Here is a 56,855-nt window from a genome sequence, read left to right as displayed (position 1 = left end):
ATCCGCCACACCGACTGCGTCTACCGAAGCAGCCGAAACGGAGGCAAGCGCGGCATCCGCACCGACTGCGCCGACCATGACGGTCGGCGCCTCAGGCACTGCGCGGGTCTCAATGAACGGCATCTGAACAGTATCCCCCATAAATTGACATCCATCGATGTATTGGGGAAGACTCCCTATCGACACCACTGATGTTATGACCCACCCGCCGATTTTGCCTCACCCGCTCACGGAGCCAGATGCCCTTCCCCGAACCGACCGCCGCCCAGCCCGCCGCCCAGCCCGCCGCCCAGCTGACGCTCGGGCACACCACCGCCCCCGCGCCGGCGCGACTCGGGGCCGTCGACCGTCTCCTGCCGGTCTGGATCCTCGCGGCGATGGCCCTGGGGCTGCTGTTGGCGGTCGTCGCCCCCGGCGTCGGCGACCTGCTCGCGACGTTCACGGTCGGCTCGGTCAGCGTGCCCATCGCGATCGGGCTGCTGGTGATGATGTACCCGGTTCTGGCCAAGGTTCGCTACACGGATGCCCGCGCGGTCGCCCGCGACCGCCGCCTTCTGGTCTCATCGCTGGTGCTGAACTGGCTGCTGGGGCCCGCCCTGATGTTCGCCCTCGCCTGGATCTTCCTCCCGGACCTACCCGAGTACCGCACCGGGCTGATCATCGTGGGTCTCGCCCGCTGCATCGCAATGGTGCTGATCTGGAACGACCTGGCCTGCGGCGACCGCGAGGCCGCCGCGTTCCTGGTGGCGCTGAACTCCGTCTTCCAGGTCATCGCGTTCGCCGCGCTCGGCTGGTTCTACCTCCAGGTCCTCCCCGCCTGGCTCGGCCTGTCGACCACGAGCGCCGAGTTCTCGATCTGGGCGATCACCGTGAGCGTGCTCGTCTTCCTCGGCATCCCGCTGCTGGCCGGCTACCTGTCCCGCCGGGTCGGCGAGGCCACCCGCGGCCGCGACTGGTACGAGAGCCGGTTCCTGCCGAAAATCAGCCCGTTCGCCCTCTACGGGCTGCTGTTCACGATCGTGCTGCTCTTCGCCCTACAGGGCCGCCAGGTAATCGACCGCCCCTTCGACGTGGCCCTGATCGCCCTGCCGCTGCTGGTCTACTTCGTAGTCATGTTCGCCGCCGGATTCGCCACCGGCAAGCTCACCGGGCTCTCATACGAGCGCACCACGACCCTGGCGTTCACCGCCGCCGGCAACAACTTCGAGCTGGCGATCGCCGTGGCCATCGGCACCTTCGGCGCCACCAGCGGCCAGGCCCTGGCGGGCATCGTGGGCCCCCTGATCGAGGTGCCGGCGCTCGTCGCCCTCGTCTACGTGGCGCTGTGGCTGCGGCCGCGGCTGTTCCCGGGGGTCGCGCCGCGGGCATCCGTCACGGAAAGCACCGTCGACTCACTGCCCGATCCGGTTTAGTCTTTTTTCACCGAACTACCCTCACGTCCCCGAAAATGAAGAAGGAACCCCAGATCATGACCGAAAAGCCCACCGTTCTCTTCGTCTGCGTGCACAACGCGGGCCGCTCTCAGATGGCCGCCGGCTACATGACCGCCCTGTCCGAGGGCCGCGTCGAGGTCCTGTCCGCCGGCTCTGCTCCTAAGGACCAGATCAACCCCATCGCCATTGAGGCCATGAATGAGGAAGGCATCGACATCGCGAACAACGTGCCGAAGATCCTCACCACCGAGGCCGTCAAGGAGTCGGACGTAGTCATCACCATGGGTTGCGGCGACACCTGCCCGATCTTCCCCGGCAAGCGCTACGAGGACTGGGAACTCGCCGACCCGGCCGGCCAGGGCATCGAGTCCGTTCGCCCGATCCGCGACGAGATCAAGGCCCGCATCCAGGCCCTGCTCGCCGAGATCCTGCCCGTCCAGGCATAGGTCCGCCCCGTCATGAGCGATCTGAGCGCGCGCCGGTCCCTGCCGGGACTGGCCTTCCCCGAGGATTCGCTGCGACGGCTCGCCGCGGACCTCACCCAGCGGTTCTCGGGCATCTTCGGCGCCGAGACGATCGAGCGCTACGTGCTCGAGTCGTACACGTCACTGCTGCGCACGTCGACGGTCACGGCGTTCCTCGTGACCAACACGGGGCGCTATGCGACCGACCGCCTGACCGCGCTGGCCCAGGCCAAGGGAGCGATCGAAAAGGACGTCCCCGAAGTCCTGTTCGTGTGCGAGCAGAACGCGGGGCGGTCACAGATGGCGGCCGTACTCACTCAGGCCCTGTCCGGTGGCCGCGTGCACGTGCGTTCGGCCGGTTCGGCGCCGGCCAAGGGTCTGAACCCCACGGTGATGGCGGTGATGACCGAGCTCGGGCTCGACTTCCAGGAGGAGTTCCCGAAACCGTTGACGGATGACGTCGTGCAGGCCGCCGACGTCGTCGTCACCATGGGCTGCGGCGACGCCTGCCCGGTTTATCCGGGCAAGCTCTATCAGGACTGGGACCTGACCGACCCGGCCGGGCAGCCGATCGAGGAGGTACGTCGCATCCGCGACCAGATCCGGCACCGGGTCGAGGCCATGCTCACGACACTCGGAGTGGTCCCGCAGCCACTGCCGCTGCCGCTGCCCCTGCCCCTGCCCCAGTAGCCCGCGCAGCCCGCGCAGCCCGCCGCCCTAGCCTGCCCTTTCACGGCCGAGAGTCGCCGTTTCTGCCAAGAATCGCCCCGGCAACGGCGACTCTCGGCATCATTGGCGACTCTCGACGCGCCGAGTGCTTCGGCCCTACTTGCGCACCAGCTTCGCCACCGTGAACCCTCCGGCGGCGACCGTCACGGCGCCGGCCTTCGACGCCTTCTTGTCGACGGATGCGACGGGCCGGCCGACCGCGTCGAACGCCTGTTGCGCCAAGCGGTAGCCGCGCGGCACGACGACCGTGCGCACGCTCGTCTCGCTGGCCGCGCTGACGTACACCGTGGACTCCCCCGCAGGCCCGGTCACCGTGATCGTCGAGACCAACGGCTGGATCAGCAACGCGTCAACGGATGCCACCCCTCCGGCGACGCCGACGACCGCGGTGTCCGCCCCAGGCAGAGCCTGCTCGAGCGAGAGCGGGAACAGGCGTCCCGAGGCATCCGTGATGCCCTGCGCGCCCGCACCACCGTTGCTCGTGCTGCCCAGAGCCGACGTCGCGGACGACCAGGCCGTGGCGCCGGAGTCGCCCTCGCCCTGGTTCACGATCGGGAAGACATTGCGAGCCTGGTCGCTGGCGGGAACCGGAATGCTCAGGGAGTCGCCCGCATACAGCCTGACGTAGGCGCCGCCGGAGAGGTTGGCCTCGCCGGTCCAGGAGGACGGCGGCGTGACCACGGATCCGCTGCCCGTGATGGTGCCGGACTCGGCCTCGACGACGCTGAGCCCCACGGTGGAGAGGGTCTCGTCGATGCCGAGGGCCGTGGCCTTCAGCGTCGGATTCGCGTCCAGGGTGAGCATGGTCATCAAGGCGTGGATGGTGGACTCGGCGCCCGAGTTGGGGTTGATCCGGCCGTCGGTTTCGATGCCGTCGATGGCCGTGCCGGTGGCCGGGTCGTAAGCCGGGGCTCCGTTCGCGTTGGCGCCGAAGAACCAGCCGGCGGTCACGGCGGCCAGGTCGAGCAGGCCGGGGGCGTTCGCGGCCGCGGCGGTGGCGACCAGCCCCTGCACGCGGGAGTCGACGCCGTACGCGATCTGGGCCTCACCGGGGGTGGGGCTCCAGGCGTTGTCCGGTCCGCCGGCGGCCAGCAGTTGCGGGGTGAACTGGGCGGCGTCCGTGACGGCGGCGCCGAGCAGGTCGGAGCGGCCGAGCACCGTGGACGCGGTGGCGACGGCGGCCGGGGCCAGTCCGCCCCAGGCGTGCCACAGGGTCTGCGACTTGTTCCACGGCATGATCGCGCCGAAGGGCCACTCGGTGGCGGAGCCGGAGGACATCCCGGCGACCCCCTCGGTGAGCTGCGTCAGTGCGGTGCGCGCGGAGTCGTCGTCCGGAACGGCCGTGACGTAGGCGGCGAGGCCGAGCGCGGCCTCGGCCGAGGCATCCGCCCCGCCCGCGATGAGCCAGGCCGGCACGTTCACGCCGTCGGCCACGTCGAAGGTGCCGTACTGGCCGAGCGACTGGCGCTCGAGGGAGTCGAGGGAGAGGTGCAGGCGGTCCTGCAGGAACGCGGCGAACTCGGGGTCGGTGTCCTGGAAGGCGGCGAAGCCCTCGCCGAGGGCCCAGACCGTGCGCGCCACCCAGTAGGATTCGGCCGAGTCGCTCGGGTCGGGCAGTTCCACCGGGCTGGCGCTCGGGGTCAGGGTGCCGTCGGCCTGCTGCCAGAGCACGACGTTCCCGGCGTTCGGGCCGGTCGCGGTCTGCAGGTAGGTGAGGGAACGCAGGGTCTGCACGGCGTGCTCGCGGCTGGTCTCGTTGCCGGTCTGCTGCCAGTGCCGCAGGTAGACGACGGCGGTGCGGGCGATGTCGTCGGCGTTGTACGCACCCTGGCTCCAGTGCCCGGTCGCGGGGTCGAGCGACCCGCCGCCGACCCGGCCGTAGCTGCCGTCGGCCTTCTTGTCGGCGTAGGTCCACGGCGCCTGGGCGGTGGGCTGCGCGTCGATCTCGTAGGTGGTGTGCCCCTCCACAGCAGGCAGCGGCACGGTGTCAAGCAGGAACGTGAGGTGGGACAGGTTGGTCAGCGGTGCCGACGCCGCCAGGGCCGGGCTGCCGGCGGCGGCATCGGCCGCTCCACTGAATGCGCCGGGTGCGCCGGGTGGCGATGCCGCGGCGGTTATGGTGCCGGCTCCGAGCAGGAGCAGCGAGACCGCGGCGGTGAGGGCCACGGCTGTCAGAGATCGTGGACGGGGGGACGGTGAGCGAACAGCGTTGTACGTCATTTCTTCTCTCCTGGTTCAGCCTGAACCGGTTTGGTACAGCCAGCTAAACCGGTTAAGGCGCTCCAAGTCAAGGGGATCGACGCATTGCTCCCGTTCGGGCGGGAGGACCCCGCAACCATCGAGAGTCGCCGTTCACGCCGAGCATCGCCCGCGGAATGGGGACTCTCGGTGCAATCGGCGACCCTCGACGCGCGGGTGCAGGCTCGACTGCGCGCGGGTGCAGGCTCGACTGCGCGCGGGTGCAGGCTCGACTGCGCGCGATCGGCATTTACCGCGGTTCGCCAGGGCGACGGATGCCCGCGCAGCCGGTTCCCAGCGACCCAGCTTAACCTGAACGAATGACCGTCTCCCTGCAGCGCGATCTCGACAGTGCACGCGGCACTGCCCACCCGGCCCACCCGATCCGGCGCTTCCTGCGCCGGAGCCGCGCTTGGGTGGACCAGCATCCCCGCCTGCGGTGGCTCTACCGCGCCCTGGTCGGCCTGCTCGGTTCCACAGTCGCCGTGATCGGGCTCATCCTGGTGCCCCTGCCCGGGCCCGGCTGGCTGGTCGTCTTCCTCGGCATCGCGATTCTGGGCACGGAATTTCCCACCGCCCACCGCGTCGCGGTGGTCCTCAAGCGAATCCTGACTACGGTCTGGGCGTGGTGGCGTTCCCGCCGGGCGCGTGCGTCCGGAACGTCGACCGCTTCGGCTGGGTCCTGAGCTCGGTGCGCACCGAGCCGAGAATTCTGGTCACCGTCGCCAGATCTTCCGCACTGATCCGGTCGAACAGCATTTCCCGCACCAGCCGCACGTAACCGGGGATCCCCTCGGCCAGGCAGTCCCGGCCCGCCGGGGTGAGATGGGCCATCACTGACCGCTCGTCAGCGGCGGCCGGGCGGCGCTCGACCAGTCCGCGCTGCTCGAGCTGGCCGACCTGGTAGGTGAGGCCGCTGCGCGAAACCGTGAGCTCGTCGGCGATATCGGTCATGCGGCGCGCGGCATCCGCCCCTTCGCCGATGCGCGCCAGGATCTCGAACTGCGCCAGTGACAGGCCCACCGTGCCGCGCAATTCACGGTCGGCGGCGTACTGCACGGTGTTCGACGTCTCGAAGATCGCGGCCCACGCCTGCATCTCGGCGGGTGTGACCGCGGATTTGGGAATACTCATCAACCGTCCCTAGTTGTTTCGAATACGAAGCACTTCCTGGAGAGCTCACCCCAGTCTCCACCGCGACGCCCGAAAGAGGACACCATGAGCATGCCGACCACCACGAGCACCCCTGTCTACACTGCCTCCGCCACCTCTTGGGGCGGCCGCTCCGGCAAGGTCGTCACGAGCGACAACAAGCTCGAGTTGGACCTCTCCATCCCAGCCGAGATGGGTGGCGACAACGGCCCCGGAACCAACCCCGAGCAGCTCTTCGCCAGCGGCTGGGCCGCCTGCTTCCACAACGCCCTCAAGGGTGTCGCCCGCCAGCAGAAGCTCGATGTCGCCGACTCCGCCGTCACCCTGACCGTCAACCTCGTCGGCGGCATGGCCACCGGCTTCGACTTCGAGGTCACGATCGAGGCCCAGCTGCCCGGCGTCGACCCGGAGACCGCCCACGCTGCCCTCGAGGCAGCCCACCAGGTCTGCCCCTATTCGCGCGCCACCCGCGGGAACATCGCCGTCACCCTCGTCGTCACCGACAACGAGGAGTAACCGGTCGCCCCGGGCCGCGCTACGCGGCCCGGGGCGACCCGGCTCACGTGTTCGGGCGCACGACCAGCACCGGGCACTTCGCGTGCCGCACGCACTGCTCGCTCACGGAGCCCAGCAGCATTCCGCTGAGGCCGCCGCGGCCGCGGGACCCGACCACGAGCATCCGTGCGCCCCGGGACGCGTCGATCAGGGACTTCAGGGGGCTCGCATAGACGGCCCGGTATTCGACCTTCACGTCGGGGTGCTTGGCCACCTCGGCCATCACAGCCTCGCCGAGCTCCGTGCGCACCGCCTCGGCATAGTCCTCGATCGAGGAGACGTAGCCGAATTCCCAGTTGGCCGGGCGCGGAGCCGTGTCGATGGACCACGCACGCACCAGTACGACCGGCGCATGCAGTTGCTTGGCGAGGTCGAGCGCCACGGCCACGGCGTGATCGGCGTGACCCGATCCGTCGTGTCCGACGACGATGCTGTCGCTGGAAACGGGAGTCTGTTCTGGCTGTGTGTCAGGCATGCCCCCAAACTACTCCGGGGGCCCCGCGCCGGCCGGTCTGGGCCGTTGCGTGTCGGCCGCCGGCTCCCAGCACCTTCCCGCGCAGCCCCGGTAAAGTCTCCCCTATGACGGACCTGGGCACGCCGCGTCGCCGCATGATCGCACTGGCGATGATCGTCGCCCTGGCCCTGCTGGGCGGTGGACTGGCGCTGGCCGCGTCGGTGCAACCCACCGACGAGGCCACCGCACCGGCCCGCTTCGAACCCGGGGCGATCATCAGCGACTACAACTTCTACAACGCCGACTCCATGAACGAGAACGAGATCCAATCGTTCCTGGCGGACCGCTCCTGCATCCCCCGTGACGGCTCGCCGTGCCTGGCCGACTATGCGGAGAACACGATCTCCCAACCGCCGCATGGCGAGGGGCACTGCTCCGCGTACCCGGGGGGCCGCAACGAGTCGGCCGCCCGCATCATCGCGAAAGTGTCCGAGGCCTGCCTGATCAGCCCGAAGGTGCTGCTGGTGCTGCTGCAGAAGGAGCAGTCCCTGCTCACCCGGCCGAGCGCAGCCGGGTATCTGCGCGCCACCGGCTACGGCTGCCCCGACACGGCCGACTGCGACACTCAGTACTTCGGCTTCTTCAATCAGGTCTACCGCGCCGCCTGGCAGTTCCGGCAGTACACCCAGGAGCCCGAGCGGGCCTACAAGATCGGCACCGTGCGCGTGGCTTTCAATCCGGATGCGAGCTGCGGGGCAACAGGTGTGACCATCGAAAACCAGGCCACCGCGAACCTGTACAACTACACGCCGTACCAGCCCAACGAGGCAGCGCTGGATGGCCCGGCCTTCGACGGCGACGGATGCTCAACCCACGGCAACCTGAACTTCTGGCGGTTCTACAACCAGTGGTTCGGGGCGTCGGAGGCCGTGGGCTATCCCGCGGCGTTCAATTCGTGCCTGAACCTTGTCGGCGGCCAGCCCTGCCGCGAGCACGGGCTGCTGCCCACGCCCTGAGCGCCCCCGCGGTTCCAGGGTTTCTCCGCGCAGAGCGTAATCGGCCGGGGCGCCCCCGCCGCCGGATCTGGCCGACCGGCCGGATCCGACTCGTAGCCCGAGAGGCTCAGCCCCTGGTCAGGCGGCATTCCGCGCCGGAACTCCTGGGCGCAGGCCGACGGCAGTGCGCGGTGACACGCCCACCGGGAACCCGCGGGAATCCGTCGATTCCCAGACCGCACGGACCGCCCACCCACTCCCGGTACCTAAACTCCTCCGATGACTACGAACGGTCGATCGGGTTCTTACCGACCGGCCGCCGCAATCGAAAGGATCCACTTTGAACAAGCACACGATCTTCCCGGCAACCGCCCCCTCCCGCACCAAGCGCGTCGCCATCGGCGCCGCCTCGGTTCTGACCGCCGGGGCACTGCTCGGCGTCGGCGCCCAGGGAGCGACCGCCGCCCCACTCAGCTCCGTGAACACGACGAGCTCCAACTTCAGTGCCGGCGCGAGCGGGGACGCCGGCGCCACCTCGAACGGCGAATTCCTGGCGTCGCTGTCGGCCGAACTCCGCGCCGATCTGTCCCACGGGCAGAGCGGGAATGTGAAGGCCCAGAAGGTGGCCACCACCCTCTCCGAACACGCCGAGCTTTTCGACACCCTGCCCGCGAACCTGCAGGATGACCTGACCACGCTCACGGATGCCTCCGGTGCGGCCGACCGGGCCGCCGCCGTCGACACCGTGCGCACCACCGCGCTGGCCGGAGGGTACGGCGAGGAGATCACGAAGATCGCCGAGGCCGTGCGGGACAACCCGGAGCACCCGCTGGCTGCCGCCGTGCGGGCCGCCCTGAGCGCAGACTCGGGCACCGTGTCGGGCACCGCCGAATCCGGCACCGCCGACTCGGGCACCGTGTCGGGCACCGCCGAATCCGGCACCGCCGAATCGGGCACCGTGTCGGGCACCGCCGAATCCGGCACCGCCGACTCGGGCACCGCCGAATCGGGCACCGACCAGGAGCCGGCCACGGATGCCGCTCCGTCAGTGAAGGAGCTCGCACTCCAGCTCGCCGACATCCCGGCGCTCCTCGAGAAGCTGCCGGCCGACCTGCAGGCCGACCTGGCCGAGCTGAAGAGCACGCCTGCCGACGAGCAGGAAGCCGCCGCGCAGACGCTCGAAGCCGCCGCTCTCAACGGCGATTACGGCACCGTGGTCCAGAACATCGCTGAGCGGGTCCAGGCGCACGTTGCGGCCGAGACCGACGCCGGTGTTGAGGTGGGTTCCGGAGCCGACGCGGGTGCCGACGTAAGTGCCGAGGCGGACGTTCACGCCGGAAAGTAGCACCGCAGCACACAACGGATGGCCGGGAGCGCACCGCTTCCGGCCATCCGTCTGCCCGAATGCAGACTCACCCCCCTGCCTACCCCCGGCATGAGCTGCTGCCCGGCGCCGCCGCGCCCGGATCGGCCAGAGCCGCTGCCGAAAGGCCGGAGTCCGGCCGGACGTGCGATTTTCCCCACCGTGCGATTTTCCCCACCGTGCGATCTGCCCCACCGTGCGATCTGCCCGACCACGCGATCTGCCCGACCACGCGAGCTATCCCACCGCGCGATCTGCCCCATCTGGGGCCCCCGCGCCATACTGCCGCCATGGCCGAAAACAAGACGCAACCGACGTGCTGCGTCGACTCGTCCCGATCGGCTGGTCCCGAGGCGACGACCCGCTGCCGCCGGCACCCACCTCGTTGAGCCCCGAAACAGACAGTTCCGGCCCTGTTCGCCCGGCATAGCGGGCGATCAGGGTCGGAATTGTCGACGTCGCTGGTGCGGTCACATGACCGGGACTAGAAGTCCCAGTCGGCGTCTTCCGTGTTGACGGCCTTGCCGATGACGTAGGAGGAGCCCGACCCGGAGAAGAAGTCGTGGTTCTCGTCGGCGTTCGGCGAGAGCGCGGCCAGGATGGCCGGGTTCACGTCGGTGACGGTCTTCGGGAACATGGCCTCATAGCCGAGGTTCATCAGCGCCTTGTTGGCGTTGTAGTGCAGGAACTTCTTGACGTCCTCGGTCAGACCGTGCTCGTCGTAGAGGTCCTGGGTGTACTGGATCTCGTTCTCGTAGAGCTCGAACATGAGGTTGAAGGTGTAGTCCTTGATCTCATCGCGACGCGCCTGCGTGGAGGCCTCGAGCCCCTTCTGGAACTTGTAGCCGATGTAGTATCCGTGCACGGCTTCATCCCGGATGATCAGACGGATGAGGTCGGCCGTGTTGGTGAGGCGGGCGCGGCTCGAGAAGTACATCGGCAGGTAGAAGCCCGAGTAGAACAGGAACGACTCGAGCAGCACCGAGGCGACCTTGCGCTTGAGCGGGTCGTCGCCCTGGTAGTACTTCATGATGATCTCGGCTTTGCGCTGCAGGTTGACGTTCTCCGTCGACCAGCGGAACGCCTCGTCGATCTCCTTCGTCGACGCGAGGGTCGAGAAGATCGAGGAGTAGCTCTTGGCGTGCACGGACTCCATGAACGCGATGTTCGTGTAGACGGCCTCTTCGTGGGGCGTGATCGCATCCGGAATCAACGACACGGCACCCACGGTGCCCTGGATCGTGTCGAGCAGGGTCAGACCCGTGAACACGCGCAGGGTGAGCAGCTGCTCCGCCGGGGTGAGCGTGGCCCAGGACTGCACGTCGTTCGACAGCGGAACCTTCTCCGGCAGCCAGAAGTTGTTCGTGAGGCGGTTCCACACCTCGACGTCTTTTTCGTCTTCGATCTTGTTCCAGTTGATCGCGTCTACGTGGGAGACGAGCTTGAGCTTGTCAATCATTGGTTGTTCCTTAGTCGGCAGTTCACAGGCGATTCAGTAGTCGGGAGGCTCAGCACGAACTCGCTCAGAGGGCGCAGGAGACGCAACCCTCGACCTCGGTGCCCTCGAGGGCCATCTGACGCAGTCGGATGTAGTAGATGGTCTTGATGCCCTTTTTCCACGCGTAGATCTGGGCGCGGTTGATGTCGCGGGTCGTGGCGGTGTCCTTGAAGAACAGCGTCAGGGACAGGCCCTGGTCCACGTGCTGCGTGGCGGCGGCGTAGGTGTCGATGACCTTCTCGTAGCCGACTTCATAGGCATCCTGATAGAACTCGGTGTTGTCGTTCGTCATGAACGGCGCCGGGTAGTAGACGCGGCCGAGCTTGCCTTCCTTGCGGATCTCGATCTTCGACGCGATCGGGTGAATCGACGCGGTCGAGTTGTTGATGTAGGAGATCGACCCGGTCGGCGGCACGGCCTGCAGGTTCTGGTTGTAGATGCCGTGCTCCATGACGGATGCCTTGAGCTCGGCCCACTCGGCCTGCGTGGGGATATGCACGTCGGCCTGGTCGAACAGCTCGGCGCCGCGCGCGGTGGCCGGTTCCCAGACCTGGTCGGTGTACTTGTCGAAGAACGTGCCGGACGCGTAGGTGGAGTCCTCGAAGCCGACGAAGGCGTGTCCGCGCTCGACGGCCAGCTTGTTGGAGGCGCGGAGGGCGTGGAACAGCACCGTGTAGAAGTAGATGTTGGTGAAATCGATGCCCTCCGCGCTGCCGTAGTAGATGCGCTCACGGGCGAGGTAGCCGTGCAGGTTCATCTGGCCGAGGCCGATGGCGTGCGACTTGTCGTTGCCGTCTTCGATCGAGCGCACGGAGGAGATGTGGCTCTGCTCCGACACCGAGCTGAGGCCGCGGATGGCGGTCTCGACGGTCTTACCGAAGTCGGGCGAGTCCATGGCGAGGGCGATGTTCATCGACCCGAGGTTGCAGGAGATGTCCTTGCCGATCTGGTCGTAGGACAGGTCCTCGTTGTACGTGGTCGGGGTGTTGACCTGGAGGATCTCCGAGCAGAGGTTCGACATGTTGACGCGACCCTTGATCGGGTTCGCCGCGTTGACGGTGTCCTCGAACATAATGTACGGGTAGCCGGACTCGAACTGGATCTCGGCGAGCGTCTGGAAGAAGTCGCGGGCCTTCATCTTGGACTTCTTGATGCGCGGATCGTCGACCATCTCGTGGTACTTCTCACTCACGGAGATGTCGGCGAACGGAACACCGTAGACGCGCTCGACGTCGTAGGGCGAGAACAGGTACATGTCCTCGTCTTTCTTCGCCAGCTCGAACGTGATGTCGGGCACGACCACGCCGAGGGACAGCGTCTTAATGCGCACCTTCTCGTCGGCGTTCTCCCGCTTGGTGTCGAGGAAGCGCATGATGTCGGGGTGGTGCGCGTGCAGGTAGACCGCCCCGGCACCCTGGCGGGCGCCGAGCTGGTTGGCGTAGCTGAAGGAGTCTTCGAGCAGCTTCATCACAGGGATGATGCCGCTGGACTGGTTCTCGATCTGCTTGATCGGTGCGCCGGACTCACGGATGTTGCTGAGCAGCAACGCCACGCCGCCGCCACGCTTCGACAGCTGCAGCGACGAGTTGATGCCGCGCGCGATCGACTCCATGTTGTCTTCGATGCGGAGCAGGAAGCACGAGACGAGCTCGCCGCGCTGCGCCTTGCCGGAGTTCAGGAAGGTGGGGGTGGCCGGCTGGAAGCGACCGGCGATGATCTCCTCGACGAGGGAGATCGCAAGCTGCTCGTCGCCTTGGGCAAGGCCCAGAGCGGTCATCACGACGCGGTCTTCGAAACGCTCCAGGTAACGCTTGCCGTCGAACGTCTTCAGCGTGTAGGAGGTGTAGTACTTGAACGCACCGAGGAAGGTCTGGAAGCGGAACTTCTTCGAGTACGCCAGCTTGTTGAGGTCTGTGATGAACTCGAACGAGTACTGGTCGAGCACGGCCTGCTCGTAGTATTCCTTCTCCACCAGGTAGTCGAGACGTTCACGCAGCGTGTGGAAGAACACCGTGTTCTGGTTCACGTGCTGCAGGAAAAACTCCCGCGCAGCCTCGCGGTCCTTGTCGAACTGGATCTCCCCGTCCGGGCCGTACAGATTGAGCATGGCATTGAGGGAGTGGTAATCCATCGCCAGGCCGGCTGCCGGGTGAGCCATCGTCTTCACGGCTGTTGCTTCCAAAATGATTCCAATCCGTCGTGGACGATGCGCACATCATCCGGAGTTCCAAATACTTCAAAGCGAAACATGTGGGGCACCTTGCACTTCTGGGCGATGATGTCCCCGGCGAGGCAGTAGCCCGTGCCGAAATTCGTGTTGCCGGCGCCGATCACACCGCGGATGAGCGAGCGGTTCCGCTCGTCGTTCAGGAATTTGACGACCTGCTTGGGCACCGCTCCCTTACTGTCGCCGCCGCCATACGTCGGCACGACCAGCACATAGGGCTCGCTGACCTGGAGCGGCTCATCGCGCGGGTAGATCGGGATGCGAGCAGCCGGACGGCCCAGCTTCTCAATGAAGCGGTGCGTGTTGCCCGAAGTGCTGGAGAAGTAAACGATATCGGTCATGGAACACCCCCTGATGTTGAGAAATCAGCACGCCGAACGACGCTTCCTGCAGAACTTGGGCGACGCCGCCCCCGGCGCCGCGGGGCTACGCGAGGCGCTGCGCGAGTTCGTTGATCTTGTCGGGACGGAAGCCCGACCAGTGGTCCTCGTCGGTGATGACGACGGGTGCCTGCAGGTACCCCAGGGCCTTGACGGCTTCCAGGGCGTTTTCATCGACCGAGAGGTCGAGGATTTCGTACTCGATGCCCTTGTTGTCCAAGGCGCGGTAAGTCGCAGTGCACTGCACGCAGGAGGGCTTGGTATATACCGTGATTGCCATGGCGGGGCCTTTCTCGTCGTTCAGGAATCAGTATTCAAAATCGGTTCAAACATCAGTGCTCAAAATCGGTTTCATGTGAAATCTGAAGTTCAAGACGTGCTGTGTGTTGAACTTCAATACTACATCTAGTGATACTCAAAGGGAACGGCCACTACATGCAGTAGTTACAAGTATGTAGTTATCCACCGACATTCCACCGGTTGTGCACAGCCTCCCGGATGCGAGTCGAGCCGAATCACGCGGGATTCGTCCGAGTTATCCACAGGCGGTTCCGAGGCAGAACTCGCACCTGTGGAAACCCTGTCGGCGTGTCGGACCGCCTGCGGCACGTTGCTCGCTGCACGTGCCACGGCAGCGGCCGGGCACGCGAAAGGGCCGGCCCCGTGAGGAGCCGACCCATTCGTCGAGATGCTGTGATGCAGGGGTACTGCCGGGTTGTTACTCGGTCAGCGGGGCGAGGGTCGGGTCGTTCGCGTACGCCTCGGCCGCGTTTTCCTTGGTCACGATGACCGGGGGAAGCAGGTAGGCCGGGACGACGATCTTGCCGTTGTCGTAGGACTCGGTGTCATTGACCTCGGGGGTGTCGCCCTTCTGGAGAGCGTTGACCATGGCGATGGCCTGGTCGACGAGCACGCGGGTGTCCTTGTTGATGGTGGAGTACTGCTCGCCGGCCATGATCGACTTGACCGACTCGACTTCGGAGTCCTGACCGGTGACGATCGGGATGTCCTTACCGGCTGCCTTCACCGAGGTGATGATCGCGCGGGCGAGGGTGTCGTTCGGGGAGAGAACGCCGTGGAGGGGAATGTCGCTGTACGTGCTGGTGAGCAGCGCGTCCATGCGGCTCTGAGCATTCTCAGCCTTCCAGCCGGCGGTGGCCGTCTGCTTGATGTCGGTCTGGCCCGAGGCGACGACGAGGGTTCCGTCGTCGATCTTCGGCTGCAGCACGCTCATCGCGCCGCCGAAGAAGACCGGGGCGTTCGCGTCGTCCGAGGAACCGGAGAACAACTCGATGTTGTACGGGGCTTCGCCCCTCGAGGCCAGTCCGTCCAGGAGCGCCTGGCCCTGGAGTTCACCGACCTTGAAGTTGTCGTAGGCCACGTAGTAGTCCACGGCTTCGGTGTTCAGGATGAGGCGGTCGTAGGCGATGACGATGGCGCCGGCGTCGCGGGCCGACTGCACCTGGGTGGCCAGCTGGCCACCGTCGGCAGCACCGATGATGATGACCTTGGCGCCGTTGGTGACCATGGCCGAGATCTGGTCCTGCTGATCCTTGACCGTGGTCGAGGCACCGGCGTACTGCACGTCGCCCTTGTAGCCGGCCTCCTCGAGGCCGTCTTCGAAGAGCCCGCCGGCGAGGACCCAGTTCTCAGAGGTCTTCGAGGGGAGTGCGACGCCGATGACCGAGTCCTGAGCGAAGCCGGCAGCAGCGCCGTCTTCTCCAGCGGTGTCCGTGCGGGTGGAGCATCCTGAGAGTGCCATCAAGGCCACTGCGGCGATCGCAGTTGTCGCGAGAATCTTTCGCATTGTGGGTTACTTTCTGTTCGTTGTGGTTTGGTGAAGGGGAAAATCTGGGCTAGTTGGGCCGCGTGGCCTGGGGCCGCGCGCTTTCCGGGGTGCCCGTGTCGGGAACGACCAGGGGCGGCTCCGCCGGAAATTCGGCGGTCTTCTTCTTGCGGGTCAGGAGGCCGATGATCGACGGACGACCCTGGCTCTTGTTCCACACGTCGACGCCCACGGCCACCAGGAGCACCATGCCCTTGATGATCTGAACCCAGTCGGAGCCGACGCCCAGCAGCTGCAGGCCGTTGTTGAGCACCGCCATGACCAGACCACCGATGATGGAACCGACGACGGTTCCGATTCCGCCGGACACGGCCGCACCACCGATGAAGACGGCGGCGATCGCGTCGAGCTCCCAGCTGAGGCCGTCCTGTGGGCCGGAGGCCACCGAGCGGGCGACGAAGATCATCCCGGCCAGAGCGGAGAGGATCGACATGTTCATCATGACGAGGAAGTTCACCCGGCGGGACTTGACCCCGGAGAGTTCGGCGGCGAGCTTATTGCCGCCGACAGCGTAGACGTGACGGCCGAAGATCGTGTTGCGGGTGACGAATGCGTAGAAGAGCACGAGCACGCCGAGGATGATTCCGGAGACCGGGAAGCTCGTGCCGACGCGGCCTCCAGCGAACAGGATGGAGGCGTAGACGATGACCGCGCAGAGGAGGACGACCTTGACGATGCTCACCCAGAGCGGGGCGGGCGTCGAACCCATGATCGACTGCACTCGGCGGGCCCGCCACTCGGAGTAGATGACTGCGAGCACGATGATGAGCCCAAGCAGCAGGGTCAAGTTGTTATAGCCGGTGTTCGGGCCGACCTCGGGCAGGTACCCGGAGCCGATGATCGTGAAACCGTCGGGAACGGGGACCGTGTTGGCGTTACCGATGACCTGGTTGCCACCGCGGAAGATGAGCATGCCGGCCAGGGTGACGATAAAGGCGGGAACCCCGACGTAGGCAACCCACGCACCTTGCCAGGCTCCGATCAGCGCTCCGACGAACAGGCCCAGCAGGATCGCCAGCGGCCACGGGAAGTTCCAGTCCCGCATCGCGGTGGCGACCACGATGCCGACAAAGGCGGCAACCGAACCGACCGAGAGGTCGATGTGGCCGGCGATGATGACCATGACCATGCCGATGGCGAGAATGAGGATATAGGAGTACTGGCTGACCAGGTTGATCAGGTTGCCGGACGACAGAGTGAGGCCGTCGGTCAGGTACTGAAAGAGCAGGATGATGGCGATCAGGCTGAAGAGGATGCCGAATTGCCGCAGGTTCGAACTGCCGCTGCCGAAGATCTTCTTCAGATCACCGAGACCGCCTGTGCGGGTACCCGTGTCTTCACTCATATGCTCTGAACCTTCTTCCGTGCGGAGGTCATACTTTTCATCAGGGTTTCGGGGTCGGCGGAAGCCGCCGGGATGCAGTCGGTGATCGCGCCCTCGAAAACCGTGTAGATCCGGTCCGCGAGGCCGAGCAGCTCCGGAAGCTCAGAGGAGATCAGGATGACTCCTTTGCCCTGCTTGGCGAGCTGCTGGATGATGCCGTAAATCTCGTACTTCGCGCCGACGTCGATGCCGCGGGTCGGCTCGTCCAGGATCAGAAGGTCAGGATCGGTGAACATCCACTTGGCCAGAACGACCTTCTGCTGGTTGCCGCCGGAGAGCTTGGAGACACCCGCGTTGACGCTGGGAGTCTTGATCCGCAGGCTCTTGCGGTATTCCTCGGCGATTCCGAATTCCTTGGAGTCGTTCACGACCGGTCCGGCCGAGATCTTCGAGAGCTTGGCCGATACGACGGAGCGCTTGATGTCGTCGAGCAGGTTCAGGCCGAGAGCTTTGCGGTCCTCGCTGACGTAGGCGAGGCCGTGGTCGATCGCGTCGGCAACGCTCTTCAGGACGATTTCTTTGCCGTCCTTGTAGAGGCTGCCCGAGATGAAGTTTCCGTAGGAGCGCCCGAAGATGCTCATTGCCAGTTCAGTGCGCCCGGCGCCCATCAGGCCGGCGATGCCGACGATTTCGCCCCTGCGCACGTTCAGGTTGGAACCCTTCACGACCATCCGCTCGGCGACCTGCGGGTGCTGCACGGTCCAGTCGCGCACCTCGAAGAAGACCTCGCCGATGTGCGGGGTGCGATCAGGGAAGCGGCTCTCCAGGCTGCGCCCGACCATGCCGCGGATGATGCGGTCTTCATTGACCCCGTCGGCCACGACATCCAGCGTTTCGATCGTCTTGCCGTCGCGGATGATCGTGATCGAGTCCGCAACCTGTTCGATCTCGTTGAGCTTGTGCGAGATCATGATCGAGCTGATGCCCTTGCCCTTGAGCCCGCGGATCAGATCCAGCAGGTGCATCGAGTCCGACTCGTTCAGGGCCGCGGTCGGCTCGTCGAGGATCAGCACCTTGACCGATTTGTTCAGGGCCTTGGCGATCTCGACCAGCTGCTGCTTGCCGACACCGATGTTCTTGATCAGGGTGTCGGGATCATCCCGCAGACCGACCCGGGCCAGCAGCTCGAGCGCCGTCTTCTTGGCGGTGATCCAGTCGATCGCGCCCCACTTGGTCGGCTCGTTGCCGAGGAAGATGTTCTCGGTGATGGAGAGTTCCGGGATCAGCGCCAGCTCCTGGTGGATGATGACGATGCCCGCTTCTTCGCTCGAGCGGATGTCCTTGAAGTGCACATTCTCGCCCTGGTAGATGATGTCGCCGGTGAACGTACCGGACGGGTAGACCCCGGAGAGGACTTTCATCAGGGTGGACTTGCCCGCTCCGTTCTCGCCGCAGATCGCGTGGATCTCGCCGCGATTCACCGTGATGGAGACATCCGACAGGGCCTTGACCCCGGGGAACTCCTTGGTGATCGATCGCATCTCAAGGATTACGTGGTCAGTGGACATCGTTGGACTCCTCACGCCTGGGACCGCCGCGGGTATCCCATGCCGATGACGGGATGGACGCGCGAAGGCTGATCCCGCCCCCGCTCAGTAGGGCGGCAGTGGAACTGCCGGGCAGGTGGAAAAGTGTGCTCACAAGCTTGACCTCAATGTCATGCGTTTGGAAAGATATGGCAAGAATCAGGTCCATGTGACCGATCACATTGTCACTATAGACCTGGTGGCGGTCCCGGTGTCAAGTCTCCTTTTGTCACGCTTGCGTAACAGGGTGTTGAGCCCCTGAGCGGGTCGGAGGGCGGGACATTCCGCCGACCCCGACCGGCGTACGGGCGGTCTCGGCAGTGCGGCATACCTGATCTGAAAGTCTGTGCGGAAGCGGTGTCCGACTCACGAACGCGCTCATCGTACTCCGGGAGGAGCCACGGATGCGAGCGCGGGATCCGACGGGCGATCGATGCGGTCGCGAGCAGGCGTGCGCCCTAGAACGCCGGCGGCGCGGTGGACCCGCGCACGATGAGTTCGGGGACGATCGGGTCGCTTCGCTCAATCGGCACACCACCGTTGAGGTTGCTGAGAAGGAGCGCGATGCACCGCCGCCCGAGTTCGGCGAAGTCCTGCCGCACCGTAGTGAGCGGGGGCCAGAAGTGTGCCGCCTCGGGAATATCGTCGTAGCCGACGATGCTCATATCGCGCGGGAGGTCGAGGCCCTCTTCCCGGCAGGCGTGCATGAACCCGAGGGCCATCTGATCGTTAGACGCGAAAATCGCGGTGAAATCCCGCCTCCGCAGCAGTTCCCGCCCGGCGCGATACCCGAAGTCGGCGGTCCAATCGCCCAGGATCGGAGCCATGGTCGGCACGTCCATCTCCCACATCTCGTCGAGGAAGCCGCGCATTCGGGCCTCGGCTTCGATCCAATCCTGGGGTCCGGCGAGGTGGTAAATGCTCCGATGGCCGAGGTCGATCAGGTGCCGGGTGGCCTGCCTGGCCCCGGTCATCTGGTCGACGGACAGGGAATTGTCGAGGCGGCCGGTGGACTGCAGGGTGACGAACGGCACATCGATCGACAGCTGTTCGAGGGCGTCGAAGACCCGCACCTGAGGCGCGATCACGACGATCCCCTCCACGGACTGGTTCATCAGGTGCTCCAGTGCCGCCTCGATCGACTCGGTATCTACGGTCGTGAGATTCGCGGTGTTGACGTAGTAGCCGGCTTCCTGGGCCGCGTCCTGGATGGCGGCGATGCTGCTGGCCGGTCCATAGGCGCTTTCCGCCGAGAGCAGGCCGATGGTGCGCGAACGCCCTCGCGAGAGCGCACGAGCTGCCCGATTTGGCCGGTACTGCAGGTCTTCCATGACCTGCAGGACCTTCGCCTTGGTGGATTCGCGGATGCTCGGGTGGTCGTTGAGCACGCGCGAAACAGTCTGATGCGAAACGCCCGCCAGGCGCGCCACATCACGGATGCTCGGAGCACGCCCCTTGGGCAGATCGATAGTCACAGAGAGACCTCGTCGGCATGTGCACGGTCACAATTGTGAGCGCAGAACCAGTATGCACTCCGGTGAGGCCGCTGCGGCGCACCACCATCCGGTCCCTTGACCGAAGGAAAGCCGGATCCACGCACCAGTCCATCGATGAATGCCGCTACAGGCATGATGAAAGTCAATCGATTCACGCGACGGCATACGTTGCCCGCCGCGCCAATCTCCCACGGCGCCGATCTCCCCCCGCACCGATCTCCCCCGCGCCGATCTCCCCCCGCACCGATCTCCCCCGCACCGATCTCCCCCGCGCCGATCTCCCCCGCGTCCCCGGCCGCACCGGCCGCCTGACGTCGTGCCAGCAGCGCCCCGCGTCGAACCAATTCGACGGAGATTTTGCCGTGTAAGCGCTCTCTCAGCCGAATCGGGGCCGATATCGGCAAAATCTCCGTCGAATTCGTTCAGACGGGACGTGCCGCCCGGGGCCTCCGGGGGTGCCCGGGGCCTCCGGGGGTGCCCGGGGACTCCGTGCCGCCCGGGGCCTCCGTGCCGCCCGGGGCCCGACCGCCGATGGGAGCTAGTGAGCCGCGAGCGCCCGGTCGATGTCGTCGATCAGGTCGGCGACGTCTTCGATGCCCACGGAGAGGCGGATGATGTTGTCCGGCACCTCGAGTTCGGTGCCGCGCACCGACGCGTGAGTCATCTCGGAGGGGTAGTTGACCAGGGATTCCACGCCGCCGAGCGATTCGGCCAGCTGGAACAGGTGGGTCGATTCGGCGAAGGATCGCGCCGCAGCGGCGCCGCCGATGAAGGAGATCGAGAGCATGCCGCCGAAGCCGCTCATCTGCTTTTTCGCCAGCTCGTGTCCCGGGTGGGAGGGCAGGCCCGGGTAGTAGACCCGGTCGATCGCCGGGTGGCCCTGCAGGTGCTCGGCGATGGCCTGGGCGTTGCTGCAGTGACGGTCCATCCGCACCGAGAGGGTCTTGATGCCGCGCACGGTGAGCCAGGCATCCATCGGGGCCGAGACCGGGCCCGCAGCGAACTGCAGGAACTGGGCCTTCTCGGCGAGCTCATCGTCGTTGATGATCAGGGCGCCGCCGAGCACGTCGGAATGGCCGCCGAGGTACTTGGTGGTCGAGTGCACGACGACGTCGGCGCCGAAGTCCAGTGGATGCTGCAGCGCGGGCGACGCAAACGTGTTGTCGACGATGACGGTCACGCCGTAGCGGTGGCCGATCTCGGCCAGCGCGGCGATGTCGCTGACCTTCATCAGCGGGTTGCTGGGCGTCTCCACCCAGAGGATTTTCGTCCCGCCGGGGATGATGGCCTCTTCGACGGCCGCGAGGTCGCTCATCTCCACGGTCGAATTGCGGATGCCCCAGGCACCGTGCACCCGGTTGATCAGGCGGTGGGTGCCGCCGTAGACGTCGTTGCCGAGCACGACGTGGTCGCCCGGCGCGAGCAGCGCGCGCAGGATGGTGTCTTCGGCGGCGAGCCCGCTGGCGAAGGAGAGGCCGTGCTTGCCGCCCTCGAGCGCGGCCAGCAGGGTCTCCAGCACGGTGCGGGTCGGGTTGCCGCCGCGGCTGTACTCATAGCCGCCGCGCAAGTGGCCGATACTCTCCGCCACATACGTCGACGTCTGGTAGATGGGCGGGATCACGGCACCGGTCGTCGGGTCGAATTCCTGCCCGGCGTGGATGGCGATGGTGTCGAATTGGGGTGTGCGAGCCATTGATTCGTCCTTAGTCATGCTTTTCATTCGCTCAGATAGGCGAGCAGGTCGTGCCGGGTGATGACGCCCAGGGGTTTGCCACCGTCGGTGACGAGCAGCGCATCGTGACCGGCGAAGGCGGAGCGGGCGGTCGCGACGGGTTCGTTCGCCCCGATCAAGGGGAGCGACTCGCCGACGAATTCGCCCACCCGATCGCCCAGTTGTGCCTCGCCGGAGAAGACGAGCTCCATCAGCCGGCGCTCGTCGATCGCGCCGACGACCTCACCCATCACGACGGGCGGCTTGGCGGTGAGGACCAGCACCTGGGACACGCCGGCCTCGGTCATGACGCCGATGGCGTCGCGCACGGTGGCGCTGGGGTTCACGTAGACGAACGGCGGCAGGGTGCCGGTCTTCGATGCGAGCAGATCGTGGACCGTGTGCCCGGCCGGCGCATTCGTGAAACCGTAGCTGCGCATCCAGCCGTCGTTGAAGATCTTGCCCAGGTAGCCGCGGCCGCCGTCGGGAAGCAGCACGACGATCGTGTCGTCGGGGCCGAGGGTTTCCGCCGCGCGCAGTGCTGCGACGACAGCCATCCCGCTCGAGCCGCCGACCAGGATTCCCTCTTCGAGCGCGAGCCGGCGGGTCATCGCGAAGGAATCGGCGTCGGACACGGCGATCACCTCGTGCACGACGGCCGGGTCGTAGGCACCCGGCCAGAAGTCCTCGCCGACGCCCTCGACCAGGTAGGGCCGCCCGGTGCCGCCGGAGTACACCGAGCCCTCCGGGTCGGCGCCGATGATGCGCACGGCGTCGCCGGAGACCTCGCGCAGGTACCGGCCGGTGCCGGTGATGGTTCCGCCGGTGCCGACGCCCGCGACGAAGTGGGTGATCGTGCCGTCCGTGTCGCGCCAGATCTCGGGGCCGGTCGTCTCGTAGTGGCTGAGCGGCCCGTTCGGGTTGAAGTACTGGTTGGGCTTGAATGCCCCCGGGATCTCCCGGGCCAGCCGGTCGGAGACGCTGTAGTACGAGTCGGGGTGGTCGGGGGCGACGGATGTCGGGGTCACCACGATCTCCGCGCCGTAGGCCGTGAGCACGTTGCGCTTGTCCTCGCCCACCTTGTCCGGCAGCACGAAGACGCACTTGTAGCCGCGTTGCTGGGCGACGAGAGCCAGGCCGACGCCCGTGTTGCCCGAGGTCGGCTCCACGATGGTGCCGCCGGGGAGAAGCAGCCCGTCGCGCTCTGCGGCATCGATGATGCGCACCGCGATGCGGTCCTTGGCGGAGCCGCCCGGGTTCAGGTACTCCAGCTTGACCAGCACGGTGGCGCTCACCCCCACCGTCACCTTGTGCAGCTTCACCAGGGGTGTGTCACCGATGAGGTCGAGAACGGTGTCGGCAATTTTCATCGAGGGTCCTTCATCGAGGGTTCTTCGTCAGGGATTCGAGCCTCGTCAACTCTATCGGCGCGGTCGGGGTGGTGGGCGTGGGCGACGGCGACGTGGGCGACGGCGACACGGATGCCGGCGACGTGACCTGCTCCGTGTACAGCCGCGCGTAGATGCCGTCGGCGGCAAGCAGTTCGGTGTGGGTGCCGCTCTCCACGATCCGGCCGGCGTCGACGACGAAGATGACGTCGGCGGACACGATGGTCGACAGCCGGTGTGCGATGGCGATGGTCGTGCGGCCGCGGGAGGCGGTGTCCAGGGCGGCCTGCACGACTCGCTCGGAAATGGCGTCGAGGGCGCTGGTCGCCTCGTCGAGGATCAGCACCTCGGGGTCCTTGAGCAGCACCCGCGCGATGGCGATGCGCTGCTTCTCACCGCCGGAGAGCCGGTAGCCGCGCTCCCCCACCAGGGTGTCGTAGCCATCCGGGAAGGAGGCGATGGTGTCGTGGATGCTCGCCGACCGGGCGGCGGCCTCCAGCTCGGCATCCGTCGCCTCTGGTTTCGCGTAGCGGAGGTTCTCGGCGATGGTCGCGTGGAAGAGGTAGGTCTCCTGGCTCACAATGCCGATCTGGGAGACCAGGGAACGCTGCGCGAGGCCGCGCACGTCGACGCCGGAGAAGAGCACCCGTCCGGCCGACGCCTCGTAGAAGCGCGGGATGAGATAGGACACGGTGGTCTTGCCTGCGCCGGACGGTCCGACGAAGGCCGCGAACTGGCCGGGCTGGATCGTGAAGGAGACCTGGTCCAGGGTGGGACGCGAGTCCGCGCCCGCATCCGGATAGGCGAAGGTGACCCCGTCGAAGGCGACCCGGCCGACGGCATCCCCGCTGGCGGGGACAGGCACAGCGTCGGGGGCGTCGCGGATGGCCGGCCGGAGGTCGAGGTACTGGAAGATTCGCGCGAACAGGGCGGTCGAGGTCTGCAGGTCGAGGGCGACGCGCATCAGGCCGAGGAGCGGGAACAGCAGCCTTGATTGCACGGTGGTGAAGGCCACGATCGTTCCGGCCGTGATGGCGGTCGTTCCGCTGCCCATCAGCAGGCCGGCCACTAGGTAGACGATGGCCGGGATGCTGGACAGGAAGATGCTCACCATGGCGAAGAACCACTGGCCGCTCATCTGCTGGCTGATCTGCAGCTTCACCTGGTTGGCGTTCTCGTCCGCGTAGCGGCCGATCTCGGTCTGCTGCCGGGTGAAGCTCTTCGAGAGGAGGATGCCGGACACGCTCAGCGTCTCCTGCGTGATCGCCGTCATGTCCGAGAGCGACTCCTGCGTCTTGGACGCGATGCGGGCCCGCACCTGGCCGACCCGGCGCTGGGCGAAGACGAGCAGGGGCATCAGGATGATGGCGACGATCGCCAGCTGCCAGCTCAGCAGCAGCATGGCCACGAGCGCCGCGATCACGGTCACGGCGTTGCCCAGCAGGCTGGAGACGGTGTTGGTGAGCACGCTCGCAACGCCGCCGACATCGTTCTGCAGCCGGGACTGGATGACACCCGTCTTCGTGCGGGTGAAGAAGCTTAGCTCCATCGCCTGCAGGTGGGTGAACAGGCGAACGCGCAGCGCCCCCATCACCGAATTACCGACGGTGGCGGTGAGCCAGGTCTGCCAGACTCCGAGCAGCTGCGACCCCAGGTAGATGGCGATCATCACGCCCACGAGCACGGCGAGGCGCTGCACGTTCGGGGTGCCGCCGGGCGGGAAGAGTCCCTCGTCGAAGGCGCGCTGCACGAGGAGGGGCGGCACGACGGAGAGTGCCGCGCTGATGAGCACGAGCACCACGGTGACGGTGAGCGCCGCGCGGTGAGGTGCGAACAGGCCGGCGATCCGGCGGAGCAGATTCGGGATGTGCGGGGCCTCGGCGTTCTCGGCCCGCTGGGCCACGACATCCGCGCCGCTGACCCGCCCCCGTCGACCGCCGCCGCCACCGTGCATTCCACTCATGAATTCACTCTAAGCTGCCGCGCTGAGACACCAATGTGCCCGTTCCGGACAACTGTTGCCGGCGGAACGGGCACAGTTGTCCGGAACGGGAACACTTCACCGACCGAGGCGGAAACGAGTGGCTAGCCCTTGGTCGAACCGGCGAGGAGGCCGCGCACGAAGTAGCGCTGCAGGGAGAAGAACACGAGCAGCGGAACCAGGATCGAGATGAACGCACCGGCGGTGAGCAGGTGCCAGTCCTGGCCTCGGGTACCGGTGATCTCGGCCAGCAGCTTGGTCATCGGAGCCACCGCGCCGTCCGCGAAGATCAGCGCCACGAGCAGGTCGTTCCAGACCCAGAGGAACTGGAAGATGGCGAAGGATGCGATTGCCGGCATGGTCAGCGGCAGCACGATTCGGAAGAAGATCTGACCGTGCCCGGCGCCGTCGACCCGTGCCGCCTCGATGACGTCGGCAGGGATCTCCGACACGAAGTTGTGCAGCAGGTAAATGGCCAGCGGCAGGGCGAACATCGTGTGCGCGATCCACACCTGCGAGTAGCCGCCGGCGTCGCTGATCGCGGAGACCACCGGGACGCCGAAGACCTCACCCTGCGAGAAGAACTGCAGTAGCGGCACGAGGGCCATCTGCAGCGGAACGATCTGCAGCGCGAAAACCGCGATGAACAGAACGTTCTTGCCGCGGAAGTCGATCCAGGCGAACGCGTAGGCCGCGAGGCTGGCGATGATCAGCGGCAGCAGCGTGGCCGGCAGGGTGATCGCGATCGAGTTGATGAACGCACCGGCCAGGTTCAGCTGGCTGTTGCCGGCCTGGAGCACATCACTGTAGTTATCGAGGGTGAGACCCCAGTTCGAGAAAAGCGTCCACCAGCCGGTGGTGCGCACCTCCTGGGCCGGGCGGAACGAGGAGACGAAGAGGCCGAACGTCGGGACCGTCCAGAGCACGGCGATCACGAGCGCCGCAATCGTGGCACCGCGGCTGGTCAGCCGTTTCTTGGTGCGCTTGGCCGCGGCGAACTCCTGGCGGCGCTCGCCCCGCCGGAGCTGCGTCTGGGTCTTCTTGTCGACGGGGAGTTCAACCGGAAGAATCGCACTCATCGGATTTCCCTCTGCTTCTGAATCTGGCGGGCGTTGTAGACAACGATCGGGAGCACGAGCAGGAACAGGATCACGGCGAAGGCGGCGGACCGGCCCTGCTCGAAGTTCTTGAACTGCGTGTACATCTCATTCGCGATGACGCTGGTGTCGTTGGCTCCTGCGGTCATGGTCCGGACGATGTCGAAGACCTTGAGGGAGGCGATGGAGATCGTCGTCAGCACGACGACGAGGGCGCTGCGGATGCCGGGGACCGTGACGTTGGTGAACTTCTGCCACGCGTTGGTGCCGTCGAGTTCGGCGGCCTCCATCTGCTCGGCCGGCACGCCCTTGATGGCCGCGGAGAGCACGACCATGGCGAATCCGGTCTGCACCCAGATCAGCACGACGATCAGGAAGACTGTGTTCCAGGGTGCGTTCGCGAGGAAGTCGACGGGCTGGCCGCCGAACCACACCACGACCTGGTTGAGCAGGCCGATCTGGTTCTGGTCGGCCGGACGGGCCGTGTAGACGAAGCGCCAGATGATGGACGCCCCGACGAAGGAGATGGCCATGGGCATGAAGACCATGATCTTGAAGTACTTCTCACCGCGGCTCTTGTCGATGAAGACCGCGTAGGCGAGTCCGGCGATGGTGGACACGAGCGGGGTGATGAGCACCCAGACGATCGTGTTGAGCACCGTGCGGATGGCCTCCGGCTGGGTGAACACCCAGACGAAGTTGTCGAAGCCGATGAAATCGGTTCCCCGCGAGTTCATGAACGCCTGCACCGTGGTCTGGATGGTCGGGATGATGAGTCCGACGATGAGGAGCAGGATGGCCGGCGCGAGGAAGCCGAAGAGCTGGAATAGGTAACCGGCGCCGGAGCGCGAGCGGTAGTCGACGATGAAGAAGACTCCGCCGAGGACGGCGGCCGCGGCGATGGCCCACCAGTACGATCCCGCGGCGAGCAGGATGAGCAGCGGTGCGGCGACGCAGACAGCGAGACGGATGACGGTGTATACGGCACCCTTGCGCGGGGCTATCTCGACGAAGAACAGGATCGCGGCCACCAGGGCGACGAACGCGAGGATGATGATGGGGACTTGGACCAGGGGCGGCAAGTCAGCCAGCCAGGCAAGGAATGCCGACATATGAAACCTCTCGAGTACGACTGCGGACTCACAGTTTGCTGGTGGGGCGGAAAACTACCGCCACGGTACACCAGCAGGGGGGTGCGGGTCGCCCCTTGTCTCGGGGGACGACCCGCACGGTTGTGGTTCTGTTAGATGAGTTGGTTCACACTCGAACTAGCTGGAGGGCCAGCCGGCTTCGATGCTGGTGAGCACCTCGTCGGTCGGGGCTCCATTGATCCAGTTGACCATTCCCTTCCAGAAGGTGCCGGCGCCAACGGAGCCGGGCATCAGGTCGGAGGCGTCAAAGCGGAAGGTGGTCTCCGGGTCCTGGAGGATCTTGATGGCTTCCTGCAGGATGGGGCTCTTCGCGTTGGCCGGGTCGAGACCCGAGTTGGCGCTGATCACTCCACCGAGGCTGACGCGGCTGTTGGCCCAGTCGTCGCTGGAGAGGTATGTCTGAACGGCCTGGGTGTCGGCGTCATCGGCGAATGCGGCGACGATCTCGCCACCACCGGTCACGGCCTGGCTGCCGGCTTCTTCGGCCGGGGTGATGAAGGCCCAAACGTCACCGTCGGGACCGACCTCTCCACCGGCATCCGTGATGAAGCCGTCGAAGAAGGATGCCTGGTGGTGCAGCGCGCATGTTCCGTCGGCGAGCGGCGTAGCCACGTCACCGAACGGGGTGCTGTTGATCGAGCGGACATCACCGAACGTCGCGTTGACGCTGGCCGGGTTCAGCAGGATCTCTCCGACGGAGTCGAAGGCGGACTTGATCGCGGGGTCCGTGAACGGGATCTCGTTGGCCACCCACTTGTCGTAGGTCTCCGCGCCGGCCTGACGCAGGACGAGGTCTTCGACCCAGTCCGTGCCCGGCCAGCCGGTTGCGTCGCCCGAGCCGAATCCGGCGCACCACGGGGCGCTGCCGGACTTCTCCTGGATGGTCTGGGTCAGGGTGAGGAGTTCGTCCCAGGTCTCGGGAACTTCAACGCCCCACTCGGTGAACTTGGCCGGGGAGTACCAGATGAAGCCCTTGACGCTCGCCATCAGCGGCGCACCGTAGAACGTGTCGCCGACGGTGCCGTAGGCCTTCCAGTCCTTGGACCAGAACTCGTCGACGTTGTCTTCGACGGTCTTCGGGGCCGGCTTGAGGAAGTCGCGGCTGGCGAGGTCGGCCATCAGGCCGGGCTGCGGGAAGATCGCGATGTCGGGAGCGCTGCCGCCCTGTGCACGGATGGCGATCTGAGCCTCGAATTCCTTCGACGCCTCGTACTGGATGTCGATGTCGTTCTCTGCTTCCCAGTCAGCCCAGGACTCTTCGAGAAGCTCGGCCTCGGTGTCACCGATGGTGCCGTAGACGGAGACGACGCCGTCGCCCTCGGCTCCGGCATCGGTGTTCGTGCTACCGGGCCCACCGGAACATCCGGCCAAGGTCAGACCGGCAATCGCCGCAATGGCGATGGGTGCTGTGATTCGGCGGTGGAGAGACCGCATTTTTCCTCCTCGTTGAGTGATGACGGTGCGCCGAGTACCACCCGGACAACACCACGGTGCTGCAGGAACTGCTTGTGTGCCGAAAACGATCAGATAAGGAACCGGTTCCACACCATAAGTTACGGTACGGCGGGCCGAATCGCAAGATCAAATTGTCACGGATTGGCAAAGATCGCGCTCCCGCCGCGGAACCCTCGAAAATCTGTTCTCGGGTCTGCCTCTGGGCCGTGTCGCATTCCGACGGTTTTGATGGAACCGGTTCCAGCGGACCCGCCGGAGCGGTACAGTATTCCAAACGGGTCCAAGGGCGGAGGCTGGAGTGAGCGCAATCGCGGATGTCGCACGCCTCGCCGGCGTCGCAAAGGCGACCGCCTCCCGCGCCCTGAGCGGTCGCGGCTACGTGTCGGAGCAGACCCGGATCAAGGTCATCGCCGCGGCCAGGGAGATCGGCTACGTCGCCTCGCCCAACGCCGCCAGTCTGGTCACCGGGCGCACCAAGAGCATCGGCGTGATCATCCCGTTCATCAGCCGCTGGTACTTCTCCGAGGTCCTGGAGAGCATGGAACAGGCACTGCTCGACGAGGGATACGACATGACCCTCTACAACCTGCCGACCCCCTCGCCCGAACGGGAGCGGGTCTTCGACTACTTCCTCGCCCGTAAGCGCTTCGACGGCGTGATCTCAGTCGGTGTGGCGCTCAGCGATGACGAGGTCACCCTGCTGCATCGGCTGGGCCGCCCACTGGTCGGAATCGGCGGCCCCATCCGCGGCGTGGACACGATCGCCATCGACGACGTGGCCGCGGCCCGGCTCGCCACGGAACACCTGCTCAGCCTGGGGCACACGGACATCGTGCACATCGGCGGCAGCAAGGAAGACGAGATGGACTTCCAGGTGCACAGCAACAGACTCACCGGTTTCTACTCCGCGATGCGGGACGCCGGGCTGTCGTCTTCGAGTTCCAGCTCCGGGTCGTTCTACGCCTGCGAGTTCACGATGCCGGGCGGCTACGGGGTGGGCCTGGCCGTGTTCGGCGACCCGCGCACCCGCCCCACCGCGGTCTTCGCGGCGAGCGACGAGATCGCGATCGGCCTGATCGTCGCCGCGAGGGAGTTGGGCATTCAGGTGCCGGCCGACCTGTCCGTGATCGGCATCGACGGGCATCCGTATGCCGCTATGTTCCGCCTGACCACCCTCGAGCAGCACCCGCGCACCCAGGGCCGGCTCGCGGTGCAGGCCCTTCTGGCGGAACTGGAGAATCCCACCCCGCGCGGCGACGAGGACCACCTGACCCGGCTGCCCACGAACCTGGTCATCCGGTCGAGCACCAGCGGGCCGCGGCTGACCCACGGGGTCGACCGCGGGTAGGACCAGACTGGCGAGGGTCAGCTGTCCCCCGCGTTGATCGCCTCGGCTTTCTCCAGCCTGTCGAGGCGCTCGACGATTCCGTTCGCGCGATAAAGGCGGGCATGGCCGAGCACCAGGATCATCACGGCCACAAGGACCGCACCGGCGGCCGCGACGAACGGCGTAGCCGGTCCGAAGGCCCCGGCGAGCAGAGTCGCCCCCGGCGGCGCGAGGGTGCCGCTCATTCGGGTGCCCCGTCACGTTCGAATTCGGTGCCGTCGACCCGGTCGCGCAGGATCATGATCGCGCGTTCCAGGGTGTCGGTGTCGGCCTGCGACAGATCCGCGAAGACCGGGAGCAGCGCCAGGGCCAGTCGGCGGCGCCAGTCGACCAAAGCATCCTCACCTGCACCGGTGATCGCGGTGAGGGCCACCCGGGCATCGAGAGGGTCAGGCCGACGGGTGGCCCACCCTCGCTCGGCCAGGTGGGTGACGAGCCGGGTCGCCGTTGGCTGCGAGACCCGGCTGCGGGCAGCGAGCTCGCCCAGCCGGATCGGGCCGGTCTGGCGCAGAACGCTGAGAGTGCGCCAGGCCGCGGGAGACTCGGCCGCCGCGGTGCCGGTGGGCTCGGCACTGTGCGCAGCATGGGCAGCAAGACGGGTAAGCCGATGGTTGACCGTGATCAGGTCACCCAGGATTTCGGAAAGGTCAGCAGGCATCCATCGAGTGCATACATGGCTCAGCTATATAAATGACCGGCGTCAACAACAGAAGGCGCCGCATCCGATGGATGCGACGCCTTCTCTCTGGTGGACGGCTTGCGCCGTCACGCCTCCACTCGAAGCAGAGAACCCCTTGCGGGGCCCCGACTACTTGAGGGCTGCGGTGGCGCCGGCAGCTTCGAGAGCAGCCTTGCCCTTTTCGGCGGCTTCCTTGGAAACGCCTTCGAGGACGGCCTTCGGCGCGCCATCGACGACGGCCTTGGCCTCGCCGAGGCCCAGGCTGGTGAGCTCGCGCACAACCTTGATGACCTGGATCTTCTTGTCGCCGACAGCCTCGAGGATGACGTCGAAAGCGGACTGCTCTTCGACCTCTTCAGCGGGGGCAGCGGGACCGGCAGCGCCAGCAACGGCGACCGGAGCGGCGGCGGTGACCTCGAAGGTCTCCTCGAACGCCTTGACGAACTCGGAGAGCTCGATGAGGGTGAGGCCCTTGAACTGTTCGAGCAATTCCTCGGTGGAAAGCTTTGCCATGATTATTCTCCCTATAGTTTCTTAGTTACTCACCGCGATGCCAGGCAGATGCCTAGTTCGCGGACTCCTGCTTCTCACGCAGCGCGTCGATGGTGCGAACAGCCTTCGACAGCGGTGCGTTGAACAGATATGCGGCTCCGAACAGCGAGGCCTTGAATGCGCCGGCCAGCTTGGCCAGCAGCACTTCGCGGGACTCGAGGTCGGCGAGCTTGCCTACCTCTGCGGCGGTGAGCGGGTTACCGTCGAAGTAACCACCCTTCACTACCAGGAGAGGGTTTGCCTTGGTGAAGGCACGCAGGGTCTTCGCAACGGCGACAGGGTCTCCGTGAACGAATGCGATTGCGGACGGACCGACAAGCTCGTCGTCAAACGACGTGATGCCGGCGTTGTTGGCCGCAATCTTGGTCAGCGTGTTCTTCACCACGGCGTACGTGGCGTCCGCACTGATGGAAACGCGCAGCGACTTGAGCTGCGCAACAGTGAGACCGCGGTACTCGGTGAGCAGAACGGCGGTCGAGCTCTGGAATTTCTCCGTAAGCTCGGCGACCGTTGCTTCCTTGTTCGCCATGGCGCTCCTCTTGGTTTCATGTGCCGGTAGCCCGGGGAGCAGACATGAAAAAAGCTCCGGCGCAGGCGCCGGAGCTGGGAACGCATTCCGTGGGAATGCAATCAGACTTCGAATCCTGCGCGGGCCGTTCACGTGAATGAACCTTCGATTGCCTCTGCATTTCTGCAGGGCAATAACCGGCGGTCTTTGGCTTTGCCCCACGTTACGGGACGAAGGGGGGTCAGTGCAAATCGACATCCGCGCACCCCGACACCCCGCGCCGCCCCGCGCCTTGAACGAATTCGACGGAGATTTTGGCTGAAACGACCGATTTGGGTCTCAAAACCGGGTTCTCGGGCAAAATCTCCGTCGAATTCGCACGGCGAACACAGGTGAACGGGCACCCGGGGACGTCAGGCGAGCGGGAGGGAGACGCGGAAGCAGGTGGAGCGCGGGCGGCCGTCGTCGACCTTCTTGCGCAGATGGGAGATATAGATCTCGACCACGGAGGACTTGCCGCCGAAGTCGGAGCTTCACACCCGGTCCAGGATCTGCGCCGTGCTGAGCACCCGCCGGGGATTCCGCCTCAGGAAGCGCAGCAGCTCGAATTCCGTGGCGGTCAGATCATCAGCACGATCGTGCCGGACACGGTCTCCCCCAGATGAGCCGTGGCATCGGCAGGAACCAAGGCGTGGGCGGCGGGCCTGCCCTGCGAGCCGCGGCCCGGCGAACAGGCACAATGGAACAGTGACGAACCAGATGCTCTCCCTGTTCGACGAGGAGCATCCGTCGCCCGCTGATGCCTTGCCGGTGACGCCGGTCGCCGCGTCGCATCTTCGGCGCGTCGTCGCCGATTCCACCAACCGGGTGGCCTGGCTGCGGGCCCGCGCCCAGGGGATCACGGCCACGGATGTCGCCAAACTCGCCACACCCCGATCGCTGCAGACCGCCGTGTACGACAAGCTCAACGGCAGCAGCTTCAGCGGCAACAGCTTCACGGACCACGGGCGCGCCCGGGAACCGGAGATCGCGGCCTGGGTGCTCGGCCGCTACGGCATCGAGCCCAGCACCGCCCTCTTCCACGCGGCCGACCACCGGCGGCACCTGGCCACCCCCGACGGCGTCGGCACCGGCTCCGGCTCCGGCGGCCTCGAACTGGCGGAGATCAAGACGACGAGCAAGGCGTGGCGCAGCATCCCGCGCTCGTACCTGCGTCAGGTGTGGTGGCAGCAGTACGTGCTCGGCGCCGAGCGCACCCTTCTGGTCTGGGAGCAACACACGAATTTCGTGCCGGTCAATGTCGAACCGGAGTGCCGGTGGATCGAACGGGACGAAGACCAGATCGCGATCCTGGTGGGGTACGCCAACAACCTGATCGCCCTGCTCAACCAGCAGACCACCTCGGGCCCCCCGCCCGTGCACGCCTGACCGCGTCTCGCGGTCATGCCCGCGCCGGGACCGCCCGCGGGAAAGCCGCATGCCGGGTGTCGCAGGCGGCTTTCCCCTCGGCGTCGCGCCACGGCTGATCGAGCGAATTCGTGCCGCTTCGGGTGCGGTACGACTGCTGGGGATGAGCCTGGCCGAATGCTGAGTACTGGCTCGGCGGGGCTGACCCGAACCCAAGAGGGACCGCACGCGGGGAGATCAGGGACTTCTCACACGCATCGGGGTCGGTCCCCCTTTATGTGGACAGACTATGCGCCCGACACCCCATCCGACCAGACCGCACCGACACCGGATTCGACCTGCGGTACCCCCAAATCGAGGCACACGGGCCGGGTCCCGAAAGTGTCCCGGCAGTGTCCCGGCCGGGTCCCGGCAGTGTCCCGGCGACGCGGAACCCGCGAGAGAATAGGCAGATGGGAAACGCCGAGAAACAGCCACCGACCATGCGCGCCCTCGTGATCGACCGTCCCGGCCCGGCGGACGAGCTGCACCTGGCCGAGGTCGACGCCCCGATCGCGGTCTTCGATGAGCTCCTGGTGCGGGTCGTCGCCGCCGGAGTCAACCCGATCGACGCCAAGACCAGGGCCGGCGGGGGCGTCACGAAGGCCATCCCCGCCTACCCGGCCGTGCTCGGCCTCGACTTCAGCGGCATCGTGGTCAGCGCGCCCTACGAGGCGTTCCCGCTGCAGCCCGGCGACGAGGTCTTCGGCATCGCCCGCGTGCCTCGCACCCCCGGCAGCTACGCCGAGCTGCTGACCGTTTCCAGCCTGAACGTCACCCGCAAACCCGCGCGGCTCAGCCACGTGGAGGCGGCCGCCGTGCCGGTGGCCGCCCTCACCGCGTGGGGCATGGTCGTGGACCTGGCCGCGGCCGCCCCGGGGCAACGGATGCTCATCCACGCCGGCAGCGGCGGGGTCGGCCACTTCGCCGTGCAGTTCGCCAAGGCCTTCGGCGCCCACGTGACCGCCACCGGGTCGACCCGCAACCTCGATTTCCTGCGGGAGCTCGGCGCCGACGAGGTCATCGACCATACCCAGACCCGGTTCGAAGATGTGCTCTCCGGGCTGGACGCGGTGATCGACCTGGTCGGAAATGTGCACGATGACACCGGCACCCGGTCGCTCGGTGTGCTGCGCCCCGGCGGAATCCTGGTGAACGCACCGACCGGAAGCTGGCCGACCATGGCGGCGGAGGCGGCAGCGGCGGGCATCCGTGCCACCGGCTTCAAGGTGGCGCCGTCCGGGCACACCCTCGACTTCATCACCGAGCTGATCGACGACGGCGCCGTGCGGGTGCACGTGGACCAGGTGTTCCCGCTGGCCGAGGGCGCGGCGGCGCACCGCCTGATCGAGGAGGGGCACACGCGCGGGAAGATCGTGCTGCGGGTGACGGATGATCCGGCCGACGCTGCCGCCGCCTCCGACGCTGCCGGGGTTCGCTCGTGAGCGGCGACGGGCCGTCCCTCGTCTGGTTCCGCGACGACCTGCGCCTCGCGGACAACCCAGCCCTCACGGCCGCGCTCGAGCGTGGCAAGCCGATCGTGGCGGTGTACGTGCTGGACGAGGAGTCCGCCGGGATCCGGCCGCTCGGCGGCGCGGCCCGGTGGTGGCTTCACGGGAGCCTGACTGCCCTGGCCGACTCGCTGGAGCGCCTCGGCGGCCGGCTGACCCTGCGCCGGGGGCCGGCCGAGGACGTGGTCATCGGGCTGGCGGCATCCGTCGGCGCCGACGCCGTTTTCTGGAACCGCCGCTACGGCGCCGCCGAACGCGAGGTGGACACCCGGATCAAGTCTGTCCTCGCCGCGACCGGAGCGGACGCCCGCAGCTTCGCCGGCTCGCTCCTCCACGAACCGTGGACGATCCAGACCGGCCAGGGCGGCACCTACTCGGTGTTCACCCCGTTCTGGCGGGCGTGCACGGCCGGCCCGCCGCCGCGCGCACCCTTCCCCGCGCCCGATGCGATCCCCGGCTTCCCCGGTGAGGTCCCCACCGACCTGCTCGACGACTGGGGTCTCCTGCCGACCCGGCCCGACTGGGCGGCCGGGCTGCGGTCCGCCTGGCAGCCCGGCGAGGCCTCCGCCCACCGCCTGCTCGAGATCTTCCTGACCGAGTCCCTCGCCCGGTACGGCGACGAGCGCGACGAGCCGGCGCAGGCGGTCACCTCGCGGCTCTCGCCGCACCTGCGCTGGGGCGAGATCAGTCCGTTCCAGATCTGGCAGGCCACCGAGCGGGCCCGGATCGGGTTGACCGGCCGCGCCCAGGCCAGTGCGACCCGGTTCCTCACCGAGGTCGGCTGGCGGGAGTTCAGCTACCACGTGCTGTTCAACAACCCCACCCTGGCCACCGTCAACCTGCGGCCCGAGTTCGACGCGTTCCCCTGGCCGCGGCTCGACAAGCGGGTGCTCGAGGCCTGGCAGCAGGGCCGCACCGGGATCGCGCTCGTCGACGCCGGCATGCGCGAACTGTGGCGCACCGGCAGCATGCACAATCGCGTGCGCATGGTGACGGCGTCGTTCCTGATCAAGAACCTGCTGATCGACTGGCGGCTCGGCGAGCAGTGGTTCTGGGACACCCTCGTCGACGCCGACGCCGCCAGCAACCCGTTCGGCTGGCAGTGGGTGGCCGGTTCCGGAGCCGACGCGGCCCCCTATTTCCGGGTCTTCAACCCGGAGCTGCAGGCGAAGAAGTTCGATCCCCACGCGGAGTACATCCGTCAGAACGTGCCCGAATACGGCACGGATGCCTACCCGGCCCCGATCGTCGACCTCGGCGAGACGAGACGGGCGGCCCTCGCCGCCTACGAGCAGATCAAGGGGATGAAGGAGCAGTCGATCGCGGCCCGCGCGGCCGGGGTGGCGGCGTACGGCACCGCTGCCGACGCCGGCACGCACGCCTAGGCGGGCCCGGGCAGGCTTCGGCACCGGGGCCCGTCTACAGTGCCCGCTCCAGCACGAAGTCGTCTTCGTACCGTTCGCCCACCTGGAAGCGCTTCTCGCCGACCGTGACGAACCCGTTCTTCTCGTAGAAGCGGATGGCCCGAGCGTTCTCCTGGTTCACGCCCAGCCAGCTGCCGGCCGCACCGCGTGCCCGGGCGGCGTCCAGGGTCGCGGTCATCAGGGCCGCCGCCACCCCGCGGCCGTGCGTCTCGGCGCGCAGGTAGCATTTGCTCAGCTCCGCCGTGGGACGGATCGTGGCGGCCGCCCGCGCGTCGTCGTCGGCCGGCTCGGCGAACACGAGCATCGTGTAGCCGAACATGACCCCCGCTTCTTCAGCCACGAGGATCAGCCGGTCCGGGTCGGCCAGGTAGGCCTCGAAATTGCCCTCCGCGAGCACGTCACGCAGGAACGCGGCGATGGACTCGGCCGAGGTGTGCGGCGGGCACGCCAGCGCGAAGGTGGCGGCGGCCAGCTCGGCCAGCGCCGCGGCATCCGTCGCCGTCGCCGTGCGGATGTCGATCATCGCCCCAGCCTAGCGACGCCCTCGGGCCCCACCACCCCACGCGAATGCGGGCGAATCGTCGGTATGGGACGGCCATAGCGACGATTCGCCCGCATTCGCGACCGGGCTGGGGCGACCGACGAGCTACAGGTAGCGGGCGTAGGCGCCGACGGTCAGGAACGTCGGGAACTCGGGCTCGAGCGCGGATGCCCGGAACACCTCGAGCGCGTCATCGAACCGGTCCCCTGGCGTGCGCTCGAGGGCCTCGTACACCTCGACGAGCTGTTCCTCGACCCAGGTCTCGTCGATCCGGATGCCCTCGGCGGTGACCGAGCCCAGGTGTATCCACTGCCAGAGCTGCGAGCGGGAGATCTCCGCGGTGGCGGCGTCCTCCATCAGGTTGTCGATCGCGACAGCGCCGACGCCGCGCAGCCAGGACTCGATGTAGCGCAGCCCGATCGTGATGTTGTCGTGCACGCCGGAGGCCGTGATCTGCCCGCCGACGGATGCCACGTCGAGCAGTTCGGCGGCCGTGACGCTCACCTCGTCGCGGGTGCGGTGCAGCTGGTTCGGCTGGTCGCCGAGAGCCCGGTCGAACTCGGCCAGCGCCGTCGCGATGAGGTCCGGGTGCGCCACCCAGGTTCCGTCGAAGCCGTCGGTGGCCTCGCGCTTCTTGTCGGCGGCGACCGCCTCGAGGGCACGTCGGGTGACCTCGGGGTCGCGCCGATTCGGGATGAACGCGCTCATGCCGCCGATGGCATGCGCTCCGCGCCGGTGGCACGTCGACACCAGCAGTTCGGTGTACGCGCGCATGAAGGGAACGGTCATCGTGATCTGCTTGCGGTCGGGGAAGACGAACCGGCTGCCGCGGGTGCGGAAGGTCTTGATGATGCTGAAGATGTAGTCCCAGCGGCCGGCGTTCAGCCCGGCGCAGTGGTCGCGCAGCTCGTAGAGGATCTCCTCCATTTCGAACGCCGCCTGGATCGTCTCGATCAGCACGGTGGCCCGGATCGTGCCGTACTCGATGCCGAGCCAGTCCTCCGAGTGGCTGAAGATGTCGTCCCAGAGGCGGGCCTCGAGGTGGCTCTCGAGCTTCGGCAGGTAAAAGTACGGGCCGCTGCCGCCCTCGATCAGGAGCTTCGCGTTGTGGAAGAGGTACAGCCCGAAGTCGACGAGGCTTCCGGACGCGTTCATCCGGCGGTTCGCGCGGTCGACGAAGGTCAGGTTCTTCTCCACCAGCTGCCAGCCGCGCGGGCGCATCACGATGGTGGGGGTGGCGCCGGTGGAGTCGCCGGTGACGGCATACACCTTGCCCTCCGGGCTTTCGAAGCTCAGCTGGCCGCGCACCTGGTCGAACAGGGTCAGCTGGCCCTCGACGACGTTCGCCCAGGTGGGGCTGGTGGCGTCTTCCTGGTCGGCCAGCCAGACCTTCGCGCCCGAGTTCAGCGCGTTGATGGCCATTTTGCGGTCGGTCGGCCCGGTGATCTCCACCCGGCGGTCCGTCAGCCCGGGGCCCGCGCCGGCGACACGCCAGGTGAGGTCACGACGGATGTGCGCGGTCTCGGTGAGGAATCCCGGGTCACGCCCGTTGGCGGCATCCACGCGCTTCCGCAGTCGAGTCGCCAGCAGGTCGTGCCGCGTCCCGGCGAACCGGTCGTGCAGCTCGGCCAGGAATACCAGCGCCTCGGGCGTGAGGATCTCTTCGTAGCGCGGACCGAGATCGCCGGTGATCTCCAGGTGCGGTTCGATGGTGGCGAAGCTGCCGGTGTTCGTCGTGGACGTGGTGGTCGAAACCTGGTCGGCTGTCGCCAGGGGCGGGGTGTTCATGGGCTGAGCTCCTTCGGAAGTTGAGTGGGGAGTGCTGCTGGACCGGCGCCGCCTGGAGCGGCGCCATCGCCTGCCTGAATCCCACTCTGGGCCCGGGACCCCCGCCACACCGCGGCCTAGGTAACAGAAGAACGGCAGTTCTTCTACCCACGAGAAGTTCTTCCCGGAGTGTGTGAGCATGGGGGCATGGTCACCGTCGATCCCGCCCTCCGCTCCTCCCTGTCCGCGGCGCCTCCCGAGGAGGCAGGACTCGATGCGCTCACCCTGGGGCGGCGCATCCGTGAATTGCGCACAAACCGGCGGATGACCCTCGACACCCTCGCGGCCGCCATCGACCGGGCACCCTCGCAGGTGTCGATGATCGAGAATGGTAAACGGGAGCCACGGCTGTCGATGCTGCGCACCATCGCGACCGCGCTCGGCACCACGGTCGACGACCTGCTGAAAACGGATGCCCCGTCCGCGCGGGCGGGGCTGGAGATCGCCGTCGAACGGGCACAGCGGGGTCCCGTCTTCACCGCCCTCGGACTGCCGCATATCCGCGTTGGCCGGGGGACGAGCGACGAAACCCTGCAGACGCTGCTCAGCCTGCACAGCGAGATCCTGCGCCTGCACCGGGAGCGCGCGGCAACCCCGGAGGAGGCCCGGCGGGCGAACGTGGAGCTCCGGGCCACCATGCGAGCCCGGGACAACTACTTCCCCGAACTCGAAGCGGAGGCGCAGCGGCTGCTCGCCGCGGTCGGCCACACCGGCGGGCCGGTCTCGCACCAGGTGGTCGCCGACATGGCCACCCACCTCGGCTACTCGCTGCACTACGTGGGCGACCTACCGAACTCGACCCGCTCGGTGACCGACAAGCGAAACCGGCGAATCTACCTGCCCACCGAGCAGTCGGCGTCCCGCGACTCCCGCTCCCCCATCCTGCAGGCGTTCGCCACCCTGCTCTGCGAGCACGAGGAGCCCGGAAACTATGCGGAATTTCTGTCCCAGCGGGTCGAGACCAACTATCTGACGGCGGCCATCCTGCTGCCCGAGAAAGACACCGTGAAGCTGCTCACCGAGGCGAAGAATCTGCGCCGCATCTCGATGGAGGACCTGCGGGACGCGTTCGCGGTGTCCTATGAGACGGCCGCGCACCGGTTCACCAACCTCGCCACCGCGCGGCTGGACATCCCGGTTCACTTCATGAAGGTGCACGAGTCCGGCACCATCATCAAGGCGTACGAGAACGATGCGGTGCGCTTCCCGAGCGACGCCCTCGGCGCGATCGAGGGCACGACGGTGTGCCGCAGCTGGACCGCGCGCACCGTCTTCCATGTCGCCGACCGGTTCAGCCCCTGGTACCAGTACACCGACACCCCCAGCGGAACCTTCTGGTGCACCTCGCGGATCGAGAAGGCCAAGGAGGGCGACTACTCGGTCAGCGTCGGGGTGCCGTTCTCGCATGTGAAGTGGTTCCGCGGCCGTGAGACCACCCACCGCGCCGTGTCCCGGTGCCCCGACGAATCGTGCTGCCGGCGCGCGCCGGACGAGCTCTCGGAGCGGTGGTCCGGGCAGTCCTGGCCGGCCGCACGCACGCCCACCAGCCTGCTCGCCGCCCTGCCCACGGGCACCTTCCCCGGCGTCGACCAGACCGAGGTGTTCCAGTTCCTGGAGTCGCACGCGCCGGCGAGCTGAGGGTGCGCCGCCAGGATGAGCGGAGGCAGGCGGCGGCTGGCATGATGAACGGGTAGCAGCGCCGCCGCGAACAAAGGACGATCCGTGGGCACGACCATTTTCGAGCGGGCCCGACCCGCCGCATCCGTCATCGCGGGCGCTCTCGCCGACACGCGTTCCGCGCCGTTCTGGCTGGACGACGTGTCGCCGCAGACCGTCTACCCGCGCCTCACGGCCGACCTCGACTGTGATCTCGCCATCGTCGGCGGCGGCTACCTCGGCCTCTGGACCGCCGTGCTCGCCAAGCAGCAGAACCCGGGTGCCCGCGTGGTGCTGCTCGAGGCGCGCACCATCGGCTGGGCCGCGTCGGGCCGTAACGGCGGCTTCTGCGAGGCCAGCCTGACCCACGGCGAGGAGAACGGCCGACGCCGCTGGCCGAAGGAGATCGATCGGCTCACCGAGCTGGGCCTCGAGAACCTCGACGAGATCGAGCGGGCCGTCGCCGAGCTCGGCCTGGACTGCGACTTCGAGCGCACCGGCGCCATCGACCTGGCCATCGAGGAGCACCAGGTCGACTGGCTGCGCGAGGAACCGACCGGCACCGACAGCGTGTTCCTGGATGCCGCGGACCTGCGCGCCGAGGTCGGCTCACCGACCTACCTGGCCGGCATCTGGCACCAGCGCAGCAACGCGCTCGTGCACCCAGGCAAGCTCGCCACCGAACTCGCCCGGGTGGCCACCGAACTCGGCGTCGAGATCTTCGAGCACACCCCGGTGAGGAACCTGGACACGCACGGGCTCTCACCGGCGCAGGGCACCCGGCTCCGCACCGAGTCTGGGGTGGTGCGCGCGCAGAAGACGGCGCTGGCGACCAACGTGTTCCCCTCGCTGCTGGCCCGCAACCGGCTATCCACGGTGCCGGTCTACGACTATGTGCTGATGACCGAGCCGCTGTCGCCCGATCAGCTCGCCGCCATCGGCTGGAAGAACCGGCAGGGCCTGAGCGACCTGGCCAACCAGTTCCATTACTACCGACTGAGTGCCGACAACCGCATCCTGTTCGGCGGCTACGACGCGATCTACCACTATGGCTCCCGGGTGCGGAGTGGCTACGAGAACCGGCCGGAGAGCTTCCAACGGTTGGCCAGCCACTTCTTCACCACGTTCCCGCAGTTGGCAGGGCTGCGATTCAGCCACCAGTGGGCCGGCGCCATCGACACGTCGACGCAGTTCTGCGCGTTCTTCGGCACGGCCCGCGGCGGGCGGATCAGCTACGCGGCCGGGTTCACCGGCCTCGGCGTGGCCGCGACCCACTTCGGGGCGCAGGTCATGCTCGACCAGTTGGCGGGGCGCACGACCGAGCGCACCCAGCTGGAGATGGTGCGCGGGCGGCCGCTCCCCTTCCCGCCGGAGCCCCTCGCGTCGATGGGCATCCAGACCACGCGCTGGTCACTCGACCGCGCCGACCACAACCGTGGTCGCCGCAACGTCATCCTGAAGACGCTCGACGCGCTGGGCCTCGGCTTCGACTCCTAGTCCCCGCACGGCCCGCCGGGGTTCCGGGCCGCGGCCCGAACGAATTCGACGGAGATTCTGCCCAACACGAGCCTGAACCGGCCGGGAAAGCGCTCTCTTCCCAAAATCTCCGTCGAATTGGTTGGGCAGGGGCAGGGGCAGGCGCGCCGCCGCATCCGTCGGTCCGAGGCAACGGATGCCGCGGCAGCCGGCACCCGGACGGGTGACGGATGCCGCGGCGCGGCTCAGGCTTCGCGGGTGATCTCCACCGTGACGAAGAGCTCGGAGCCGCTGGTGCCCGCGAACACGCCGCGCAGCGGGGGCACGTCGTTGTAGTCGCGGCCACGGCCGACCGACACGTGGCGGTCGCCGATATCAATCGAGTTCGTCGGGTCGAAGCCGCGCCAGTCGCCGCAGAACCACTCGACCCAGGCGTGGGACTCGCCCCGGACGGTCTCACCGATCCCGGCGTCGGGCCGCGGGTGCAGGTAGCCGGACACGTAGCGGGCCGGGATGCCCACCGACCGCAGCGCGCCGAGGGCGATGTGGGTGATGTCCTGGCAGACGCCGCGTCCGTCCTCCCACGACTCACGGGCGGTGGAGTGCACCCCGGTGACGCCCTGCACGTACTGCATCCGGTCGCCGATGGCCGCGCAGATCTCGAGCGCCGCATCGCACGGGCTGGTGTGGCGGGCCACGATCTCGGCCGCCAGGGCCGCCACGTCCTCGGGCGGCTCGGTGAGGCGGGTCTGCCGCATGTGCTCCACCGTGGCGGTGCTCTGCACGGTGACGCCGGCCAGTTCGGGCCAGCCCATCGGATGGGCCAGGTGGGTGCGCGGCCGTACCTCCACGAGGCTGGTGGCGGTGAGCGTGAGCTCGGTGTGCGGGGTCAACACTTCGAAGCTCGACACCTGGGTGCCCCAGTAGTCGACGTACCCGTGGTTGCTCGACACCGGGGAGATGTCCAGGCTCGAGTACAGCACGAACTGGTCGGCCGAGCTGACCGGCAGCATCCGTGCCTCGTTGTACGACGCGCCGACCTCACCCTTGTAGCGGTAGCCGGTGACGTGGCGGATCCGGAGCCGGTTCACGATGCCTCTCCCGTCCAGGTCGGAACGGCGCTGGTCGGGAAGTAGCGGTCGCCGATCGCCTCCGAGGCCGTGCTGGTCGCCGCCTGCACGACGTCCATCTGATTCGACAGGTCGTTCAGGATGTCCATGATCGGCCGGTATTCCAGCTGGCTGCGGATCTGGCCCAGCACCCGTTGCGCCTGGTCGGTCACACCGACGCGGTCGGTGCGCGGTTCCATCTCGCGCAGGCACTGCTCCGCCCGAGAGATGGAGAAGACCACCGACCGCGGGAACAGCCGGTCCAGCAGCAGGAACTCGGCCGCGTTCCGGTCGGACGGCACGCCGCGGTAGGTGCGCAGGTAGGACTCGTAGGCCCCACAGGAGCGCAGGATAGTGGTCCAGGAGGGCCCGCTGGCCACGGTCAGCGACCGGGTGGCAAGGAGCCGGGCGGTCATGTCCGCTTGCTCCAGGCTGCGGCCAAGATTGAAGAAGTGCCACGCGTCGTCACGGCTGACGCCGGATTCGACGATACCCACGGCGAGCGCGGAGCGTTCCCGAACCCAGCCGAAGAAATCGTGCGTCTTCTCCGTCGCGACCTTCCGCGGCATCCGTGCGCTCGTCGTGTTCAGGCACTCCCACAGCTCGGTGGGCACAATCTCCCGCGCCCGGCGGGCGTTCTCGCGCGCAGCCTTGATCGAATAGGCGATCGAGGCCGGATGCTGCCGGTCCACGGCCAGCGTGGCGAGCACATCCTTTCGGGTCAGCAGCCGGTCGGCGGGGGCGGCGCTGCCCATCAGGTGCAACAGCGACTGGCAGGCGAGGCTCTCCTCGATCCAGGGATCTTCCAGCAGCAGCTGGAGGTGCACGTCGAGGATGCGCGCGGTACCGTCGCTGCGCTCGATGTACCGTCCGATCCAGAACAGGCTTTCTGCGATGCGGCTCAACATTCCCCGGCCTTCCTCTCCCCGGCGGGCGCTGCCGGCGCCTGCTGTAGTTGCTGCTGTTGTTGTTCCGTGTTGTCGCCGAATGGCTGGTCCTGCCGCGAGTGGTCCACCGCATGGATGATGCCGGCGGAGCGGGTGTTGGCGGCCTGGTCGGCCACCAGACCCTGGATGTTGCGCGGTGACGATTCGGAGAAGAAGTCGGGCTCCGTGCCGATCACCCAAGTGTCCTTCGACCCACCGCCCTGGCTGGAGTTGACGACGAGCTCACCCTCGGGCAGTGCCACCCGGGTCAGGCCGCCCGGCAGCACCCAGACGTCGCTGCCGTCGTTCACCGCGAACGGCCGCAGGTCGGCGTGCCGTGGGCGCATGCCCTCGTCGACGAGGGTCGGGATGGTCGACAGTTGCACGACGGGCTGGGCGATCCAACCCCGGGGGTCCTTGAGCAGCTGCCGGCGCAGCGTCTCCAGCTCGGCGGCGGATGCGGCCGGCCCCACAACGAGGCCCTTTCCCCCGGACCCGTCGACGGGTTTCACCACGAGTTCGTCGAGCCGGTCGAGCACCTCTTCGAGCGCGAGCGGGTCTTCCAGCCGCCAGGTGTCGACGTTGGGGATGATCGCGTCCTCGCCGAGGTAGTACCGGATCAGGTCGGGCAGGTAGGTGTAGACGAGCTTGTCGTCGGCGACCCCGTTGCCGACCGCATTGGCGATCGTCACGTTCCCCAGGCGCGCAGCCATCAGGATGCCGGGCGAGCCGAGCTGCGAGTCGGCCCGGAACTGCAGCGGGTCGAGGAACTCGTCGTCGACCCGGCGATAGATCACGTCGACGCGGGTCGGGCCGGCGGTCGTGCGCATCCAGACCCGTCCGCCGGAGCAGAACAGGTCCCGCCCCTCGACGAGCTCGACGCCCATCAGCCGGGCGAGCAGGGTGTGCTCGAAGTAGGCGGAGTTGAACACCCCCGGCGTGAGCACCACGACGTTCGGGTCGTCGACGCTGGCCGGGGCGGAGGCGCGCAGGGCCTGCAGCAGCTTGTTCGGGTAGTCGCCGACCGGGCGCACCCGCATCGACACGAACAGTTCCGGCAGCGTCTGCGCCATCACGCGCCGGTTGGAGATCACGTAACTGACCCCGCTGGGAACGCGCACGTTGTCCTCGAGCACCCGCCACGCTCCCACCTCGTCGCGGATCAGGTCGATCCCGGAGACCTGGATGCGCACATTGTTCGCCGAGACGATGCCGGCCGCCTGACGGTGGAAGTGGTTCGACGAGCTGATCAGCCCCGCGGGGATCACCCCGTCGTGCACGGCCGCCTGCGGCCCGTAGATATCGGAGAGGAAGGCCTCGAGAGCGCGCACCCGCTGCTTGATCCCGGACTCGACCGTGATCCATTCCTCCTGCTCGATCACTCGCGGTACCGCGTCGAGCGGGAAGGGCCGCTCCTCGCCGGCGAAGTCGAACGTGACGCCCTGGGCGAGGTAGGAGCTCGCGAGCGCATCCGTTCGACCTCGCAACTCCTCCTGCGTCATTTTCGCCAGGGCGGCGAAGACGTCCTTGTAGGCGGTCCTCGCCTCCACCGGCGTGAGCGAGGTGAGATCGGGGAACATTTCATCCCAGGCGCTGGGCGCGCCCCGTTCGGCCCGCCGTGCGGCGTTCGCGCCGTAGCCCGTGAAGAGATCAACCATGGTGGGAGCGTAGCGGCCCGGTATTGCCGGAATGTTTCCGCCAAACGTCAGTCAAGTTGTATGCAAAGCTGCCCCCAATTCGGGGTTGAACTCTGTCAAACACAGTCTCTTCGCGGCCAAAATTCGAGCAGATTGCATACAGTGATTCCACTGGACAGCGTTCGGAACGGAAGGGGGAGTTGTGGCGGCCTTCCGTTCCTCCTGGGACCCCCTCGCGGACTCCCCCTCCTCGGTCGCCCCGTCGGCCTCGATTTCGGCCGAGGACGAGCCGGTCCCCTCCGACGGATTCCGGGCCACGGCCCTGCTCGACGTGCGCGGTCTGCAGATTGCGGGGAGCACCCGCACGGATGCCCCGGTGCTGGCCACGGGCATCTCCCTCTCGGTCGCGCGGGGCGAGGTCTTCGGCCTGGTCGGTGTCCCCGGTTCCGGGACCCGCGAGATCGCCCTGGCCCTCGCCGCACGGCTGCCCGAACCCGCGGTGATCGCGGCCGGCTCCATCCTGGTCGACGGCATCGAGCTTGTCGGTGCATCCCGGCGCACCCTCAACCGGCTGCGCGACTCGAAGATTTCGCTCCTGTCCCCGGCCGCGCCGACGGGGCTGTCCCCGGCCCGCGGCATCGGCCGCCAGCTCGCGCGAACCCTGCGCCGGAACCGGGGCCTGTCCCGAACGGATGCCGCCCGGCATGCCCTGGAACTCCTCGAGCTGGTCGGACTGCCCGATCCCCGGGCGACGTCGCTGCAGGTCTTGGCGCAGCTCACCCCGCTCGCGCTGCTCCAGGCGAAGGTCGCGGCCGCACTCTCCGGCCACCCGGACATCCTGATCCTGGACGAGCCGCCGCGTACCCTCGATGCGGCCGGTGAGTCGTCCGCGCTGGAGCTCTGCGGCGGGTTCCGCCGCGAGTTCGGACTGTCGATCATCGTGGTCCACGGGGATCTCGGCGTGGCGACGGCCACCTGCGACCGGGTGACGGTGATGGAAGCCGGACGGGTCGTCGAGCAGGGCTCGGCGGCCGAGATCGTCGCCGCCCCGCAGCATCCGCACACCCGCAGCCTGCTCGACACCGCGCACCGCCCGCGACTGGCCGGTCCCGGCTAGCCCGGGGCCGTACCCGGTCCGGACGGACCTGACCGCACCGCGTTGCGCGCCGCGAGGATGTGCGAGCGCATGGCCACCTCGGCCCAGAGGGTGTCGCCCGACCGGAGCGCCGTGAGAATGTCCCGGTGCTGGTGGTTGCTGCCGGCCCGGAAGGCGGCGGCGTCGCGGCGGAAGAGCGTGGCCATCATCGGTGCGCGGCCGACGGAGGCGGCCAGGACCATCAGCTGGGTGACACCCGACGCGGCCACGACGATGCGGTGGAATTCGGCGTTCAGCACGCCCAGCCGGTCGATGCCCTCGGCGTCGGCCCGGCACACGAACTCCTCCATGGCCTCAATCAGGAGGGCCAGCCGGTCCAGGTCGGCCGGCTCGATCCGGGCCGCCGCGAGCCCCGCCGCGCGGCTCTCCAGGGCGGCGCGAAGGTAATACGTCTCGCGGATCTGCTCTGGCGTCCAATCCACGACCGTTGCACCTCGGTTCGGCACGAACTCCACCAGACCGGCCTCGTCGAGCCGGCGCAGCGCCTCGCGCACGGGCGTGCGGCTGACGCCGAGTTCCTGGGCGAGCGCCGTCTCCCGCAGCGTGGCCCGAGCGGGCAGCGCTCCCGAGAGGATGCGCGCGCGCAGGTTCGCGAACACGGTCTGACCACCCGTCTCCCCCACAGTGTCCCTCCCCCGCCGATCGGCCTGATCGGCCCGTCGATCTGCTTGTCACTATGTCACATTGCGGCCTCAGGAGAACGCGTTCAGGCCGGTCAGGGCCCGTCCGAGCACGAGCTGGTGGATTTCGTCGGTGCCCTCATAGGTGCGCACCGATTCCAAGTTCGCCAGGTGCCGCATCACCGGGAATTCGCTCGTGATACCGTCACCGCCGAGGATGACCCGGGCCTCGCGGGCGATCTGGATGGCCTCGCGCACGCTGTTGAGCTTGCCGATGCTGATCTGGGCCGGGGTCAGCGTGCCGCGCTCCTTGAGCCGGCCGAGGTGCAGGGCCAGGAGCACCCCCTTCTCGTATTCCACGAGCATGTCGGCGAGCTTGGCCTGGATCAGCTGGGTGGCCCCGATCGGCTTGCCGAACACCTCGCGGGTCTTCGCGCGCAGGATGGCGGCGTCGAGGCAGCTGCGGGCCGCCCCCATCGCCCCGAAGACGATGCCGAAGCGCGCCTCGTTGAGGCAGCCGAACGGCCCGGCCAGTCCCGCGGCGCCGGGCAGGATCGCATCGGCCGGCACCCGTACGGCATCGAAACGCACGTCGCACTGGATCGACGCGCGCATCGAGAGCTTGCCGCCGATGGGGGTGGCCGTGAAACCTACGGAGTCGGTCGGCACCAGGAAGCCGCGCACCCCGGCATCCGTCTGCGCCCAGACGATCGCGACGTCGGCGATGCTGGCCAGGCCGATCCAGCGCTTGGCACCCTCGATCACCCAGCCGTCGGCATCCCGGGTGGCGGTGGTCGTCATGGCGGCCGGGTCGCTGCCGCCGGTCGGTTCGGTCAGGGCGAAACAGCCCACGAGCCGTCCGGCCGCCATGCCCGGCAGCCAGCGCTGCTTCTGCTCCTCGGAGCCGTACTTGTGGATGGCCGACATCGCCAGCGAGCCCTGCACCGAGACGAAGGTGCGCCAGCCGCTGTCGGCGGCCTCCAGTTCGAGGCAGACCAGCCCGTAGCTCACCGCTCCGGCGCCCGCGCAGCCGTAACCCGTGAGGTGCATGCCGAGGAACCCGGCCGCCCCGAGTTCGGGGATCAGCTCGGCCCGGAAGTGCTTCTCCTCGAAGTCGTCCTCGATGGTGGGCAGGATACGGTTGGTCGCGAAGGCGCGCGCCGCCCGCGCCCAGACGGTTTCCTCCGGCTCCAGCAGGGCGTCGAGGTCGAACACGGCGTCGACGAGCGGGCTGTGCACGAGCGGGGTGGGTCGGGCGGCGGCGGTCACGGGAGTCCTTCGGGGGTCGGCGGAACACGATCGAGGGCGGGTGCTTCGGCTGGGGGTGCTTGGGCTGGGGCAGCGGCGAGAGGTGCCGAGTCTGGGGCGGCGCCTGGGGCACCGGCCGGGGGTGCTGCGTCTGGGGCTGCGGCCAGCCAGTCGGCGCCGGCGTGCTCGCCCAGCCGCGGCGGGCACAGGCGGTAGGCGGCCGGCCGGCCGGCGAGGTGGATGGGGTTGGCAACCTGCCGGCTGGTGCGGCCGGCACCATCGAGTTCGACCACCGGGTCGAGCCCCAGCGCGGCAGCGAAGGCGAACGCCTCGTCGAGGGAGTTGACCTGGCCGGCCGGCACGCCGGCATCCGTCAAAATGTGGACCCAGTGCGCCGCGGGCTCGAACCGGAGCAGGTCTTCGAGCGCCGTCTTGAGAGGATCCCGGTGCCGCACCCGGTCTGCATTGCCGCGGAATCGGTCGTCGTCGGCGAGGCCGGGCGCCCCGATCAGGCGCACCAGGGTGCGGAACTGGCGGTCGTTGCCGACCGCGATCACCAGGGGCCGGTCGGCGGCGTCGAAGAGTTCGTAGGGCGCGATGCTCGGGTGCGCGTTGCCCATCCGGGTCGGCGACTTTCCGGTGGCGAGGGTGCCCGCGGCCTGGTTGGTCAGTGCCGAGAGCAGGGTGGTGAGCAGGTCCACCTCCACCCGGTGGCCGGTCGCTGCGTTCGGGCCGGCATCGGCTGTGTCACGGGCACGCAGGGCGAGCAGGATGCCGCTGAGCGCGTTGAGCCCGGAGAGCACGTCCACGAGGGCGACCCCCACCTTGCTCGGCTCCTCGTCCGGGCGGCCGGTGACGCTCATCAGCCCGCCGACCGCCTGCACGAGCAGGTCATAGCCGGGCAGTCGGGCGCCGGCGCCGCTGCCGAAGCCCGTGATCGAGCAGTAGACGATGCGCGGGTTCACGGCCCGCAGCTGGTCGAAGCCCAGACCGAAGCGCTGCATCACGCCGGGCCGGAAGTTCTCCATCACCACGTCGGCGGTCTCGGCGAGTCGCCGGGCCACGGCCAGTCCCGCGTCGGTGCCGAGGTCGCAGACGACGCTGCGCTTGTTGCGGTTCACCGACCCGAAGTAGGTGGAGTCGCCCTGCGCGTCGACCGGAGGGAGCCACTGCCGGGTGTCGTCACCGGCCGGGCTCTCGATCTTGATCACGTCGGCGCCGAAGTCGGCCAGCATCATGGTGGCGTAGGGCCCGGCCAGCACCCGCGAGAAGTCGGCGACGCGCAGGCCCGACAGCGGCTGCCCGGTTGCGTCCTGCGGCACGACCCACCTCTGTCCCCATCGACTCGGACCACGGGGCCTCGCCCGTGGCCGCCCTGAAATCGAGTCTACCGGGCGGGGTTCCCGTTCCGGTCGAGAGTGCCCGTTCCGCGGGTCACTCTCCACCGGAGCGGGAACCCTCGATCAACGACGGAAGGGCCCGTCTCTCGACGGGCCCTTCCTGGTGCAGCGGGGCTGCGGTGAAACTGACTAGATGCTGTTCACATCGAGCGGGATGCCGGGGCCGAACGTGGTCGAAACGGCTCCCTTCATGATGTAGCGGCCCTTGGAGGAACTGGGCTTGAGGCGGACGATCTCTTCGAGAGCGGCGCTGATGTTCTCGTTCAGCTGCTCGGCGGAGAAGGACACCTTGCCGACGACGAACTGAACGTTGGCGTGCTTGTCGACGCGGAACGCGATCTTTCCGCCCTTGATGTCGGACACGGCGCGCGCGACGTCAGGCGTCACGGTTCCGGTCTTCGGGTTCGGCATGAGGCCGCGCGGGCCGAGGACCTTACCGAGACGACCGACCTTGCCCATGAGCTCCGGGGTCGAGACGGCGGAGTCGAAGGACGTGTAGCCGGCGGCCACCTTCTCGATGAGCTCGTCGCCACCGACCTCGTCGGCGCCGGCAGCGATTGCCGCTTCGGCCGCGGGGCCGGTTGCGAAGACGATGACGCGGGCGGTGCGCCCGGTGCCATGAGGAAGAATAACGGTACCGCGAACCATCTGGTCCGCCTTGCGGGGGTCGACGCCGAGCTTGAGGGCAACCTCAACGGTCGAGTTGAAGTTCGCGGAACCGGTCTCCCGGGCCAGGGTGACGGCCTCGGTCGGGGTGTAAACCTTGTCTGCGTCGATCTTCTCGGCCGCGGCCCGGTAGGCCTTTGACTTCTGTGCCATGTTGAATCTCCTGTAAAACGAAATTGAGAGTGTGGTGCGAGCCTGGCGGGCTCTTCCACGTACTGCTGGTGGCGGGATGCCTGGAGGAGGAGGTTAGGCCTCGACCGTGATGCCCATGGAACGGGCGGTGCCGGCGATGATCTTCGACGCTGCGTCGAGGTCGTTGGCGTTGAGGTCGACCATCTTGGCCTCGGCGATCTCGCGGACCTGGGCCTTGGTGAGCTTCGCAACCTTGACGGTGTGCGGGGTGCCACTGCCCTTGGCGACGCCGGCCGCCTTCTTGATGAGCTCCGCCGCCGGCGGGGTCTTCAGGATGAAAGTGAATGAACGGTCGTCGTAGACGGTGATTTCCACCGGGATGACGTTGCCGCGCTGGGATTCCGTCTGAGCGTTGTACGCCTTGCAGAATTCCATGATGTTGACGCCGTGCTGACCCAGCGCCGGCCCGATGGGCGGTGCGGGGTTGGCGGCGCCGGCCTTGATCTGAAGCTTGATCAGACCGGTTACCTTCTTCTTCGGTGCCATTGTTCTTCCTTACTTTGTAATGACGAGCAGCCGAGGGCCGCTCTCCCGGTGGCCCGGACGGGCCCCGGTGAACTTAAAACTGTGGGGAGTGTGGTGCGGAGCGGATCAGAGCTTGGTGACCTGATCGAAGCTGAGCTCGACCGGGGTCTCGCGCTCGAAGAGGGAAACCAGCACGATGAGCTTGCCGCTCTCCGCCTTGATCTCGCTGATCGAGCCGGGAAGGCCCGCGAACGAACCTTCCTTGATCGTGATCGTCTCGCCGATCTCGTAGTCGATCTCGGCCGGGAGGGCGCGGGTCGGAACCTTGCCGCCGTGTCCGCCGGTCTTGGCCGTGGGGACATCCTGAATCTCGACGAGGCTCTTCAACATGCCGAAGGCCTCCTCGAAACGGAGCGGCGTGGGGTTGTGCGCGTTGCCGACGAAGCCGGTGACGCCGGGCGTGTGACGCACCACGGACCAGCTGTCCTCGTTGAGATCCATGCGAACCAGGACGTAGCCGGGGATGCGCACGCGGGTGACCATCTTGCGCTGGCCGTTCTTGATCTCGACGACGTCTTCCATCGGAACCTCGACCTGGTAGATGAAATCTTCCATGGCCATCGACTGCTTACGGTTCTCGATGTTCGACTTCACGCGGCGTTCGAAGCCGGCGTAGGAGTGGATGACGAACCATTTGCCGGGCTGGAAGCGCAGTTCCTTGCGGAATTCCTCGTAGGGGTCTTCGGGGGTCTCGTCCTCGGCGGGGTCAGCGTCGGCAGCGGCATCCGTTGCCTCTTCGGCGACGACGTCCTCTTCGTCTTCAACAGCTTCGACGGCGGCCTCGGCCTCGTCGGCGGAGTCGATGTCGAGGGCGTCGTCGACGAGAGCGTCGGCGTCCGGGTCAGCGGACTCCGCCAGCGCGTCGAGCGCGGCGTCCAGGTTGACTTCGACGCCCACGCTCGGGTCGAACACGTGCACGGCGACCTGCTCGGCGGCCTCTACGGAGTCTTCTTCGGCGGAGAGGGTGTTGCCCTCCTGCGCCTCGTCCTCGGTGGAGGACTGCTCGGCGGCGGTGGCCCAGTCGACGTCGTCGCGATTCGTGTCAGTCACTAAATTTCAATCCTTTTCTATTGCATGGGCACGAAACCGTGACCCAAACAGCGTTTGCCTTGAATTTTGCAGTGACTCTTCTTCACTGGTGCGTGGCTGCGACCGCTGGGAGCGGACGCGGCACCGGAAGCTGCCTATCCGCCCGGCGTTCCGAACACGTACGTGACGGCGAGCGCGAACACCCAGTCGAAGGCGGAAACGATCGCCATCATGATGACGACGAATACCAGCACGACACCCGTGTAGCTCAGGAGTTCCTTGCGGGTGGGAGTGACAACCTTGCGGAGTTCCGCCATGACCTGCTTGATGAACAGGGACATCCGAGCGAAAGGACCGCGCTTGGAATCGCGCGCTAGTTTCGCGTTCGCGACGATTTCCTCGCTGGGTTCGTCGACAACTTTTCGGGCCACCTGATTACACCTTTCATGTGCCGACGGAATGCCACCGACTTGCAGGGCGGACAGGACTCGAACCTGCAACCTGCGGTTTTGGAGACCGCTGCTCTACCAATTGAGCCACCACCCTATGGAACGAAATCCAGACTACCTCGTTGCACTCAGTCCCCGAAATGAACCAAAAAGCGGGCGCAAAAAAGCATGGCAGAATTCAATTACCTCAAGGAGTCTAGGTCACGCGGCGGCGACTGTAAAGCCGAGACAGCTCCACCCGGGCGAGGCATCCCCGTATGCTCGAAGCGTGGCCAACGAATCGAAGCGCATCTCTACCCGAATCGACTCCATTGCGGAGTCCGCGACCCTCAAGGTGGACGGCAAGGCGAAGGCCCTGCAGGCCGCCGGCCGGCCGGTCATCAGTTTCGCCGCGGGCGAGCCCGATTTCCCCACCCCGGAGCACATCGTCGAGGCGGCCCTGTTGGCCGTCCGCGACCCGAAGAACCACCGATACACCCCCGCGGCCGGACTGCCCGACCTGCGGGACGCCATCGCGGCCAAGACGCTCCGCGACAGCGGCCTGGCGATCTCACCCAGCCAGGTGGTCGTCACCAACGGTGGCAAGCAGGCCGTCTACCAGGCCTTCGCCACGCTGCTCGACCCGGGCGACGAGGTTCTCGTGCCCACGCCCTACTGGACCACTTACCCGGAGTCGATCCGGCTGGCCGGCGGCGTGCAGGTCGACGTCTTCGCCGGCAGCGACCAGAACTACCTCGTCACCGTGGAGCAGCTCGAGGCGGCACGCACGCCGCGCACCAAGGTGCTGCTGTTCGTGTCGCCGTCCAACCCCACCGGGGCCGTCTACTCCCCCGAGCAGACGAAGGCAATCGGCGAGTGGGCCGAGGAGCACGGCCTCTGGATCATCAGCGATGAGATCTACCAGAACCTCACCTATGACGGAGTGCGCGCCACCTCGATCGTGGAGGCCGTCCCCGCGCTGGCCGACCGCACCATCCTGGTCAACGGCGTCGCCAAGACCTACGCGATGACCGGCTGGCGGCTCGGCTGGATGGTCGGCCCGCAGGACGCGATGAAGGCCGCAGCCAACCTGCAGTCGCACCTGTCGTCGAACGTGTCGAACATCTCCCAGCGCGCCGGGATCGCCGCCCTCACTGGGCCTCAGGATGCCGCAATCGCCATGCGGGACGCCTTCGACCGCCGCCGCCAGATCATCGTCGCCGAGCTGAACAAGATCCCCGGCATCGTCGCGCCGACGCCGCAGGGCGCGTTCTACGTCTACCCCGACGTCACCGGCCTGCTCGGACGCACCTGGGGCGGCGTCACCCCGACCACGTCCCTGGAGCTGGCCGACCTCATCCTGGACCAGGCCGAGGTCGCCGTCGTGCCCGGCGAGGCATTCGGCCCCAGCGGCTACCTGCGTTTCTCCTACGCGCTCGGCGACGCCGCACTGCTCGAGGGAGTGCAGCGCCTCCAGCGACTCTTCGCGTAGCCCGGCGGCGCTTTTCCGCGCCTTGCCGCGCCGGCACGGCCTGCCGTTCACCAGCCCGGCCCGTACGTGGTGCGCCCTGTCGACGGTCCTGACCCTGCGCCAACCGGTGGCAGCCGGTGACTACTTGATTCGTTGGCGGATGCCGCGCGTCACCATGCACGAACCCCTCGCCGGCCGGCGAGGTCACGCTCTGCTTCGCCGCCACCCTGCGCCGTCGAGGCTGGACAGGTCAGGTTCGCGCAGGTGCATCCGCACCCCTCACGGGTGTCGTTTCGTCGTCGACGCTTCCTCCGAGGGGCCGGGCATGGGACTCTTTTCTCATGGAACTTTCTTTCCCGGTCGTGCGCGTGCGCGACCTGCACAAGTCCTACGGAGCCTTCGAGGCGATTCGCGGGATCAGCTTCGATATCGAGGCCGGGGAGACCTTCGCCCTGCTGGGTCCGAACGGGGCCGGGAAAAGCACCGCGATCGAGATCCTCGAGGGCTACCGCGACCGTTCCTCCGGCGAGGTGAGCGTGCTCGGCGTCGACCCGCAGCGCGGCGGCCTGGCCTGGAAGTCGCGCCTCGGCATCGTGCTGCAGTCCACCGGGGAGAGCGGCAACGTCACCGTCACCGAGCAGCTCACCCACTTCGCCGGCCTCTACCCGCGGCCCCGTCGCGTGGCCGAGGTGATCGAGGCCGTGGGCCTGGAATCACAGGCCAAGACCCGCATCAGCAAACTCTCCGGCGGGCAGCGCCGCCGCGTCGACGTGGCGCTGGGCATCATCGGCCGGCCCGAACTCCTGTTTCTGGACGAGCCGACCACGGGCTTCGACCCCGAGGCTCGGCACCAGTTCTGGGGCCTCGTGCGCCGGCTGAAGGCCGAGGGCACCACCATCCTGCTCACCACCCACTACCTCGACGAGGCCGCCCAACTGGGTGACCGGGCCGGCGTGATCAACGACGGGCTCCTGATCGACATCGGCGCCATCGGTGAGATCGGCGGGGCGGATGCGCGGGTGCCGCTCGTGCGCTGGCGGGAACCGTCCGGGGTACTCAGGGAAAAACGCACACCGGAACCGGCGCGACTCGTGGCCGAGCTCGTGGCGGCATCCGGTGCCGAACCCGCCGAGCTCGAGGTGATCCGGCCCAGCCTGGAGGACATCTACCTCGGCCTGGTGCGCGGCAGCCGGGCACTGAACGACGACGCAGACGCGAACACGGCGGATCTCCTCGAGGACGACACGGAGGTGCTCGCATGAGCAACAACGAGACCGGGTCCGGCAGCCGCGGCACCTCGACGACCGCTGCGGCGAGCGCCGAGGGCCGCCGACCGAGCACTCGACCGGGCACCGGGCTGGTCACGGTGCTGCGGGTGGGCTTATCCCGGGTCGGCTACGAGACCCGGATGTACTTCCGCACCACGGACAGCGTGTTCTTCACCTTCCTGTTCCCGTTCATCATGCTGGCCATCTTCACGGCCGCGTTCGGCTCCTCCGGCAATATCGGGACCGCGCCGGACGGCAGCGGCGGCATCAGCGTCGGCGCCTACTACCTGCCCGGGATGCTCGCCGCGGGCATGCTGCTCTCGGGGGTGCAGAACCTCGCGGTCGACATTGCCGGGGAGAAGGGCGACGGCACGCTCAAACGTCTCGGGGGAACCCCGCTCTCGCCGCTGAGCTACTTCATCGGCAAGATTGGGCAGGTGCTGGTCACCGGCGTCTTCCAGGCGGCGCTGCTGATCCTGGTGGCGCGAGTCCTGCTCGGCATCGACCTGCCGACCGACCCCGAGAAATGGCTGACCTTCGCCTGGGTGTTCCTGCTCGGCGTCATCACGAGCGCCTTCCTCGGCATCGCGCTCTCCGCCCTGCCGCGCTCCGGCAAGAGCGCCACCGCCGTGGTCATCCCCATCGTGCTGGTCCTGCAGTTCATCTCCGGCGTCTACCTGCAGTTCTACCTGCTTCCCGACTGGATGCAGAACGCGGCCAGCGTGTTCCCGCTGAAGTGGATGGCACAGGGCATGCGTGGCGTGTTCCTGCCCGACAGCTTCGCGAGCCTCGAGCAGAATGAATCCTGGGACTTCCCGCTGATCGCGCTGAACCTGCTCATCTGGCTGGTCGTGGGGCTGGTGCTCAGCCGGGTCACGTTCCGCTGGATCCGCAAGGACACCTAGACACCCGGCATTGTCGGCTCGGGGCACCGCGAGCACACTGGCAGCATGACGGATGCACCCGAGAGCCAGACGACGCCGTCGGCCGCAGGGCTCGGCTCGGTCGCCGACCCCGGCGGGAGCAACCCCGGCGGGAGCAACGACTTCTTCGCCGCGATCCGCTCCACGGGCATTGTGCGCGCCAGCGACCGCTGGCTGGCCGGCGTCTGCGCCGGAGTCGCCCTCCGGACGGGACTGAACCCCACGCTGGTGCGGGTCGTGACGATCATGCTGGGCATCCTCGGCGGTCCGGTTCTGTTCGCCTATGCGGTCGGCTGGGCGCTCCTGCCCGACGCGACCGGTCGCATCCATGCCGAGCAGGCCGTTCGCGGCGTCTTCGAGCCCGCCATGATCGGGATCATCGCGCTGGTTGCCATCAGCTTCGCCTCCTACACGCGCAGCCGGTGGTGGCAGACCCCGGCGCCCGGGCTGCCCGACTGGCTGGCGACCACGCTCGCGGTGGGCTGGAGCGTCGGAGTGACGATCGGGCTCATCTGGCTCGTGCTCTTCCTCGCCCGGCGCACCACGGCGCCGGGCACCGGGTACTCGCACAGCGCCGCGGCGCACGGAACCGGAACCGGGTCCGCGGCCGGGGCGATGCAGCACTCCGGAGCAGCGGGCAGTTCCGCGACGGCCTGGACAGCCGGGGCAGCCGGCACCACCGGGGCAGCCGCCACCGTTGGCGGCACCGTCACCGGCGGCGGCCCGG

General features: G+C 67.5%; 52 protein-coding genes, 1 tRNA gene and 1 pseudogene (1 of these 54 running past the window's edge). 18 read left to right on the top strand and 36 right to left on the bottom strand.

Going from position 1 to position 56,855, the window contains the following annotated elements:
• Positions 1-78 carry the start of a helix-turn-helix transcriptional regulator gene (locus tag E3O67_RS15740; protein WP_135103137.1) on the bottom strand. The gene continues 336 nt to the left of window position 1, outside the view, so only the first 78 of its 414 coding nucleotides appear in the window; its start codon is at positions 76-78; the stop codon falls past the left edge of the window.
• A 161-nt stretch (positions 79-239) separates the two neighbouring features.
• On the opposite strand from E3O67_RS15740, the gene arsB reads away from it, so the two are divergent.
• The 3 genes from arsB to E3O67_RS15725 are packed head-to-tail and all read left to right on the top strand — an operon-like array spanning position 240 to position 2,587.
• The gene (gene arsB, locus E3O67_RS15735; protein WP_135103133.1) at positions 240-1,412 is read left to right on the top strand and encodes an ACR3 family arsenite efflux transporter; all 1,173 of its coding nucleotides are present in this window, start codon (positions 240-242) and stop codon (positions 1,410-1,412) included.
• 56 nt (positions 1,413-1,468) lie between these two features.
• Positions 1,469-1,879 carry an arsenate reductase ArsC gene (locus tag E3O67_RS15730; RefSeq protein WP_134428628.1) on the top strand — a complete coding sequence of 137 codons (411 nt, stop codon included), beginning with the start codon at positions 1,469-1,471 and terminating at the stop codon, positions 1,877-1,879.
• Between the two features lie 12 nt (positions 1,880-1,891).
• Positions 1,892-2,587, top strand: a complete 696-nt coding sequence (locus E3O67_RS15725; protein ID WP_135103132.1) for an arsenate reductase ArsC — start codon at positions 1,892-1,894, stop codon at positions 2,585-2,587.
• Positions 2,588-2,722: 135 nt separating this feature from the next.
• Here the strand turns inward: E3O67_RS15725 and E3O67_RS15720 are convergent, their stop codons facing one another.
• Complete coding sequence (locus E3O67_RS15720) at positions 2,723-4,846, bottom strand: hypothetical protein (protein WP_135103131.1); 2,124 nt, start codon at positions 4,844-4,846, stop codon at positions 2,723-2,725.
• 338 nt (positions 4,847-5,184) lie between these two features.
• Here E3O67_RS15720 and E3O67_RS15715 point away from each other — a divergent pair, with 338 nt between their 5' ends.
• Entirely contained in the window at positions 5,185-5,550 is a 366-nt protein-coding gene (locus tag E3O67_RS15715) for a TIGR02611 family protein (RefSeq protein ID WP_134428555.1), read from the top strand.
• Here the strand turns inward: E3O67_RS15715 and E3O67_RS15710 are convergent.
• Positions 5,477-5,998, bottom strand: coding sequence for a MarR family winged helix-turn-helix transcriptional regulator (locus E3O67_RS15710; RefSeq protein ID WP_135103130.1), 522 nt, complete (start codon positions 5,996-5,998; stop codon positions 5,477-5,479). The two genes, E3O67_RS15715 and E3O67_RS15710, sit on opposite strands and share 74 nt — an antisense overlap.
• A 90-nt stretch (positions 5,999-6,088) precedes the next feature.
• Between E3O67_RS15710 and E3O67_RS15705 the strand changes: the two genes are divergently transcribed.
• The gene (locus E3O67_RS15705) at positions 6,089-6,532 is read left to right on the top strand and encodes an organic hydroperoxide resistance protein (protein WP_134428630.1); all 444 of its coding nucleotides are present in this window, start codon (positions 6,089-6,091) and stop codon (positions 6,530-6,532) included.
• 43 nt (positions 6,533-6,575) lie between these two features.
• Here the strand turns inward: E3O67_RS15705 and E3O67_RS15700 are convergent, their stop codons facing one another.
• Entirely contained in the window at positions 6,576-7,046 is a 471-nt protein-coding gene (locus E3O67_RS15700; RefSeq protein WP_134428559.1) for a universal stress protein, read from the bottom strand.
• A 104-nt stretch (positions 7,047-7,150) separates the two neighbouring features.
• Between E3O67_RS15700 and E3O67_RS15695 the strand changes: the two genes are divergently transcribed.
• Together E3O67_RS15695 and E3O67_RS15690 are read left to right on the top strand one after the other, a co-directional pair.
• Positions 7,151-8,041 carry a hypothetical protein gene (locus E3O67_RS15695; RefSeq protein ID WP_134428561.1) on the top strand — a complete coding sequence of 297 codons (891 nt, stop codon included), beginning with the start codon at positions 7,151-7,153 and terminating at the stop codon, positions 8,039-8,041.
• Positions 8,042-8,360: 319 nt separating this feature from the next.
• The gene (locus tag E3O67_RS15690; RefSeq protein WP_135103129.1) at positions 8,361-9,365 is read left to right on the top strand and encodes a hypothetical protein; all 1,005 of its coding nucleotides are present in this window, start codon (positions 8,361-8,363) and stop codon (positions 9,363-9,365) included.
• A gap of 502 nt (positions 9,366-9,867) precedes the next feature.
• On the opposite strand, the gene nrdF is transcribed toward E3O67_RS15690, so the two are convergent.
• The 14 genes from nrdF to E3O67_RS15620 form a co-directional block, all read right to left on the bottom strand.
• Positions 9,868-10,842 carry a class 1b ribonucleoside-diphosphate reductase subunit beta gene (gene nrdF / locus E3O67_RS15685; RefSeq protein ID WP_134428565.1) on the bottom strand — a complete coding sequence of 325 codons (975 nt, stop codon included), beginning with the start codon at positions 10,840-10,842 and terminating at the stop codon, positions 9,868-9,870.
• 64 nt (positions 10,843-10,906) lie between these two features.
• The gene (nrdE, locus tag E3O67_RS15680; RefSeq protein WP_135103136.1) at positions 10,907-13,039 is read right to left on the bottom strand and encodes a class 1b ribonucleoside-diphosphate reductase subunit alpha; all 2,133 of its coding nucleotides are present in this window, start codon (positions 13,037-13,039) and stop codon (positions 10,907-10,909) included.
• 5 nt (positions 13,040-13,044) lie between these two features.
• A complete protein-coding gene (gene nrdI, locus E3O67_RS15675; protein ID WP_134428567.1) occupies positions 13,045-13,449 on the bottom strand; it encodes a class Ib ribonucleoside-diphosphate reductase assembly flavoprotein NrdI in 405 nt (134 codons plus the stop codon).
• Between the two features lie 85 nt (positions 13,450-13,534).
• A complete protein-coding gene (gene nrdH, locus E3O67_RS15670) occupies positions 13,535-13,768 on the bottom strand; it encodes a glutaredoxin-like protein NrdH (protein ID WP_134363478.1) in 234 nt (77 codons plus the stop codon).
• 438 nt (positions 13,769-14,206) lie between these two features.
• On the bottom strand, positions 14,207-15,295 hold the full coding sequence (locus E3O67_RS15665) for a sugar-binding protein (protein ID WP_134428569.1): 1,089 nt from the start codon (positions 15,293-15,295) through the stop codon (positions 14,207-14,209).
• Between the two features lie 49 nt (positions 15,296-15,344).
• Positions 15,345-16,679: a multiple monosaccharide ABC transporter permease gene (mmsB, locus tag E3O67_RS15660; protein WP_134428571.1), complete on the bottom strand. Its 1,335-nt coding sequence runs from the start codon at positions 16,677-16,679 to the stop codon at positions 15,345-15,347.
• Positions 16,676-18,226: a multiple monosaccharide ABC transporter ATP-binding protein gene (gene mmsA, locus E3O67_RS15655; RefSeq protein WP_134428573.1), complete on the bottom strand. Its 1,551-nt coding sequence runs from the start codon at positions 18,224-18,226 to the stop codon at positions 16,676-16,678. Before mmsA ends, mmsB begins: the two co-directional genes overlap by 4 nt.
• Before the next feature lie 476 nt (positions 18,227-18,702).
• Complete coding sequence (locus E3O67_RS15650; protein ID WP_134428575.1) at positions 18,703-19,719, bottom strand: LacI family DNA-binding transcriptional regulator; 1,017 nt, start codon at positions 19,717-19,719, stop codon at positions 18,703-18,705.
• Positions 19,720-20,278: 559 nt separating this feature from the next.
• Positions 20,279-21,433 carry a cystathionine gamma-synthase gene (locus E3O67_RS15645; protein WP_241982237.1) on the bottom strand — a complete coding sequence of 385 codons (1,155 nt, stop codon included), beginning with the start codon at positions 21,431-21,433 and terminating at the stop codon, positions 20,279-20,281.
• A 23-nt stretch (positions 21,434-21,456) separates the two neighbouring features.
• Positions 21,457-22,821 (bottom strand): cystathionine beta-synthase, encoded by a 1,365-nt coding sequence (locus E3O67_RS15640; protein ID WP_135103127.1) that lies wholly within the window; start codon positions 22,819-22,821, stop codon positions 21,457-21,459.
• A gap of 10 nt (positions 22,822-22,831) precedes the next feature.
• The gene (locus E3O67_RS15635; RefSeq protein ID WP_134428581.1) at positions 22,832-24,802 is read right to left on the bottom strand and encodes an ABC transporter ATP-binding protein; all 1,971 of its coding nucleotides are present in this window, start codon (positions 24,800-24,802) and stop codon (positions 22,832-22,834) included.
• A gap of 122 nt (positions 24,803-24,924) precedes the next feature.
• A complete protein-coding gene (locus E3O67_RS15630) occupies positions 24,925-25,899 on the bottom strand; it encodes a carbohydrate ABC transporter permease (RefSeq protein ID WP_134428583.1) in 975 nt (324 codons plus the stop codon).
• The gene (locus tag E3O67_RS15625) at positions 25,896-27,029 is read right to left on the bottom strand and encodes a carbohydrate ABC transporter permease (protein ID WP_135103126.1); all 1,134 of its coding nucleotides are present in this window, start codon (positions 27,027-27,029) and stop codon (positions 25,896-25,898) included. The genes E3O67_RS15630 and E3O67_RS15625 overlap by 4 nt, the downstream gene beginning before the upstream one ends.
• Positions 27,030-27,185: 156 nt before the next feature.
• Complete coding sequence (locus E3O67_RS15620) at positions 27,186-28,502, bottom strand: ABC transporter substrate-binding protein (protein ID WP_134428587.1); 1,317 nt, start codon at positions 28,500-28,502, stop codon at positions 27,186-27,188.
• Between the two features lie 319 nt (positions 28,503-28,821).
• On the opposite strand from E3O67_RS15620, the gene E3O67_RS15615 reads away from it, so the two are divergent.
• Positions 28,822-29,871 carry a LacI family DNA-binding transcriptional regulator gene (locus E3O67_RS15615; RefSeq protein WP_134428589.1) on the top strand — a complete coding sequence of 350 codons (1,050 nt, stop codon included), beginning with the start codon at positions 28,822-28,824 and terminating at the stop codon, positions 29,869-29,871.
• Between the two features lie 17 nt (positions 29,872-29,888).
• On the opposite strand, the gene E3O67_RS15610 is transcribed toward E3O67_RS15615, so the two are convergent.
• The 5 genes and pseudogenes from E3O67_RS15610 to E3O67_RS15590 form a co-directional block, all read right to left on the bottom strand.
• On the bottom strand, positions 29,889-30,095 hold the full coding sequence (locus E3O67_RS15610) for a hypothetical protein (RefSeq protein ID WP_134428591.1): 207 nt from the start codon (positions 30,093-30,095) through the stop codon (positions 29,889-29,891).
• Positions 30,092-30,568 (bottom strand): MarR family winged helix-turn-helix transcriptional regulator, encoded by a 477-nt coding sequence (locus tag E3O67_RS15605; RefSeq protein ID WP_135103125.1) that lies wholly within the window; start codon positions 30,566-30,568, stop codon positions 30,092-30,094. The genes E3O67_RS15610 and E3O67_RS15605 overlap by 4 nt, the downstream gene beginning before the upstream one ends.
• Before the next feature lie 150 nt (positions 30,569-30,718).
• Complete coding sequence (gene rplL / locus E3O67_RS15600; protein WP_134363492.1) at positions 30,719-31,102, bottom strand: 50S ribosomal protein L7/L12; 384 nt, start codon at positions 31,100-31,102, stop codon at positions 30,719-30,721.
• A gap of 52 nt (positions 31,103-31,154) precedes the next feature.
• On the bottom strand, positions 31,155-31,670 hold the full coding sequence (gene rplJ, locus E3O67_RS15595; protein WP_104100771.1) for a 50S ribosomal protein L10: 516 nt from the start codon (positions 31,668-31,670) through the stop codon (positions 31,155-31,157).
• Positions 31,671-32,062: 392 nt separating this feature from the next.
• Positions 32,063-32,275, bottom strand: a pseudogene (locus E3O67_RS15590) (helix-turn-helix domain-containing protein); the annotation flags it as partial.
• A 121-nt stretch (positions 32,276-32,396) separates the two neighbouring features.
• On the opposite strand from E3O67_RS15590, the gene E3O67_RS15585 reads away from it, so the two are divergent.
• From E3O67_RS15585 to E3O67_RS15575, 3 genes are all read left to right on the top strand, one after another.
• Entirely contained in the window at positions 32,397-33,077 is a 681-nt protein-coding gene (locus tag E3O67_RS15585; RefSeq protein WP_370260536.1) for a YqaJ viral recombinase family protein, read from the top strand.
• Between the two features lie 431 nt (positions 33,078-33,508).
• Entirely contained in the window at positions 33,509-34,540 is a 1,032-nt protein-coding gene (locus E3O67_RS15580; RefSeq protein WP_241982235.1) for an NADP-dependent oxidoreductase, read from the top strand.
• Positions 34,537-35,991, top strand: coding sequence for a deoxyribodipyrimidine photo-lyase (locus E3O67_RS15575; RefSeq protein ID WP_134428593.1), 1,455 nt, complete (start codon positions 34,537-34,539; stop codon positions 35,989-35,991). Before E3O67_RS15580 ends, E3O67_RS15575 begins: the two co-directional genes overlap by 4 nt.
• 34 nt (positions 35,992-36,025) lie before the next feature.
• On the opposite strand, the gene E3O67_RS15570 is transcribed toward E3O67_RS15575, so the two are convergent.
• Both E3O67_RS15570 and aceB read right to left on the bottom strand, forming a co-directional pair.
• Complete coding sequence (locus E3O67_RS15570) at positions 36,026-36,553, bottom strand: GNAT family N-acetyltransferase (RefSeq protein WP_134428595.1); 528 nt, start codon at positions 36,551-36,553, stop codon at positions 36,026-36,028.
• A gap of 123 nt (positions 36,554-36,676) precedes the next feature.
• Positions 36,677-38,359 (bottom strand): malate synthase A, encoded by a 1,683-nt coding sequence (aceB, locus tag E3O67_RS15565; RefSeq protein WP_135103124.1) that lies wholly within the window; start codon positions 38,357-38,359, stop codon positions 36,677-36,679.
• Positions 38,360-38,545: 186 nt separating this feature from the next.
• Between aceB and E3O67_RS15560 the strand changes: the two genes are divergently transcribed.
• Positions 38,546-40,036, top strand: coding sequence for a helix-turn-helix transcriptional regulator (locus tag E3O67_RS15560; RefSeq protein WP_135103123.1), 1,491 nt, complete (start codon positions 38,546-38,548; stop codon positions 40,034-40,036).
• A gap of 84 nt (positions 40,037-40,120) precedes the next feature.
• Positions 40,121-41,551: an FAD-binding oxidoreductase gene (locus E3O67_RS15555; RefSeq protein WP_135103122.1), complete on the top strand. Its 1,431-nt coding sequence runs from the start codon at positions 40,121-40,123 to the stop codon at positions 41,549-41,551.
• A 224-nt stretch (positions 41,552-41,775) separates the two neighbouring features.
• Here the strand turns inward: E3O67_RS15555 and E3O67_RS15550 are convergent, their stop codons facing one another.
• Genes E3O67_RS15550 through E3O67_RS15540 form a run of 3 tightly spaced genes read right to left on the bottom strand, consistent with a single transcriptional unit; the run spans position 41,776 to position 45,223 of the window.
• Positions 41,776-42,621: a transglutaminase family protein gene (locus E3O67_RS15550; RefSeq protein WP_135103121.1), complete on the bottom strand. Its 846-nt coding sequence runs from the start codon at positions 42,619-42,621 to the stop codon at positions 41,776-41,778.
• Positions 42,618-43,547 (bottom strand): alpha-E domain-containing protein, encoded by a 930-nt coding sequence (locus E3O67_RS15545; protein ID WP_135103120.1) that lies wholly within the window; start codon positions 43,545-43,547, stop codon positions 42,618-42,620. Before E3O67_RS15545 ends, E3O67_RS15550 begins: the two co-directional genes overlap by 4 nt.
• A complete protein-coding gene (locus E3O67_RS15540) occupies positions 43,541-45,223 on the bottom strand; it encodes a circularly permuted type 2 ATP-grasp protein (RefSeq protein WP_134428605.1) in 1,683 nt (560 codons plus the stop codon). The genes E3O67_RS15545 and E3O67_RS15540 overlap by 7 nt, the downstream gene beginning before the upstream one ends.
• Positions 45,224-45,404: 181 nt before the next feature.
• Between E3O67_RS15540 and E3O67_RS15535 the strand changes: the two genes are divergently transcribed.
• Positions 45,405-46,319, top strand: coding sequence for an ATP-binding cassette domain-containing protein (locus tag E3O67_RS15535; RefSeq protein ID WP_134428607.1), 915 nt, complete (start codon positions 45,405-45,407; stop codon positions 46,317-46,319).
• On the opposite strand, the gene E3O67_RS15530 is transcribed toward E3O67_RS15535, so the two are convergent.
• From E3O67_RS15530 to E3O67_RS15495, 8 genes are all read right to left on the bottom strand, one after another.
• On the bottom strand, positions 46,316-46,981 hold the full coding sequence (locus tag E3O67_RS15530) for a GntR family transcriptional regulator (RefSeq protein WP_134428609.1): 666 nt from the start codon (positions 46,979-46,981) through the stop codon (positions 46,316-46,318). The genes E3O67_RS15535 and E3O67_RS15530 overlap by 4 nt on opposite strands.
• A 69-nt stretch (positions 46,982-47,050) precedes the next feature.
• A complete protein-coding gene (locus E3O67_RS15525) occupies positions 47,051-48,217 on the bottom strand; it encodes an acyl-CoA dehydrogenase family protein (protein ID WP_134428638.1) in 1,167 nt (388 codons plus the stop codon).
• Between the two features lie 26 nt (positions 48,218-48,243).
• Entirely contained in the window at positions 48,244-49,464 is a 1,221-nt protein-coding gene (locus tag E3O67_RS15520) for a CoA transferase (RefSeq protein ID WP_241979178.1), read from the bottom strand.
• Positions 49,465-49,755: 291 nt separating this feature from the next.
• The gene (rplA, locus tag E3O67_RS15515; RefSeq protein ID WP_134428611.1) at positions 49,756-50,445 is read right to left on the bottom strand and encodes a 50S ribosomal protein L1; all 690 of its coding nucleotides are present in this window, start codon (positions 50,443-50,445) and stop codon (positions 49,756-49,758) included.
• A 93-nt stretch (positions 50,446-50,538) separates the two neighbouring features.
• Complete coding sequence (rplK, locus tag E3O67_RS15510) at positions 50,539-50,970, bottom strand: 50S ribosomal protein L11 (protein ID WP_134424703.1); 432 nt, start codon at positions 50,968-50,970, stop codon at positions 50,539-50,541.
• Positions 50,971-51,075: 105 nt separating this feature from the next.
• Complete coding sequence (nusG, locus tag E3O67_RS15505) at positions 51,076-52,059, bottom strand: transcription termination/antitermination protein NusG (RefSeq protein WP_135103119.1); 984 nt, start codon at positions 52,057-52,059, stop codon at positions 51,076-51,078.
• Positions 52,060-52,193: 134 nt separating this feature from the next.
• Entirely contained in the window at positions 52,194-52,469 is a 276-nt protein-coding gene (secE, locus tag E3O67_RS15500; RefSeq protein ID WP_134428614.1) for a preprotein translocase subunit SecE, read from the bottom strand.
• A gap of 42 nt (positions 52,470-52,511) precedes the next feature.
• Positions 52,512-52,584, bottom strand: a tRNA-Trp gene (locus E3O67_RS15495).
• A gap of 171 nt (positions 52,585-52,755) precedes the next feature.
• Between E3O67_RS15495 and E3O67_RS15490 the strand changes: the two genes are divergently transcribed.
• From E3O67_RS15490 to E3O67_RS15475, 4 genes are all read left to right on the top strand, one after another.
• Positions 52,756-53,958, top strand: a complete 1,203-nt coding sequence (locus E3O67_RS15490; protein WP_166786928.1) for a pyridoxal phosphate-dependent aminotransferase — start codon at positions 52,756-52,758, stop codon at positions 53,956-53,958.
• Positions 53,959-54,278: 320 nt separating this feature from the next.
• On the top strand, positions 54,279-55,199 hold the full coding sequence (locus E3O67_RS15485; RefSeq protein ID WP_134428618.1) for an ABC transporter ATP-binding protein: 921 nt from the start codon (positions 54,279-54,281) through the stop codon (positions 55,197-55,199).
• Entirely contained in the window at positions 55,196-56,110 is a 915-nt protein-coding gene (locus tag E3O67_RS15480; protein WP_135103117.1) for an ABC transporter permease, read from the top strand. Before E3O67_RS15485 ends, E3O67_RS15480 begins: the two co-directional genes overlap by 4 nt.
• A 45-nt stretch (positions 56,111-56,155) precedes the next feature.
• Positions 56,156-56,855, top strand: a 700-nt coding sequence (locus E3O67_RS15475; RefSeq protein WP_135103116.1) for a PspC domain-containing protein, incomplete at its 3' end; no start/stop codon positions are given.

This window comes from Cryobacterium sp. TMT3-29-2, from assembly GCF_004564305.1.
Lineage (GTDB): Bacteria > Actinomycetota > Actinomycetes > Actinomycetales > Microbacteriaceae > Cryobacterium > Cryobacterium sinapicolor.
Note: the sequence above shows the minus strand (reverse complement) of the source record. Positions and strands in the feature narration are given on the sequence as shown.

Bases quoted from the DNA above. Each gene is read 5' to 3' on its own strand.
- E3O67_RS15665 (WP_134428569.1), bottom strand. From the start codon at position 15,295: ATGCGAAAGATTCTCGCGACAACTGCGATCGCCGCAGTGGCCTTGATG.
- E3O67_RS15640 (WP_135103127.1), bottom strand. From the start codon at position 22,821: ATGAAAATTGCCGACACCGTTCTCGACCTCATCGGTGACACACCCCTG.
- E3O67_RS15545 (WP_135103120.1), bottom strand. From the start codon at position 43,547: ATGTTGAGCCGCATCGCAGAAAGCCTGTTCTGGATCGGACGGTACATC.
- E3O67_RS15730 (WP_134428628.1), top strand. From the start codon at position 1,469: ATGACCGAAAAGCCCACCGTTCTCTTCGTCTGCGTGCACAACGCGGGC.
- E3O67_RS15695 (WP_134428561.1), top strand. From the start codon at position 7,151: ATGACGGACCTGGGCACGCCGCGTCGCCGCATGATCGCACTGGCGATG.
- E3O67_RS15620 (WP_134428587.1), bottom strand. From the start codon at position 28,502: ATGCGGTCTCTCCACCGCCGAATCACAGCACCCATCGCCATTGCGGCG.
- rplK (WP_134424703.1), bottom strand. From the start codon at position 50,970: ATGGCACCGAAGAAGAAGGTAACCGGTCTGATCAAGCTTCAGATCAAG.
- E3O67_RS15480 (WP_135103117.1), top strand. From the start codon at position 55,196: ATGAGCAACAACGAGACCGGGTCCGGCAGCCGCGGCACCTCGACGACC.
- E3O67_RS15710 (WP_135103130.1), bottom strand. From the start codon at position 5,998: ATGAGTATTCCCAAATCCGCGGTCACACCCGCCGAGATGCAGGCGTGG.
- E3O67_RS15705 (WP_134428630.1), top strand. From the start codon at position 6,089: ATGCCGACCACCACGAGCACCCCTGTCTACACTGCCTCCGCCACCTCT.
- nrdF (WP_134428565.1), bottom strand. From the start codon at position 10,842: ATGATTGACAAGCTCAAGCTCGTCTCCCACGTAGACGCGATCAACTGG.
- E3O67_RS15715 (WP_134428555.1), top strand. From the start codon at position 5,185: ATGACCGTCTCCCTGCAGCGCGATCTCGACAGTGCACGCGGCACTGCC.
- rplA (WP_134428611.1), bottom strand. From the start codon at position 50,445: ATGGCACAGAAGTCAAAGGCCTACCGGGCCGCGGCCGAGAAGATCGAC.
- rplJ (WP_104100771.1), bottom strand. From the start codon at position 31,670: ATGGCGAACAAGGAAGCAACGGTCGCCGAGCTTACGGAGAAATTCCAG.
- mmsA (WP_134428573.1), bottom strand. From the start codon at position 18,226: ATGTCCACTGACCACGTAATCCTTGAGATGCGATCGATCACCAAGGAG.
- E3O67_RS15560 (WP_135103123.1), top strand. From the start codon at position 38,546: ATGGTCACCGTCGATCCCGCCCTCCGCTCCTCCCTGTCCGCGGCGCCT.
- nrdH (WP_134363478.1), bottom strand. From the start codon at position 13,768: ATGGCAATCACGGTATATACCAAGCCCTCCTGCGTGCAGTGCACTGCG.
- E3O67_RS15625 (WP_135103126.1), bottom strand. From the start codon at position 27,029: ATGTCGGCATTCCTTGCCTGGCTGGCTGACTTGCCGCCCCTGGTCCAA.
- E3O67_RS15700 (WP_134428559.1), bottom strand. From the start codon at position 7,046: ATGCCTGACACACAGCCAGAACAGACTCCCGTTTCCAGCGACAGCATC.
- nrdI (WP_134428567.1), bottom strand. From the start codon at position 13,449: ATGACCGATATCGTTTACTTCTCCAGCACTTCGGGCAACACGCACCGC.
- E3O67_RS15570 (WP_134428595.1), bottom strand. From the start codon at position 36,553: ATGATCGACATCCGCACGGCGACGGCGACGGATGCCGCGGCGCTGGCC.
- E3O67_RS15605 (WP_135103125.1), bottom strand. From the start codon at position 30,568: ATGCCTGCTGACCTTTCCGAAATCCTGGGTGACCTGATCACGGTCAAC.
- aceB (WP_135103124.1), bottom strand. From the start codon at position 38,359: ATGAACACCCCGCCCCTGGCGACAGCCGACCAGGTTTCGACCACCACG.
- E3O67_RS15520 (WP_241979178.1), bottom strand. From the start codon at position 49,464: ATGATGCTGGCCGACTTCGGCGCCGACGTGATCAAGATCGAGAGCCCG.
- E3O67_RS15610 (WP_134428591.1), bottom strand. From the start codon at position 30,095: ATGAGCGGCACCCTCGCGCCGCCGGGGGCGACTCTGCTCGCCGGGGCC.
- E3O67_RS15540 (WP_134428605.1), bottom strand. From the start codon at position 45,223: ATGGTTGATCTCTTCACGGGCTACGGCGCGAACGCCGCACGGCGGGCC.
- E3O67_RS15725 (WP_135103132.1), top strand. From the start codon at position 1,892: ATGAGCGATCTGAGCGCGCGCCGGTCCCTGCCGGGACTGGCCTTCCCC.
- E3O67_RS15485 (WP_134428618.1), top strand. From the start codon at position 54,279: ATGGAACTTTCTTTCCCGGTCGTGCGCGTGCGCGACCTGCACAAGTCC.
- mmsB (WP_134428571.1), bottom strand. From the start codon at position 16,679: ATGAGTGAAGACACGGGTACCCGCACAGGCGGTCTCGGTGATCTGAAG.
- E3O67_RS15630 (WP_134428583.1), bottom strand. From the start codon at position 25,899: ATGAGTGCGATTCTTCCGGTTGAACTCCCCGTCGACAAGAAGACCCAG.
- rplL (WP_134363492.1), bottom strand. From the start codon at position 31,102: ATGGCAAAGCTTTCCACCGAGGAATTGCTCGAACAGTTCAAGGGCCTC.
- nrdE (WP_135103136.1), bottom strand. From the start codon at position 13,039: ATGGCTCACCCGGCAGCCGGCCTGGCGATGGATTACCACTCCCTCAAT.
- arsB (WP_135103133.1), top strand. From the start codon at position 240: ATGCCCTTCCCCGAACCGACCGCCGCCCAGCCCGCCGCCCAGCCCGCC.
- E3O67_RS15580 (WP_241982235.1), top strand. From the start codon at position 33,509: ATGGGAAACGCCGAGAAACAGCCACCGACCATGCGCGCCCTCGTGATC.
- E3O67_RS15635 (WP_134428581.1), bottom strand. From the start codon at position 24,802: ATGAGTGGAATGCACGGTGGCGGCGGCGGTCGACGGGGGCGGGTCAGC.
- E3O67_RS15645 (WP_241982237.1), bottom strand. From the start codon at position 21,433: ATGGCTCGCACACCCCAATTCGACACCATCGCCATCCACGCCGGGCAG.
- E3O67_RS15720 (WP_135103131.1), bottom strand. From the start codon at position 4,846: ATGACGTACAACGCTGTTCGCTCACCGTCCCCCCGTCCACGATCTCTG.